57 protein-coding genes, 2 tRNA genes, 1 pseudogene and 1 riboswitch (1 of these 61 running past the window's edge) are annotated in these 54590 nt (G+C 67.7%); of the genes and pseudogenes, 25 read left to right on the top strand and 35 right to left on the bottom strand.

What is annotated here, in order from left to right; genetic code table 11:
* From LK10_RS10900 to LK10_RS10890, 3 genes are all read right to left on the bottom strand, one after another.
* Window positions 1-571 carry the 5' portion of a hypothetical protein gene (locus LK10_RS10900; protein ID WP_043123508.1) on the bottom strand. The gene continues 1079 nt to the left of window position 1, outside the view, so the window shows 571 of its 1650 coding nt (coding positions 1-571); it begins with the start codon at window positions 569-571; its stop codon lies off the left edge, out of view.
* The gene (locus LK10_RS20865) at window positions 568-1767 is read right to left on the bottom strand and encodes an acyltransferase family protein (protein WP_052207213.1); all 1200 of its coding nucleotides are present in this window, start codon (window positions 1765-1767) and stop codon (window positions 568-570) included. The genes LK10_RS10900 and LK10_RS20865 overlap by 4 nt, the downstream gene beginning before the upstream one ends.
* Before the next feature lie 271 nt (window positions 1768-2038).
* Complete coding sequence (locus LK10_RS10890) at window positions 2039-3082, bottom strand: NAD(P)-dependent alcohol dehydrogenase (protein ID WP_043123506.1); 1044 nt, start codon at window positions 3080-3082, stop codon at window positions 2039-2041.
* 178 nt (window positions 3083-3260) lie between these two features.
* Here LK10_RS10890 and LK10_RS10885 point away from each other — a divergent pair, with 178 nt between their 5' ends.
* Window positions 3261-3854 (top strand): TetR/AcrR family transcriptional regulator, encoded by a 594-nt coding sequence (locus tag LK10_RS10885; protein ID WP_043123504.1) that lies wholly within the window; start codon window positions 3261-3263, stop codon window positions 3852-3854.
* 13 nt (window positions 3855-3867) lie between these two features.
* On the opposite strand, the gene LK10_RS10880 is transcribed toward LK10_RS10885, so the two are convergent.
* The 3 genes from LK10_RS10880 to LK10_RS23125 form a co-directional block, all read right to left on the bottom strand.
* A complete protein-coding gene (locus tag LK10_RS10880; protein ID WP_408021455.1) occupies window positions 3868-4713 on the bottom strand; it encodes an NADP-dependent oxidoreductase in 846 nt (281 codons plus the stop codon).
* Between the two features lie 83 nt (window positions 4714-4796).
* Window positions 4797-5042 carry a hypothetical protein gene (locus tag LK10_RS10875; RefSeq protein WP_043123501.1) on the bottom strand — a complete coding sequence of 82 codons (246 nt, stop codon included), beginning with the start codon at window positions 5040-5042 and terminating at the stop codon, window positions 4797-4799.
* A 29-nt stretch (window positions 5043-5071) separates the two neighbouring features.
* Complete coding sequence (locus tag LK10_RS23125; protein ID WP_081998455.1) at window positions 5072-5716, bottom strand: GAF domain-containing protein; 645 nt, start codon at window positions 5714-5716, stop codon at window positions 5072-5074.
* A 38-nt stretch (window positions 5717-5754) separates the two neighbouring features.
* Here LK10_RS23125 and LK10_RS21895 point away from each other — a divergent pair, with 38 nt between their 5' ends.
* From LK10_RS21895 to LK10_RS10855, 4 genes are all read left to right on the top strand, one after another.
* Entirely contained in the window at window positions 5755-5931 is a 177-nt protein-coding gene (locus tag LK10_RS21895) for a hypothetical protein (protein ID WP_156144131.1), read from the top strand.
* Between the two features lie 20 nt (window positions 5932-5951).
* The gene (locus LK10_RS10865) at window positions 5952-6740 is read left to right on the top strand and encodes a hypothetical protein (RefSeq protein WP_156144130.1); all 789 of its coding nucleotides are present in this window, start codon (window positions 5952-5954) and stop codon (window positions 6738-6740) included.
* 194 nt (window positions 6741-6934) lie between these two features.
* Complete coding sequence (locus tag LK10_RS10860) at window positions 6935-8143, top strand: Fic family protein (RefSeq protein ID WP_043123500.1); 1209 nt, start codon at window positions 6935-6937, stop codon at window positions 8141-8143.
* Between the two features lie 57 nt (window positions 8144-8200).
* The gene (locus LK10_RS10855; RefSeq protein ID WP_043123499.1) at window positions 8201-8899 is read left to right on the top strand and encodes a DUF6308 family protein; all 699 of its coding nucleotides are present in this window, start codon (window positions 8201-8203) and stop codon (window positions 8897-8899) included.
* A 286-nt stretch (window positions 8900-9185) separates the two neighbouring features.
* On the opposite strand, the gene LK10_RS10850 is transcribed toward LK10_RS10855, so the two are convergent.
* From LK10_RS10850 to LK10_RS10840, 3 genes are all read right to left on the bottom strand, one after another.
* Window positions 9186-9428 carry a DUF3072 domain-containing protein gene (locus LK10_RS10850; protein WP_043123498.1) on the bottom strand — a complete coding sequence of 81 codons (243 nt, stop codon included), beginning with the start codon at window positions 9426-9428 and terminating at the stop codon, window positions 9186-9188.
* A 70-nt stretch (window positions 9429-9498) separates the two neighbouring features.
* A complete protein-coding gene (locus LK10_RS10845; protein ID WP_043123496.1) occupies window positions 9499-11238 on the bottom strand; it encodes an LssY C-terminal domain-containing protein in 1740 nt (579 codons plus the stop codon).
* On the bottom strand, window positions 11231-11866 hold the full coding sequence (locus LK10_RS10840) for a DedA family protein (RefSeq protein WP_043123493.1): 636 nt from the start codon (window positions 11864-11866) through the stop codon (window positions 11231-11233). The genes LK10_RS10845 and LK10_RS10840 overlap by 8 nt, the downstream gene beginning before the upstream one ends.
* A 221-nt stretch (window positions 11867-12087) precedes the next feature.
* On the opposite strand from LK10_RS10840, the gene LK10_RS10835 reads away from it, so the two are divergent.
* The 6 genes from LK10_RS10835 to LK10_RS22605 all read left to right on the top strand — a co-directional run bounded on the left by LK10_RS10835 (window position 12088) and on the right by LK10_RS22605 (window position 17179).
* On the top strand, window positions 12088-12720 hold the full coding sequence (locus tag LK10_RS10835) for a DedA family protein (RefSeq protein ID WP_043123491.1): 633 nt from the start codon (window positions 12088-12090) through the stop codon (window positions 12718-12720).
* A gap of 164 nt (window positions 12721-12884) precedes the next feature.
* Entirely contained in the window at window positions 12885-13589 is a 705-nt protein-coding gene (locus LK10_RS10830) for a trimeric intracellular cation channel family protein (protein ID WP_043123488.1), read from the top strand.
* Window positions 13590-13626: 37 nt separating this feature from the next.
* Window positions 13627-14886, top strand: a complete 1260-nt coding sequence (locus LK10_RS10825; protein WP_197061912.1) for an amidohydrolase — start codon at window positions 13627-13629, stop codon at window positions 14884-14886.
* Window positions 14887-14968: 82 nt separating this feature from the next.
* Window positions 14969-15361 carry a VOC family protein gene (locus LK10_RS10820; RefSeq protein ID WP_043123481.1) on the top strand — a complete coding sequence of 131 codons (393 nt, stop codon included), beginning with the start codon at window positions 14969-14971 and terminating at the stop codon, window positions 15359-15361.
* Window positions 15362-15512: 151 nt separating this feature from the next.
* Window positions 15513-16577, top strand: a complete 1065-nt coding sequence (locus LK10_RS20860; RefSeq protein ID WP_052207210.1) for a DUF805 domain-containing protein — start codon at window positions 15513-15515, stop codon at window positions 16575-16577.
* 227 nt (window positions 16578-16804) lie between these two features.
* On the top strand, window positions 16805-17179 hold the full coding sequence (locus LK10_RS22605) for a hypothetical protein (protein ID WP_231567727.1): 375 nt from the start codon (window positions 16805-16807) through the stop codon (window positions 17177-17179).
* 10 nt (window positions 17180-17189) lie between these two features.
* Here LK10_RS22605 and LK10_RS23040 read toward each other — a convergent pair.
* The 5 genes and pseudogenes from LK10_RS23040 to LK10_RS10795 all read right to left on the bottom strand — a co-directional run.
* A pseudogene (locus LK10_RS23040) lies at window positions 17190-17435 on the bottom strand (SDR family oxidoreductase); the annotation flags it as partial.
* A 183-nt stretch (window positions 17436-17618) separates the two neighbouring features.
* On the bottom strand, window positions 17619-18110 hold the full coding sequence (locus LK10_RS10805) for an SRPBCC family protein (RefSeq protein ID WP_052207209.1): 492 nt from the start codon (window positions 18108-18110) through the stop codon (window positions 17619-17621).
* Window positions 18111-18185: 75 nt separating this feature from the next.
* Window positions 18186-18455, bottom strand: a complete 270-nt coding sequence (locus LK10_RS10800) for a nuclear transport factor 2-like protein (protein WP_043123476.1) — start codon at window positions 18453-18455, stop codon at window positions 18186-18188.
* Entirely contained in the window at window positions 18449-18613 is a 165-nt protein-coding gene (locus LK10_RS21890; protein ID WP_156144129.1) for a nuclear transport factor 2-like protein, read from the bottom strand. The genes LK10_RS10800 and LK10_RS21890 overlap by 7 nt, the downstream gene beginning before the upstream one ends.
* A gap of 114 nt (window positions 18614-18727) precedes the next feature.
* A complete protein-coding gene (locus LK10_RS10795; protein WP_043123474.1) occupies window positions 18728-18970 on the bottom strand; it encodes a hypothetical protein in 243 nt (80 codons plus the stop codon).
* A 354-nt stretch (window positions 18971-19324) separates the two neighbouring features.
* On the opposite strand from LK10_RS10795, the gene LK10_RS20855 reads away from it, so the two are divergent.
* Window positions 19325-20086: a response regulator transcription factor gene (locus LK10_RS20855; RefSeq protein ID WP_052207208.1), complete on the top strand. Its 762-nt coding sequence runs from the start codon at window positions 19325-19327 to the stop codon at window positions 20084-20086.
* Window positions 20087-20215: 129 nt separating this feature from the next.
* On the opposite strand, the gene LK10_RS10785 is transcribed toward LK10_RS20855, so the two are convergent.
* Window positions 20216-20302 (bottom strand) — tRNA-Ser (locus tag LK10_RS10785).
* 194 nt (window positions 20303-20496) lie between these two features.
* On the opposite strand from LK10_RS10785, the gene LK10_RS10780 reads away from it, so the two are divergent.
* Together LK10_RS10780 and surE are read left to right on the top strand one after the other, a co-directional pair.
* Complete coding sequence (locus LK10_RS10780; RefSeq protein ID WP_052207207.1) at window positions 20497-21516, top strand: PfkB family carbohydrate kinase; 1020 nt, start codon at window positions 20497-20499, stop codon at window positions 21514-21516.
* A complete protein-coding gene (surE, locus tag LK10_RS10775) occupies window positions 21513-22376 on the top strand; it encodes a 5'/3'-nucleotidase SurE (protein ID WP_081998453.1) in 864 nt (287 codons plus the stop codon). The genes LK10_RS10780 and surE overlap by 4 nt, the downstream gene beginning before the upstream one ends.
* 1 nt (window position 22377) lies before the next feature.
* Here surE and LK10_RS10770 read toward each other — a convergent pair whose 3' ends face one another.
* From LK10_RS10770 to tadA, 6 genes are read right to left on the bottom strand one after another with little or no spacing between them, the layout of a single operon-like run.
* A complete protein-coding gene (locus LK10_RS10770) occupies window positions 22378-23262 on the bottom strand; it encodes a DNA-3-methyladenine glycosylase 2 (RefSeq protein WP_231567726.1) in 885 nt (294 codons plus the stop codon).
* A 35-nt stretch (window positions 23263-23297) separates the two neighbouring features.
* Window positions 23298-23927, bottom strand: a complete 630-nt coding sequence (locus LK10_RS10765) for a DNA-3-methyladenine glycosylase I (RefSeq protein WP_052207206.1) — start codon at window positions 23925-23927, stop codon at window positions 23298-23300.
* Window positions 23924-24625 carry an alpha-ketoglutarate-dependent dioxygenase AlkB family protein gene (locus LK10_RS10760; RefSeq protein WP_043123471.1) on the bottom strand — a complete coding sequence of 234 codons (702 nt, stop codon included), beginning with the start codon at window positions 24623-24625 and terminating at the stop codon, window positions 23924-23926. Before LK10_RS10760 ends, LK10_RS10765 begins: the two co-directional genes overlap by 4 nt.
* Window positions 24622-25248, bottom strand: coding sequence for a methylated-DNA--[protein]-cysteine S-methyltransferase (locus tag LK10_RS10755; protein ID WP_052207205.1), 627 nt, complete (start codon window positions 25246-25248; stop codon window positions 24622-24624). The genes LK10_RS10760 and LK10_RS10755 overlap by 4 nt, the downstream gene beginning before the upstream one ends.
* A complete protein-coding gene (locus tag LK10_RS10750; protein ID WP_043123467.1) occupies window positions 25245-25742 on the bottom strand; it encodes an RNA polymerase sigma factor in 498 nt (165 codons plus the stop codon). The genes LK10_RS10755 and LK10_RS10750 overlap by 4 nt, the downstream gene beginning before the upstream one ends.
* 47 nt (window positions 25743-25789) lie before the next feature.
* The gene (gene tadA / locus LK10_RS10745; RefSeq protein WP_043123618.1) at window positions 25790-26302 is read right to left on the bottom strand and encodes a tRNA adenosine(34) deaminase TadA; all 513 of its coding nucleotides are present in this window, start codon (window positions 26300-26302) and stop codon (window positions 25790-25792) included.
* Window positions 26303-26674: 372 nt separating this feature from the next.
* Here tadA and upp point away from each other — a divergent pair, with 372 nt between their 5' ends.
* Complete coding sequence (gene upp / locus LK10_RS10740; protein ID WP_043123466.1) at window positions 26675-27310, top strand: uracil phosphoribosyltransferase; 636 nt, start codon at window positions 26675-26677, stop codon at window positions 27308-27310.
* 47 nt (window positions 27311-27357) lie between these two features.
* Here the strand turns inward: upp and LK10_RS10735 are convergent, their stop codons facing one another.
* From LK10_RS10735 to LK10_RS10720, 4 genes are all read right to left on the bottom strand, one after another.
* Complete coding sequence (locus LK10_RS10735; protein WP_043123464.1) at window positions 27358-28170, bottom strand: hypothetical protein; 813 nt, start codon at window positions 28168-28170, stop codon at window positions 27358-27360.
* Window positions 28167-28721 carry an RNA polymerase sigma factor gene (locus tag LK10_RS10730; RefSeq protein ID WP_231567725.1) on the bottom strand — a complete coding sequence of 185 codons (555 nt, stop codon included), beginning with the start codon at window positions 28719-28721 and terminating at the stop codon, window positions 28167-28169. The genes LK10_RS10735 and LK10_RS10730 overlap by 4 nt, the downstream gene beginning before the upstream one ends.
* Window positions 28722-28902: 181 nt before the next feature.
* Window positions 28903-29592 (bottom strand): hypothetical protein, encoded by a 690-nt coding sequence (locus tag LK10_RS10725; protein ID WP_043123462.1) that lies wholly within the window; start codon window positions 29590-29592, stop codon window positions 28903-28905.
* Window positions 29593-29742: 150 nt separating this feature from the next.
* A complete protein-coding gene (locus LK10_RS10720; RefSeq protein WP_043123459.1) occupies window positions 29743-30189 on the bottom strand; it encodes a PPC domain-containing DNA-binding protein in 447 nt (148 codons plus the stop codon).
* A 176-nt stretch (window positions 30190-30365) separates the two neighbouring features.
* Between LK10_RS10720 and LK10_RS10715 the strand changes: the two genes are divergently transcribed.
* Entirely contained in the window at window positions 30366-30743 is a 378-nt protein-coding gene (locus LK10_RS10715; RefSeq protein WP_043123457.1) for a glyoxalase superfamily protein, read from the top strand.
* Between the two features lie 67 nt (window positions 30744-30810).
* Here the strand turns inward: LK10_RS10715 and LK10_RS10710 are convergent, their stop codons facing one another.
* The 3 genes from LK10_RS10710 to LK10_RS10700 form a co-directional block, all read right to left on the bottom strand.
* Window positions 30811-32850: an ArnT family glycosyltransferase gene (locus LK10_RS10710; RefSeq protein WP_231567724.1), complete on the bottom strand. Its 2040-nt coding sequence runs from the start codon at window positions 32848-32850 to the stop codon at window positions 30811-30813.
* Window positions 32847-34973 (bottom strand): ArnT family glycosyltransferase, encoded by a 2127-nt coding sequence (locus LK10_RS10705; protein WP_043123452.1) that lies wholly within the window; start codon window positions 34971-34973, stop codon window positions 32847-32849. The genes LK10_RS10710 and LK10_RS10705 overlap by 4 nt, the downstream gene beginning before the upstream one ends.
* 103 nt (window positions 34974-35076) lie before the next feature.
* Window positions 35077-36411, bottom strand: coding sequence for a bifunctional glycosyltransferase family 2/GtrA family protein (locus tag LK10_RS10700; protein WP_081998452.1), 1335 nt, complete (start codon window positions 36409-36411; stop codon window positions 35077-35079).
* 616 nt (window positions 36412-37027) lie between these two features.
* On the opposite strand from LK10_RS10700, the gene LK10_RS10695 reads away from it, so the two are divergent.
* Complete coding sequence (locus tag LK10_RS10695) at window positions 37028-37927, top strand: DMT family transporter (RefSeq protein WP_043123450.1); 900 nt, start codon at window positions 37028-37030, stop codon at window positions 37925-37927.
* A 16-nt stretch (window positions 37928-37943) separates the two neighbouring features.
* Here the strand turns inward: LK10_RS10695 and LK10_RS10690 are convergent, their stop codons facing one another.
* Both LK10_RS10690 and LK10_RS10685 read right to left on the bottom strand, forming a co-directional pair.
* The gene (locus LK10_RS10690; protein ID WP_043123449.1) at window positions 37944-39488 is read right to left on the bottom strand and encodes a sensor histidine kinase; all 1545 of its coding nucleotides are present in this window, start codon (window positions 39486-39488) and stop codon (window positions 37944-37946) included.
* Window positions 39485-40225 carry a response regulator transcription factor gene (locus tag LK10_RS10685; RefSeq protein ID WP_043123447.1) on the bottom strand — a complete coding sequence of 247 codons (741 nt, stop codon included), beginning with the start codon at window positions 40223-40225 and terminating at the stop codon, window positions 39485-39487. Before LK10_RS10685 ends, LK10_RS10690 begins: the two co-directional genes overlap by 4 nt.
* A gap of 202 nt (window positions 40226-40427) precedes the next feature.
* Here LK10_RS10685 and LK10_RS21885 point away from each other — a divergent pair, with 202 nt between their 5' ends.
* Window positions 40428-41447, top strand: coding sequence for a hypothetical protein (locus LK10_RS21885; protein ID WP_156144128.1), 1020 nt, complete (start codon window positions 40428-40430; stop codon window positions 41445-41447).
* Window positions 41448-41604: 157 nt separating this feature from the next.
* Here LK10_RS21885 and LK10_RS21350 read toward each other — a convergent pair whose 3' ends face one another.
* The gene (locus LK10_RS21350; protein ID WP_231567723.1) at window positions 41605-42297 is read right to left on the bottom strand and encodes an aggregation-promoting factor C-terminal-like domain-containing protein; all 693 of its coding nucleotides are present in this window, start codon (window positions 42295-42297) and stop codon (window positions 41605-41607) included.
* 4 nt (window positions 42298-42301) lie between these two features.
* A riboswitch (cyclic di-AMP (ydaO/yuaA leader) is annotated at window positions 42302-42501 on the bottom strand.
* A gap of 581 nt (window positions 42502-43082) precedes the next feature.
* Between LK10_RS21350 and LK10_RS10670 the strand changes: the two genes are divergently transcribed.
* Window positions 43083-43895 carry a winged helix-turn-helix domain-containing protein gene (locus LK10_RS10670; RefSeq protein WP_043123442.1) on the top strand — a complete coding sequence of 271 codons (813 nt, stop codon included), beginning with the start codon at window positions 43083-43085 and terminating at the stop codon, window positions 43893-43895.
* Window positions 43896-43937: 42 nt separating this feature from the next.
* Window positions 43938-44492: a SixA phosphatase family protein gene (locus LK10_RS10665; protein WP_043123441.1), complete on the top strand. Its 555-nt coding sequence runs from the start codon at window positions 43938-43940 to the stop codon at window positions 44490-44492.
* Here the strand turns inward: LK10_RS10665 and LK10_RS21880 are convergent.
* From LK10_RS21880 to LK10_RS10650, 3 genes are all read right to left on the bottom strand, one after another.
* Window positions 44434-45072 (bottom strand): hypothetical protein, encoded by a 639-nt coding sequence (locus tag LK10_RS21880; RefSeq protein WP_156144127.1) that lies wholly within the window; start codon window positions 45070-45072, stop codon window positions 44434-44436. The two genes, LK10_RS10665 and LK10_RS21880, sit on opposite strands and share 59 nt — an antisense overlap.
* 65 nt (window positions 45073-45137) lie before the next feature.
* Window positions 45138-46550: a dihydrolipoyl dehydrogenase family protein gene (locus LK10_RS10655; protein ID WP_231567722.1), complete on the bottom strand. Its 1413-nt coding sequence runs from the start codon at window positions 46548-46550 to the stop codon at window positions 45138-45140.
* A gap of 275 nt (window positions 46551-46825) precedes the next feature.
* Entirely contained in the window at window positions 46826-47611 is a 786-nt protein-coding gene (locus LK10_RS10650; protein WP_043123436.1) for an IclR family transcriptional regulator, read from the bottom strand.
* 164 nt (window positions 47612-47775) lie between these two features.
* Between LK10_RS10650 and LK10_RS10645 the strand changes: the two genes are divergently transcribed.
* The 4 genes from LK10_RS10645 (at window position 47776) to LK10_RS10630 (ending at window position 51877) form a co-directional block, all read left to right on the top strand.
* Window positions 47776-48495, top strand: a complete 720-nt coding sequence (locus LK10_RS10645; protein WP_043123435.1) for a CoA transferase subunit A — start codon at window positions 47776-47778, stop codon at window positions 48493-48495.
* 28 nt (window positions 48496-48523) lie between these two features.
* Complete coding sequence (locus tag LK10_RS10640; RefSeq protein WP_043123434.1) at window positions 48524-49210, top strand: CoA transferase subunit B; 687 nt, start codon at window positions 48524-48526, stop codon at window positions 49208-49210.
* A complete protein-coding gene (locus LK10_RS10635) occupies window positions 49207-50409 on the top strand; it encodes an acetyl-CoA acetyltransferase (RefSeq protein WP_043123433.1) in 1203 nt (400 codons plus the stop codon). Before LK10_RS10640 ends, LK10_RS10635 begins: the two co-directional genes overlap by 4 nt.
* A gap of 61 nt (window positions 50410-50470) precedes the next feature.
* A complete protein-coding gene (locus tag LK10_RS10630; protein ID WP_081998451.1) occupies window positions 50471-51877 on the top strand; it encodes an outer membrane protein assembly factor BamB family protein in 1407 nt (468 codons plus the stop codon).
* Between the two features lie 63 nt (window positions 51878-51940).
* On the opposite strand, the gene LK10_RS10625 is transcribed toward LK10_RS10630, so the two are convergent.
* A tRNA-Arg gene (locus tag LK10_RS10625) sits at window positions 51941-52014 on the bottom strand.
* A 268-nt stretch (window positions 52015-52282) separates the two neighbouring features.
* Between LK10_RS10625 and LK10_RS10620 the strand changes: the two genes are divergently transcribed.
* Window positions 52283-54106, top strand: coding sequence for a phosphoenolpyruvate carboxykinase (GTP) (locus LK10_RS10620; protein ID WP_043123432.1), 1824 nt, complete (start codon window positions 52283-52285; stop codon window positions 54104-54106).
* The last annotated feature ends 484 nt before the right edge of the window (window positions 54107-54590 follow it).

The following is a 54590-nucleotide window of genomic DNA, read 5'->3' as shown; positions in this document are numbered from 1 at the left end:
ACGCCAGCACGGTGCTGCTGTAGTAAGTGGCCGTTGCCACCAGTGACGCGAGCTCGAAGGTGTCGGGACGCGGGGAGTCTTCCAGAAGAGTGAGGGACACCAGTGCGCCGAAGGCGACGAGCGCCCCGGCGACGCGCCGCGATCGAGGCACTTCCCGCTGCACGAATCCGCTCAGGAGCCTCAAGGATCCGTAGAACATGAGGAGGTTCACCACCGCGTTGAACGCGAAGGTTCCCTTGATCCCGAGCCCCAACGCCGCGATCGCGAAATAGAGCCCCATCTCCGGGATGAAGAGCACCGCCGAAAGGGACCAGTTCTGCGGTTGTCCAGCAAGGACGGACCCGCGCACGAGCGCCGGCAGGACGCTGTCGGACTCGTAGTAGAGGATCCACGAGCGGTCCGTGGCATCCATGTGCCATACCGCCAGCAGCGCGAGTGCCAACGCGAGCACCATTCCTGTGGACTCGGCCAACCATCGAGGCTGGACGCGGGGACGCTCAGCGATCCGATCGTCTACGAGGCTTCCCGGGGCGGCTTCTGAACTCTCGACACCGGCTCCTGTCGCGCTCATAGGTCCCGTCCGCTGAGGCCGATGCCGGCCTCTGCCGGCTGCCCATCGCCGAGATCCGGGAGTCCTGCTGAAGACGTCGAGGCGGGGGCCGGGGCCGTCTTGCCGGAGAACAAGTCCCGGATGGCTCGTCCGCAGGGATTCTCGACGAAGCGGTACGCCAGCCCTGCAATGGCTGCGGCCGTGAGGAGGGCTGGTGGCACGAGCCACCATGGGAGGTCTTGAGGCCCCAGACCGATCAAGAGTCCGACGGCTCCGAGGACGAGGTAGTGCACCATGTAGAAAGAGAAGGAGCGGTTTCCCAAGGCGACAAGACGGGGGTGGGCGAGGAACCGGCTGGTTCCGGTGAGCTCGCGAAGGGCAGCTGTCCAGATTAGGACGATGATCGCTGGCAGTACGAGCGCGTCGATGGCCCCGTAGGGAGTGAAGTGCAGGAAGCTGGCCGTGAGTGCGAGGGCCGCTCCGGCTGTTGCGAATGACATGACGGCGAGCTGGCCGGCCTGAGACGGTGTGTGCCCCTTTTCTAGGAGAAGGGCCAGGGCGACGCCGATGGCGAACTCAGGCAGGCGGTACGGGGGGAAGTCATACGTGAAGAAGTGCCCCGCCCAGGGCCCTACCTGTACGCCGAGGGTGAGCTGGCAGACCAGCCACATAGCGGGCTGCAGGACCGCGAGGAGGACAACGGCGGCGGTCAGTTCGCGAGCGTTGAGCCGACGCAGCACAGCGAGAAGCGCGGGCAGCAGGAGATAGAAGAAGGCCTCGGCCGACAATGACCACGTCACTGGGTTGAAGGACGTCGCCGAGGACGGCCGCCATGCCTGGGTCAATGTCAGACTCTGGAGGAAGGAGAGCCGGCTGGAATTCGGTGCGACTGGCACGACTGCCGCGATCGCCAATGTTGCCGCACTCAGTGGGAACAGCTTGGCGAAACGGTTCCTGAGGAATGCCGCTGTGCCTGCGACCGTGGAATCCGACCACGTCAGGACGAATCCGGAGAGGACGAAGAAGAAGCTCACCCCCACGAAGCCGAGATTCACGACCGGGAGGTCGTAGCGGTTCAGCCCGTGCATGAGCGCCACCGCGGTCGCCGCGAAGAACCGCAGGCTCGTCAGCGATTCGAGTCGCTTTCGCTTCTTATCCTGACTGTCCCGACCCGCCCACGCATCGCCTGGAGAGACGGCGTTGCGTTGGTGGACCACGTCGACAACCCCTTCTTGAAAGCACCCATTCACATCCCACACTGCTAGAGGGGCAGGCCTCGGGAATCTTGCCAAATCTTTGGCGGATCCTGCGTTGGCGCCCCGAGAGCGGACGTTTGTGGCGAAAGCGCACGTTGCAGCGCGCCTAAACGTCCGCTCTCGTGAGAAACGTCCGCCTTCGCGAGAAACGTCTGCCTCCGTGAGAGGGAAGACCGAAGACGACGGCGCCCCGAGCCTCTTGGCCCGGGGCGCCGTCGTCGTTTTGGTGCTTTTAGGCGAAGGTCGCCGCGTCGATGACGAAGCGGTAGCGGACGTCCGAGGAGAGGACGCGCTTCCATGCCTCGTTGATGTACGAGGCGTCGATGAGTTCGGTGTCCGGGATGATGCCGTGCTCGGCGCAGAAGTCGAGCATCTCCTGGGTTTCACGGATTCCGCCGATGCTCGAGCCGGCGAAGGAACGGCGGTTGCGGAAGAGGGTGAATACCGTGAGGGGCAGCGGCTCGGCGGGAGCGCCCACGTTGACCATGGTGCCGTTGCGGCGCAGGAGCCCGAGGTAGGCGGCGAGGTCGATCGGTGCCGAGACGGTGTTGACGATCAGGTCGAAGCTGTTCTTGAGCTCCTCGAACGTCTTTGCATCCTCGGTCGCGAAGTAGTGGTCCGCGCCGAGGCGCAGGCCGTCGTCCTTCTTCGAGAGGCTCCGCGAGAGCACGGTGACCTCGGCGCCCATGGCGTGGGCGAGCTTGACGGCCATGTGGCCAAGGCCGCCCATTCCGACGACGGCGACCCGCTTCCCGGGGCCGGCCTCCCAGTGGCGCAGGGGAGAGTAGGTCGTGATTCCGGCGCAGAGGAGCGGGGCGGCGGCCGCGAAGTCGAGCGACTCGGGGACGCGCAGGACGAAGTCCTCGTCCACCACGACGTGCGTCGAGTAGCCACCCTGGGTGATGGTCCCATCGCGGTCGACGCTGCCGTAGGTGCCGACGTTGCCGTTGAGGCAGTACTGCTCCTCACCCGCGAGGCAGTTCTCGCATTCCCGGCAGGAGTTGACCATGCAGCCGACGCCGACCCGGTCGCCGACGGCGTGCTTGGTTACTTCGGAGCCGACCTCCGCGACGAGTCCCACGATCTCATGGCCGACGACGAGGGGGTGCTTGATCGGGCCCCACTCTTCCCGGACGGTGTGGATATCGGAGTGGCAGATGCCGGCGTACTTGATCTCGATCAGAACATCCTTGGGGCCCACATCGCGGCGGGTGATCCTCACCGGCTCGAGGGGAGCGTCGGAAGACGGGGCGGCATAGGCGTTGACGGTGAGCAAAGGGTTCTCCTTGGTTGGTTGGTCTTGCTTCCGGCTGGCGGCTTTGGCCTTGGCGCCGAAGGCGACGGAGACACCCGTAACGATACCCACGCTGGGGCGGGCTAAGCCCCGAGCGGACAAGGTAATCGCAGGAAGAAACATGAGGTAGACAGACAGGTCTGTATCGTACGATGTCTTGATGGATGCCGAGCAGAGGCGCAAGGACCGACCGAGTGTCCGGGAACGGGTTCTCGCCGCGGCCTTCGAGCTGTATGCCGCCCAAGGCGTCCGGGACACCGGGATCGAGGAGCTTTTGGCTCGCTCCGACGTCGCCAAGGCGAGCTTCTACCGGCACTTCGCCTCAAAGGACGAGCTCGGCCTGGTCTATCTGGAACGCCTGTACCAGGAGCGTCAGAAGGAACTTGCCGCGGCGGTGCAAGCGGCAGGGGAGGGACCGATGGCGTTATTGGGAGTATTCGACGTCTATGCCGAGCTGTTCCGCGCCCACGTCCCCGAGGCCAGGTCCTTCATCCACGTGCTGATGGAACTCGGGCCTGAGCACCGGCTCGGGAAGGCTTGCATCCATTACTCGGCGCTGCTGCGGGAGGACATAGCTCGCTTCGCCGCCGAGCGGGGCATCCCAGACCCCGTTGGGTTCGCTGCAGAGCTCCAGACGCTCATCAAGGGCTCGATCGTCTCCTCCGCAGAGGGGGAGAGCGAAGCTGCCGAGCTCGGACGCCGCCTCGGGCGACTCGTTGTGGAGGCGCACCTGAGGGAGCAACCAGAGAAATAGGCCGAAAGTCGGCTCAGAACTTCAGAACAAAACGCCCTCTAGTCCCTCCGGCTTCAAGACGCCGGTGAGCCTCGGGAGCCTGATCGGCCGGCAGAACCGCGGCCACGCGAGGGGTCAAGATTCCTTGCTCGACAGCCTCCCGCAATGCTTCCAGTTTTGAATGCGCGAGGTATTCGGCGCGGACCGAGGCCGCTTCGAAGCGAATGCCACGGGCGCCGTCGCCTTTCCAGCCTCGAACCGAAACGAAGACGCGGCCGTCCTTCACTGCGGGCACGACCTTCTCGTGAAGGAGGGCCGTATCGACGAGGCCGTCCACACCCTCAGGCACAATTTCCCGGATGTGCTGGGCTACGGCATCCCCGCGTGCGACGACGTAGTCCGTCCCGAGGGATTCGACCAGTTCCCTGTCTTTCTCGGCCGAATCCCCAATTACTCTGAGGCCCGCATTCTTGGCGAGCTGGATCACGTAGTTGCCGAGCGTGCCCGCAGCACCAGTGACGGCGAGCGTCTGGCCGGGCTTGAGGTCGAGAAGTTCGAGGATCTGGGTCGCGGTCAGCCCGTTCATGGGAATGGTGGCCGCTTCTTCAATGCTCGTGTTCCCGGGAATCCGCGCAATCGAATCGTCGGGTGCGACGAGATACTCCACGTAGGCCCCGCCATGCTGGGAATTCGGAAGAGCGATTGCCATTACCTCGTCGCCGACTTTCCACCGGCTTTCCGGTCCCACCTCGTCTACCACCCCGGCCGCATCCATCCCAGGGATGAACGGGGGCTTGGAGCCTTCCGGGTGACGAGCGGGACTCGAACGGAAAGAAGTATCCGTCGGGCTCACCGCAATTCCTCCGACCCGAATCCGCACTTCGCGCGAGCCGGGATGGGGCTCGGGGAGTTCATGAATTCCCAGAACCTCCGGGCCCCCGCATTCGTCCAGTCCGATGGCTTTCAATGGTGCTGAAGATTCCCGACTAGGCCGTCAAGCGCGCGGCGGATCTTCCGTCTTCCGGACGAGATCATGAAGCACGCCGCAACTATCAGGGCAAAGCCGATGAGGCCTGTGACGTTCGGTTTCATCGGGACGACAATCCCGAACATCATCACCACCACACCGATCGCGACCATGCTGATCCCGTTGTCCCTCCGCACTTGCCCCACAGCACACTCTTCGGCGAAGCGCGTCGTCTCATCCATAGCGATCCCATCCCCGTCATTCCCGAGCCTTAGTTGAGGACTACCCGCCTTGAGCTTGAGCAGACATTGGGCGGCGCTACGTGAAATGAGTGCGCGGCTTCGGATCGTCGAACCTCTCCAGGATCGAACTGGCGATGTCGCGCACCTTCATATTGCGCTGGTTGGAGGCCCGCTTGAGGATCTCCATCGCCTCCTGAGACGTGCAGCGCGACTGGGCCATGATCACACCGCGCAGCGAGGTTGATGGCTGTGCGGGACTCGAGGGCTGCCTCAAGGTCCGAGGCCCTTTCGGATTCGGCCGTGATGCGAAGCGCCAAAGTCACGGAGGTGGAAGCGAACTTGGCGAAATCGAGGGCGGCCTGCCTGGTCTCGCCGCCGAACGCGCCGACGGCTTCCGCGTAGCTGTTGAGCGAGGCGCTCGCCTCGCCCCGCAGCGGGATGGGTACGCCGAGCACGCTGCGGATCTCGCTCTCGCGCATGGCGTCTATGTGTCCGGCCCAGCGGTCCTCGCTCTGCACGTCCCTGATGTCGTAGACCTGCCCCGTCCGCAGGACCTCCATGCACGGGCCCTCAAGGCTCCTGTACTGGATCTTGTCCAGCTCGAGCGCCTCTTGATCGCTCTCACCGAGCGTCATCGGCCGCCCGTTCCTGCCGACCGTAACGCTGCAGTGCACGGGGAAGTCCGAGGACAGCCGCTGAGCAGTCGTGGGGCATGCACGTGGAGACTCTGGTCGGGTCCACCCGCGAGGCCACCGACTTCCTCGGGGTCATGGTGGAGAAGGAGGGGGTCGTCTCCTACTCGACCTTCGGGTGGGTGCGGCGGCTCAACAAGGCCAAGGGCGGGCGCTCCTGTTCCTGGACGAGTTCAACACCGCGGCCCCCTCGGTGATGAAGGGCATGCTCCGCCCCGTGCAGGAGCGCGTGGTCGGGGAGGACGCTCTCGAGCCGCACGTGGCGATCGTCGCGGCGGCGAACCCGACCGACACGGCGGTGGACGCCTACGACCTCGCCCCGGCCATGGCGAACCGGTTCCTGCACCTGGACTGGCAGTTCGACAGCGGCGTCTGGCTCGACAACATCGTCACCGGCTTCGACCACGTCCAGTACCCGGCGCTCGACCGGATCCTCTCCGCCGACCCGTCAACCCGCCGCGCGGTGGTCGCCGGGCAGGTCGCGACGTTCATCAAGAACAACAGCAGGCACCTCGCCCCGGAGCCGCCCAAGGACCTGACGAAGGCCGGGAAGGCGTGGCCCTCCCCGCGCAGCTGGTCGAACGCGATCGAGGTCCTGGCCCAGCTGGAGCCGGAGGACATGGAAGCCGCCCGGCTGGTGCTGGAGGGGCTCGTCGGGCACGGCGCCGGGACGGAGTACCTCGCGTGGGTCGCCGCGAACGACCTCTACGACCCGCTGGAGGTCATGAACGACCCCTCGATCGTGGACTTCGGCGCCCGCCCGGACAAGCTGTTCGCCCTCGCCCAGTCGGTGACGGCCCTCGGCCTGCTCTCGGATGCCAACTGGTCCCCGGCGGCGCACGTGCTGACCGTGTTCGCTGAGAACGGCAAGCCGGACGTGGCGATGCCGGGCGCGACGAAGCTGCTGAACCAGCTACCGAAGGGCAAGCGGGTCCCGGAGCGGTTCCGGGCGGCGTTCATGGCGCTGTTCCAGCACACCCAGCACCGGGTGGTCGCCGCCGCCTGACAGTGGACGCATGGGAGGGGCCGGGCCTTCGCTTCCGGCCCCTCCCGTGCGCGGGCGACGTCGAAGCACTTGAGACGCCCCCTCCCCGGTCGTTCCAAGTCCCGGCGCAGATCCAACTGCCGCTTCACTTTTGTTTCAACTAGCATAGGAGTTGAAACAAAACTTCGACAGGGTTCCCAACTCGGAAGGAGGTCATGGTGGCAGCGACGGAAACCGCAAGAGCGGGCTGGCCCGCGATCGGACACGAGTCCTTGGAATGGACCAGCCGCTACGAGTTCGGCCCCCGCGCCGCACTCGGGGAGCAGGCCAACCGCTACGAGGCTGCGGTCCCGGCCCTGATCCGACAGGCAGAGTACTCGCCGACGGGCAGCGTCGCCGCAGAGCTCGAGGACGCCGCCGTCGCCATCCGGGAGTTCGACTCCGAGCTCGGAGCGGGCCTCGCCCCATTCGCATCGGTGCTGCTGCGCACCGAGTCCGTCTCCTCGTCGATGATCGAGAACGTCTCTGCCAGCGCCCGCAGCGTCGCCATGGCCGAGCTCGGGGACCAGTCCAGGCAGAACGCCACCCTGATCGTCGACAACGTCTCTGCGATGAAGGCCGCCCTCGCCGCGGCCGACGACCTGACGCCTGAGACCATCCTCGCCATGCACCGCGCGCTCATGGCGCACGCCGACCCCGGCCAGGCAGGGAAATGGCGCGAGGAGCCGGTCTGGATCGGCACCAGCGCCCGGACCCCGGTCGGTGCGGACTATGTCGCCCCGCGGTTCGAGCGCGTGCCAGAGCTGATCGACGATCTCGCCGCGTTCGTCAAGCGCAACGACGTCCAGGTGCTCGCCCACGCCATGCTCGCCCACGCCCAGTTCGAGACCATCCACCCCTTCGCCGACGGCAACGGCCGCACCGGGCGCGCCCTGCTGCAGGCAATCCTGCGGGGCAAGGGCCTCACCAGGAATGTCACGGTCCCGATCTCCGCAGGCCTCCTCGTCGACGTCCGGTCCTACCACCTGGCCCTGGACTCCTACCGGGAGGGGGACCCCGAGGCCATCGTGTGGATGGGTGCAGAGGCGGCCTTCCGTGCCATCGAGAACGGCCGGCGCCTCGCATCCGACATCGGGCAGGCACGAGAGTCCTGGAACGGGAGGATCTCGGCCCGCGCCGACAACGCCGTCTGGAAGGTCGCAGACCTGCTCACGCGCCAGCCGGTGGTGACCTCGAAGGTGCTCGAGGACGAGCTCGGGCTCTCCCGTCAGACCGCGTGGCGGGCCATGGGCCAGCTCGAGGAGGCCGGGATCGTCGTAGGCGTGAACAAGCACAAGATGGGCCGCAACTGGCGCTCGGAGGAGATCCTGAACGCGCTCGACGCCTTCGCGCGGCGCGCCGGCCGGCGGGGACGCGCCGACTGAGCGCCGCCGCCGCGCGCCGTCGGCCCGCCTCGGGCGCGGTCGGCTAGCTTTGGGCCCATGACCACCCTCACCGTCGGTGCGCTGACCGTCGAGCTCGACCAGGCCAAGGCCTGGGCCACCGAATACCTGACGTCGCCGCGCTCCAGCTACCCGGCCTACGACGCCTACGAGGGCTCCGGCACCGACTCCCCGCTGCTCGGGGACGCGGACCTGCTGGCCCCGGCGCTGCTGAACGTCTCGCAGAACCCGGTGCCCACCTACTACTCGCTCAAGGACCTGACCCCGACCCTGAACGAGCTCCTCCAGAACGTCCCGACCCAGCTGGCGCTCGACGAGGCGACCGAGGATGACCTGGCGTCGGTCGCCGCCCTGTTCGGGGTCCTCGACAGCAGGCCTGCGTTCGTGGGGATGACAACCCTTTCGAAGGTGCTCTCCCGCAAGCGCCCCGGCCTCATCCCGGTCTTCGACGTGGCGGTCAGGCACTGCTACACCGAGTGCGACGGCGCGCCCGTACCCGTGGAGAAGGCCCGGTCATGGGAGGGCTACGCGCGGGCCTGGCTCGACGCCGTCCGGGATGACCTGGTGCGCCACCACCGGGAGTGGGAAGCCCTGGCGGCCCTCGCCCCGGAAGACCAGATGCCGATCAGCCCGCTCCGGGCCCTGGACATCGTCGCATGGAGGGCAGGGCAGAAGGCATTGGCGGACCTGCCGCCCAAGCGGCGGGGACGGCGCGCAGCCGAAGCCGCACCCGTCTGAGCCGAAAGCGGGGCGGGCCGCACACAGGCATTCATGGACGTCGGATCGGCCGAGTTCGACGCCGCCCCCATCCTGGCCTCCATGGCCCGCGTACCGCGAGCAGATCGCCACGGGCGAGACCGACGCGGACATCGTGTACCAGGAGGCGCGTCGAGCTGCTGCTGACGAGAGGCTGCTGAGGAAGGTCTTGAGGTCAGGGCTATCCAGCAGCAGGTTCTGAAGTTCGCTGAGGCTCTGATCGTCACTCATTCTGACCATCCCGCTGAAGGGGTTTAGGGGGTCAACTTCAGGAATCGGCGTCCCGCGACAACCTGCCACTCTTGTTCTGGAGTCGGTCGATGTGCTCTGAGGCCTGGGCCTTCGTGAGGTCCGCAGGGAGCTCCTCGCCCGCCTCGCGGGCCAGGGTGTCGAGGTAGCTCCGCTGGGCGGCGGTCATCGGCTCGTCTCCGGTCACCCAATCCTCTGGGTCCCGGCTGATACCGGCCCCGGGCTCAGGCGTCGGGCTGCCGAGTGTCTCCTTATCACTCATACCGATGTCGGTTCCCGACGCGCCTTCGGCCAAACATGGGGGACGCCCCGGCTGGGTCCCGAAGGGCGCCCTAATGCAGGGTGACGAGTTCGGCTTTGCCATCCGTGAAGAACTCATCGCCGCTGCCGTTGTGTCCCATCTGGGGATGGGTGAACGATATGAGGTGGTCGGGGTAGCCGAGGGATCCGATGATGTAGGCCCGCTCGGCGTCGATGTTGGGGTCGATGTGGTGCGTCGGGATCTTGGCAGCCCCAGCGAACTCGATCCCGTCGTCGAAGCTCGCCGTGGCTTCCCAGACCGGACGACCGTCCGGAGCGGTGTAACCGCTGCGCCAGATGCGGATGTGGTGGCGTTGGCGCAGGGTGTTCGAGGCAGTCGCCTTCTGGAACGCGACGGCCTCGGGTTCGGAGGCCATGAACGAGGGCGTCACGGGCGCCGTCGGGTACTGGCCGCCTTGGAACCCGACAGCGAAGGCACGCAGGGTATTCGCCAGCGTTGAACGGTCGGCCTCTTCCCAGCCGCGGCTCTCGAAGGCATGCACGAGCTGGTCCTGCGTGCCGACGAAGATGAAGCTGGCCGGTTCCATCGTGTCCCCGGTGAGGGTCTCGCTGTACACGGGCAGCCGAGCGAGCGAGGAAGAATCGAGCGAGCCCAGCGGCTGGGTGCGCAACTGCGCCGCGTGGGCTTCGGGGTGGATCAGCAGGGGGGCGCTCACCACGGCGAAGACGACTCCCAAGGCAGGGACGACGGCGAGCAGCCTCCCCGGGGTGATCGGCCGTCGTCGTCCTCTCATGATCGGGAAGCGGGCGGCGATTTCAAGGGTGCCGATGACGGCGGCGAGCACCGCGCTGCCAAGGAGCATGCTGCCCCAGACGTCGGTGGTCCAGTGGACGCCGAGGTAGACCCGGCTCATGGCCACGAGCAGCACGACGAGCAGATAGGCGGCCACCGTGGCCGCCTTCGCGGCGGTGGACTTGAAGGCCTTGAACAGCAGGTAGGCGATGATCCCGTAGGCGAGGGTCGCGCGCATCGTGTGGCCGCTGGGGAAGCTCGGGGAGGTGTCGATCAGAACGGCCAACGCAGAATCCGGACGCGCCCTGTGCACAATGAATTTCACCGCCGAATACAGCAGCTCATTCCCGACGACGACGGCGACGACGACGCCCGCGAGGAAGCGGCGGCGCCTCCACCACAGCACGACGACGGCGAGAACGGTGACCAGGACAAGCGTCTGGGCGTTGGCGAGCATGGTCGCCGCCGCGAAGAACGACGTCTCGCCGGGTGTCCGGACCAGAGGCATCAGGTTCGCGATCCGCTGGTCCACCTGCGTGAACGCGCCGTGGGTGACCACGGCGACGGCGAGGCTGAGGAAGTTCCCGAAAGGGATGGCCGCGACCACGACGGTCGCGGTGAGCCAAATCCCGCTCGGTGTGTCGAGGCGGAACCGATCCCGCAGCCACCGCAGCCAAGGCGATCGGGAGGCCCTGAATCTGACCACGTACTCGTTCGACTCGAGCCCGGTCCACGCGGACTCGCCCAGCGACCGCAGCATGGCCGAGGGCTTGGCGAGCGCTTGGATGAGGGCGTAGACGAGTACGGCTATGAACACGACCTCGAGGAAGATCGCGGCGAGGAACAGCATCGGGGAGACGAAAAGGGAAAGCGTCCTGACGGCGTAGAGGCTCGCCAGGATCAGCACCACCGCCACGAGAGCCAGCACAAGGTGGGCTGCCGCTCCGCCGCCCCTCGGCGCTGGGGCCCTGTTCCCGCCCGCGTGCGTGGCCGTGGTGGCGGGAGAGGTCTCAGGCACCGGAGGCTTCCCCGCGTTCCTCACGGCGTTCTCGGCGGGACTTGCGCACGCGCCAGACGATGACGGCGATGATGGCCAGGACCACAACGCCTGCGGTGATATCCCGCCCGGCAGCCTTGGCCACTGCCTCATAGGACGCCCCGGCGAGGAACCCGAGGAGTACGTAGCCGATGCCCCAGGTGAACCCGCCGAGGGCGTTGAAGGCCAGGAACTTCAGGTAGCGCATCCGGGAGGCCCCGGCGAGAGCTGGCATGACGGCGCGGAAAAACGCCACGAACCTGCCCAGGAAGACTGCCCATCCGCCGCGGCGGCGCAGGAAGTCTTGGGCGTCGTCGAGCCGCTTTCGGTGTTTGCGCAGGGGTTTGGAGTCGAGGAAGCGCGGACCGAGGTGCTTGCCGATCTCGTATCCCACTGAATCGCCGGCGATCGCGGCCAGGACCACGAGGGGGGCCATCAGCCACACCGTGGCCTTGCCCTGAGAGGCGATCACACCGCCGAGCACCGCCGCGGTCTCCCCGGGGATGACGAACCCGACGAAGATCGCGTCCTCGGCGAACACGAACGCGAACACCAGCACATAGGCCAGCAGAGGGGGCATCCCCAAGATCACATCGACAATGGCGCCCATAGGCTCCTCTCATTCCTCCCCATCACACTGCCATTACCCAGCCTCGCGAAGCCTGCCCGAAAGGAGGCAGGCCACCGGATTCATGCTCGCCCCCTCCGTCTAAGGGGATTCTAAGAAGCGGGCGGAGGCGGCTTCTTAGAGCCGTCTTAGATGGCTGCGTGCACCATGGATACGAAGGCGCCTTCGCCTACGACGCATTGCCTATTGGGAGGACCCGGACCATGCCTGACCTGACCTCATTGCTGTCCGGCTCCGGACCGTGGCTGATCGCGATCGTCGCGGTCATCATGTTCATCGAATCGGGCCTTCTGTTCCCGTTCCTCCCCGGGGACACCCTCCTGTTCTCGCTCGGTGTCCTCGGCCCGCACCTGCCCCTGCCGCTCCCGGTGCTGGTCCTGGTCGCGGCCGTGGCGGCGATTGCCGGGAACGAGGTCGGTTACCTGATCGGAAAGGCCGTCGGACGGCGGTGGTTCCGCGAGGATGCCCGCATCCTCAAGCTCAAGCACCTCGAAAGCGCCGAGACCTTCTTCGCCCGGTACGGCGGCCGAGCTCTGGCCTTGGCCCGCTTCGTCCCCGTGGCCCGGACCTACACTCCGCTTGTCGCCGGCGCGGCTCGGTACCCTCGCAAGAAGTTCCTGGGATGGAACGTGCTCGGCGCCATCGCGTGGACAGTCGCGGTGGCCCTCGTCGGGATGTGGCTCGGCAAGGTCGACTTCATTGCCAAGAACATCGACATCCTCGCCACGCTCCTTGTCTTGGTCTCCGTCGCGCCGCTCGGTATCGAAGCCCTCCGTCGGCGTGCCAAGGCCCGCCGGGAGCCCGTGCCGGTTCCCGTCGAGAGCGACGTCGACTGACCCAGCTCGTCCGCCCTACCGGTTCTTGATGCCTGCCCGCCCCGATTGGGGCGCCGGACTGGGGCGGAGGGCCGGTGTGGGGGAGTATCGTCGGGCACGGCAGGCTCGCGGCGCTCATTCCGGGACGCGAGGCAGACGGTCTGGCCTGAGGGGCGGTGTGAAGCTTGGGGTTCGAGGCCGCGGGAGTGTTCGACGTCGTCGACCTCGTCGGCGTGCTGGCTAACGGGATCCTCGGGGGCGCCGTCGCGCGGCAGCTCCGCTTCGACCCGATCGGGTTCGTTGTGCTCGCGGTGCTCTCGGCTCTCGGCGGCGGAATCATGCGCGACACCCTGCTCCAGCACGGCTTCCCGGTGGCTCTGACCAACCCCGCCTATCTTCTGACTGCGGTGCTCGGCGCGGCCGTGGCGTTCCTGGTGCGTCTCGACGGGGTCTGGGCCACGCGCGTGCTCCTCGTCGCCGACTCCCTCTCGTTGGGCTGTTGGTCGGCGACCGGCACCGCGAAGGCGCTCGGCTTTGGTCTGGGCTGGCTGCCTGCGATGTTTCTGGGCCTGCTGACTGCGGTGGGCGGAGGAATGGTGCGGGACATCGCCGTCGGGCGCCTGCCTGCGATCTTCGGCGGCAACACCCTCTACGCCACAGGAGCCCTCATCGGCAGCGCCGAGATGGCACTCCTGTATCCGCTGGGCCAGCAGAACCTCGGGTTCGCCCTCGCCATCGTTACCGGCTCCGCCGTGAGCCTTGTTGCCCGCCGCCGTGGTTGGAGGCTACCCGAGCCTGTTGAATTCAGGCTCGGGGCGCTGCCCGGATTGCGGTGGCCCCGCCGTCGTCCGGAGGCCCCCAACGGGACGGACGAAGGCCAAGTGGAGTGACCTCCAAGGAACTCGTACTTCGGACAGGGAGATGAGCATGTCAGCATCGGTGAGCACCGTCCTTTCCGGACAGCCGGACATCAAGGCCTGGCAGGAATCGCTGTACAAGGACCTGCACGCGCACCCCGAGCTGAGCCATCAGGAGTCCCGCACCGCCGGCATCGTTGCCGAGCGGCTGAAGGAAGACGGGTTCACCGTCCACGGGGGTATTGGCGGGACTGGTGTGGTCGGGATTCTGGAGAACGGGCAGGGGCCCACCGTCCTGCTGCGGGCCGACATGGACGCGCTGCCCATCGCCGAAGCAACCGGGCTGGACTATGCGAGCACGGCCGTCGGTATGGATGCCGCTGGCCGCGAGGTGCCGGTGATGCACGGCTGTGGCCACGACGTCCACGTCTCATGCCTGCTCGGCGCGGCTCGCCTCATGGCCCGAAGCCGCGGCTCCTGGTCGGGGACGCTCGTAGCGTTGTTCCAGCCAGCCGAGGAGACAGCGGACGGCGCGCGGGGAATGGTCGACGACGGGCTCGTCGCGCGCATACCGCGGCCCGACGTCGCGCTCGGCCAGCACGTCCTCGCGCGCCCCGCGGGCACGGTGAGTCCGCACCCGGGCGCGTTCCTCTCGATGGCCGACAGCGTGCGGATCACCTTGTTCGGGCGAGGGAGCCATGGTTCCATGCCGCATCTCTCCATCGACCCGGCCGTCCTGGCCGCAATGGTTGTCGTCAGGCTGCAGGGCATCGTCTCGCGCGAGGTCCAACCGGGGGAGTTCGCTGTCGTCACCGTCGGGCGGATCGCGGTTGGGGCGAAGAGCAACATCATCGATGACCATGCCGTGCTCGAGCTGAACATCCGCACGTACGACACCTCGATTCGGGATCAGGTCCTCGGGGCGATCGAGCGCATCGCGAGGGCCGAGAGTGCCGCGTCGGGATCCTCTCGGGAGCCGGAGTTCGAGGTCTACGACAGCTACCCGCTCACGCATAACTCCTCCGATGTGACCCAGCGGGTCACCGATGCCTTCCGTGACTACTTCGGCGGCAGCGTGACCGACTACGGGAGGCAGACGGCGAGCGAGGACTTCAGCGCAATTCCCTATGCCTTCGGGATCCCCTACACGTATTGGGGAGTTGGCGGGATCGATCCCGGTCTGTACCGGGCTGCGGAGGAGCACGGCACCGTAAGCGCGGACATCCCCGGCAACCACTCCCCACGCTTCGCCCCGGTCATCGAGCCGACGCTTGAGACCGGAACCGCCACGCTCGTCGTGGCCGCGCTCGCGTGGTTGGGGGAGGGGTAGCCGCGGGCTCTCACGATCGGCCGCCCGCGAGCCGCTGATCCAGCGCCCTCCGTCCTGAGCAACCGCTGTACCGTGAGGTTCCATGGAGATGCGCTTGGAAGTCGTGCAGGTACCGGTGGCGGATGTGGCGAGGTCGAAGGCCTTCTACACAGAGAAGCTCGGCTTCTCCCTCGACCACGACGTCGAGCACATACCCGGGATGCGGGTCGTGCAGTTGACGCCTCCTGGCTCTGCTGCCTCGATCGTGATCGGCACAGGGATGACAGGCATGCGCCCGGGCAGCCTTGAAGGACTCCAGCTCGTGGTGCCCGACTTGGGTGAAGTGCGCGCCGAGCTCTTGAAGCGCGGTCTGGAAATCAGCGAGGTCCAGGACATGGGAGGGGTCCAATTCGCGTTCTTTGCCGACCCCGACGGCAACCGGTGGGTCCTCCAGGGGGAGACTCCTGCAGAGACCAGAGCCGCCTACTCGGGGTGATGACTGACGAAACGGGGTCGCGTACGCGTCCGACGGGAAGACCTCGGGCTAGGGTTCGGCGTCGGAACGTGGCACTGAGGTAGGACTTCTTGCGCTTCGGATCCAATACGCTTGTCCCAATTGGGGGCAGTGGCGTTTAGGGGGAGTCGTCATGGCAATGCAAGAGCAGCAGCGAGGGCAGGAGCAGTCGCTCGATCTGCCGCTCTACGGGGCCACGTTCCGGGAGGCGTTCCGAAGGTTCTGGCTGAAGGACTTCACGTTCACCGGCCGGGCCAGCCGCAGCGAATACTGGCTCGTGTACAGGCTCGGTGCCATCGTGAGCATCCTGTCCTACGCCCTCGACTACGCGGTGACTGCTCTGAAGGATCCGGTCATAGGGTACAGCGTTCTGGTCCTGATGCTCACGGTCGCCGTCGTTTGCATGGTCCCCGGGCTCGCCCTCTGCGTGCGCCGACTCCACGACGCGAACTTCAGCGGGTGGTGGCTGCTGCTCGGGCTCGTGCCGTTCGTCGGCTCCATGGCGCTGCTCGTGATGTTCACGCGGAGGACGAACCCGCTTGGCGTGAGGTTCGACGTAGTCCGCGCGCGGCCAACTGCGCCGCCGATCCCCTTGGCTCCCGGGCTTGCGGGGCCTCCGCCCGTGGACGGAGGCGGGTCGCTGCCTCGGCCGACCGCCCACGCTGCTCCTGCGCAGGGGGCGCGGTCCGAGTCGGGCAGGTCAGGAGCGCGCTGGGCACTTGCTGGCCTCGGCGCGCTCATCCTCGTGGTCGTCCTCGCGGTAGCGGCGTCCTCGCTCTTGGGGTCGGTGGGCCAGGCGGCTCCCGCCCAGTCTGCGCAGGAGCAGGCGACACCTGAGGCGAATCCCTACTCCCTCCCTGTCGACCCGCGGGAGGACGCGCTCCGGGCCCAGCTCAAGGCGGACCCGAGCTGGGAGCAGTACAGCGACGGCCTGTTCATCAAGTGGGAGCCGGGCAAGTCGGCCTGCCAAGGCGTCGGAGCGCACGGCTGCGCGACGGCGCTGCTAGAGAACATCTCGATGGTCCCGTGCGAGGGGGGAACCATCGAGATGTCCCTCATGAGCAACGGGAAGCGGGTCTGGAGCAGCTCGGCCAAGTTGCCAGAGCTGTCCCAAGGCCTCCCGACAGAGATCGGCGTTCCCTTCGACCCCAGCCTGCAAGGGGACAGCGTGAATCTGGACTGGATTGACTGCAGCTGACCCGGTTCGCTCCGCGGCCGTGACCCCATGTCCCCTGAGATTCGCTGCGCCTGCTCTCGGAGGAATTCGTTCGCGGCCTTAGGGATGATGCCCCGTTGGCGGAGCGGCTTATCGTCCCAGCTCACGTCAACGGTGTCCTGCAGCAGCCCGTTGCCGAACACCGTTGACAGGGCGTCGTTCGGACGAGCTAGCACGCGGACGGCGAGCCGGGCCAGAGCACGGGGAACATGCCGGGCCTTCATGGGGCGTCCCGTGAGTTGCCCGGCGATTTCCACGGCCTCGTTCTTGGAGAGCGCCTCGGGGCCGCCGAACTCGATCACGCCCGGTGGCTCGGGCTCAAGCGCGACTGCCGCGATGAGGGCTGCAACGTCGTCGGTGGCCACGAAGCGGAGCCGATTGCCGCCCTTGCCGATGATCAGCGCTTTCCCGCTGGCCATGTCGAACCTGCCGAGCGGGCCGAGGTGGATCTCTTGGAAGGAGTCGGGACGGACGATGACCTGCTGCATCGACGAGCGGGCAAGGAGATCCTCGGTCGCCTGCTTGGCGTGCTCCAGAGCAAGCCTTCACGAGGGAGGCCATTCCCTCTTCGTCAACCTGCTTGAGGGTCGCGAGGCTTGTACCCTGGAGCCGCCTGACGATGGTGCTTGCGGTAGCGACCACGATGTCGGCCCCTCGGCAGGCTGAGTCCAGGCTGACCCCGTTCGTGAGGTCGCTGCGCACCACCTCAGCGCCAACCTCTCGCAGCGCTCGGTCGTCGCTCTGCCACCGGACCAGAGCGCGCACGTCCTGCCCCTTGGCCCGCAGCAGGCGGACGACTCGCCCGCCGAGCTCCCCGGTTCCGCCCACCACCAAGATCATCCTGATCACGACCCTTCATCGCATCCGCACCTGTGTTGAACACCGACCCGTCAGGCACCGTGAGGTTCCCGCCGAATGCCAGGACGTGAGAGCCCGGTGCTTCCGGGAGCCGGAGCCCGTCGGACAACCAAGACTGAAGGTTCCCCCGCTAGTCGTCCGGGCCTGATGCCGGATGAAACGGAATCAGACTGGTGTCAGCCCCTGTTCTCCGTGAAGGCGTTGGGCGCTCCCGTCCTGCCCGGCGAGGATCTGGGCGAGGGTGGCAAGGTTCGTTCGCATCTGCCTCGCGCCGACCTCGCTGACGGCAGGGTCTCCGAGGCCGCCGAACACACCACCAAGGCCCGTGGCGGCTTCAAGCCGATAGTGCAGCCTCGTCCCCCCGGCCTCTGGAGAGAAGGTGTAGGTGGTCGTGAAGCTGATCTCTCCTTCCACCGATTTGGCAACGTGCTTCTTGGGGCGGTCGTGTTCGATGACTTCGACCACCCAATGGAAGGTCTGGCCGAGGATCTTGCTTGTTCCCCTGATGTGGGAACCGACCCGGGAGGCACCGTCGCCGTCGAGTTGGGCGGTGAGGATGGTGGGGTCGAACACCGGGAAGTGGGTCGGGTCGTCGAGATAGTCGAAGACTGCCTCTGGCGGTGCTGCGATGAAGACGTCCTCGTCGGTGACTGGCATTGGATCCTCGATTCAGTTTGAGAGTTCGATCACTGGGCGGTTCGGTCGGCGTGAGGTCTGGGTGCCCGGCCGCGTTCAGCGCCAGAAGGCCTCTTGGGCCTCGGCGTCGTACGGGTAGGAATGGACGGCGTGGATGAGCCCATCCCTTACGGTGAAGACGTTGCAGAGGAAGTTATTGATCGACTGACTGCCGCGCTCGGCCCTGCTGTTCTGCAGGACGAAGACGTGTTCGTCGCCTTCGGCTACGTCCATGGCGGTCGCTCGGTAGGTCGAGCCTGTGAGGGCAGCGAGCTTGGACAGGAAGTCATGCAGGATGGCCTGAGCCGGCCACTCTTTCGTTACCACCACTTGATCCTTTGCCTGCCGATGTACTCGCCGCTGAGCGCGTGCCGCCCCGGCATGGTCCACACGGCATGGGGGACGAACAGCTCCGCGGCCTCCGCGGCCCTGCCCGCTTCGAAGAGTTCGTAGGCGCGGCGGACGAGGTCCTTGTTCGTTTCCATAGTTGTGTCTCCTTGATGTTCTTTTTGCGAGAGCTAGGGCCGCGCTTGGATTCTGGGGCTCCTCGCCCAGTAGCCCCGCTACTGGCGGCCGGGCGAGGAGGGTATTTGGACAGCTCAGCTGATTCCGTACAGGTCGCCGGGGGCCGCGCCGCGGAGCACGGCCACTTGGCTCGGGATGGAGGTGGTCGGCGTGCCTTCTGTCCCGGTGCCCAGCCCGACGACTACTGCCGCCAGCACAACACACAAGCCGACAAGGATGGAGAAGAGGCGAGCCGCGGTGACGGCTTTGCGCTCAAAGCCGAGAGATGCAGTGAATCCGATGTCGGGTGAATCTGCGCCGGCGCGATAGGCGTTCATGGCTGATCCTGATTTCTTGTCCTGAATTCGGCGGTCGCGAATTGAGCGAGGTGCGTTTGGGTGAGCTCTTCTTTGGCCGGTGGATGCAAGAGCCCGGTGGGATTCTTCGTGAGGGTTTCGCTTTTCGCCTTCATAGTCCCGCAGACTCAAAAACGGGTGAATACGCACTTGTGCGTATGGCGCTGGGTTCCTACTCTCATTGGGTGGGACCGAGCAGCGAGTTCCCCCGCAGGCATGTTATGGAGGCCCACTCCACCTTTGTGCAGGCCCGCCGCAGAGGTGCACGCCCTCCCGGAGACCCCGTTCCCGGCATCGACCCCATCGACGCTCTCAGGCTATTGAGAGGCGGATGAGATGGATCCTTCGGCTGACCTCGCGGCGCAGTTGAACCACCTGCCCGACAGAGGGACCTATCTCAAGGCGGCGAGCGACATGCTGGCGGCCATCTTCCCGTCGAACGTCGTCTCCCGCGTCTCTTTAGACGTAAGCGAGCACGCGTCCGAGATCCGCTCCTATCCGAATGATCATCCCTTCGGCAAGCAGGCGGACCGGCTGATCGATGTCTACGCTGACCATCCGATGAGGATCAGCTTCCTAGACGACTCCCTGCCGGACGTTTGGAGGCCGCGCCGTATCAGCGATGTGGCCTCGGACCTCAAGTTCTTCCGGACCCGGGCGTTTCAAGAGGGCCTTCGTGTCCACGAGACGAACAGGGAACTCGCGTTTCTGTGCAGCTGGTCTTCGCACAGTAGCTATGCGGGCTGGGGGATCAACCGGTGGAACGTGGACTTCACCGACCAGGAGGTTGAACTCGCCGCGCACATCCAACCCATGCTGCGGCTGCTCGACACGGCCTACCGCGACCCCGTGCCCCTCTCTGAGGGGACAGCGCAGGCTGAGCGGTACGCCGTCACCCCCCGCGAACTGGAGATTCTCCAGCTCGTCGGGAAGGGCCTAACGGGAGTAGCAGTAGGGCACCTCTTGGGCATCAGCCCGAGGACGGTGGCCAAGCACTTGGAGCACGCGTACGCGAAGCTCGGGTGCACTAACCGCATCGACGCGCTCAGGGTGCTCAGGGGCAGTGATGGAACTAGGTGGACCTCGCGGCGTAGCTGATGGGCCTTCCCGACCGCGGGGGGCAATCAACTGGAGTCGATGAGAGTTGTGGGCAAGAACGTAGACAGTCTTCTCGACAGACGCGACGAAGGCCCCGACATCCGCAGATGTCGGGGCCTTCGTGCTGGGCGGTGGTGGAGGGATTTGAACCCCCGTTGGCTTTTACACCAAACATCATTTCGAGTGATGCACCTTCGGCCGCTCGGACACACCACCAGCAGGCATCCACTTTACCGGGATGGCGTCTCCAGTCCAAACCGAGCCAAGAGCGGGGCCTCGACCGCCGTCGTGGTCCGGGGGTCTTCGTCCATGGGTAGGCAACCGGCTCACGGGTAATACGGCCTTCGAGACAGTCCGCTGCGGTTGCGAGCGACCGCACTATCAGCCACCGCGCTACCGGAGGAGGAGCCGTGGAAGATCAGAAGCCAAGCGCCGAGGCACCACCCGTAGACGTCGTCGTATTCGCCCCGACCCCAACGCTGACCGTCACGATCGAGGAAGTCGAGGGCGCTCCGGACATCCACCTGCATGCCGGCGGGCAAGGGGTCTGGCAAGCGCGCATGGCGAAGCTGCTGGGCAGCGACGTCGCATACTGCGCCCTGCTCTCCGGGGAGCCCGGGCGCGTGATCGGCCACCTGCTCGAGGATGAGGGGATTCGCGTCAAATCGGTCTCTGGTCACGCTGCCAGCAGCGCGTACGTCCACGATCGGCGCGGAGGACGTCGGGACGAGATCGCTGCCGCCCCAGGAGACCGCCTGTCCCGCCACGAGCTCGACGAACTACACGGCCTCGTGCTCCGCGAGGGGCTCCTTGCCAAGACCGCCATCCTGAGCGGAGCGCCACGCGACGATGCCGTGCCGGTCGACATGTACCGAAGGCTCGCCTCGGACCTCCGCTCGGGAGGATGCCGCGTCATCGCGGACCTCTCCGGCGACAGGCTGGAGGCGGCGATCGCGGGCGGCCTTGAGCTTGTCAAGGTGGCACATGGCGAGATGATGGCGAGCGGGCGGGCCGAGAGCGACGATCCTGACGAGCTCATCCGGGCAATGCGCTCCATGGCTGCGGATGGGGCTAAAGCGGTGGTCCTCACAAGAGGTGCAGAACCAGCCTTCTTCTTGGACGGGGACAGAGTCTCGGAAGTCCGAGTCCCCGAACTCCAGGTCGTGGATGAGCGCGGCGCCGGTGATTCGATGACAGGAGCCATAGCTGCAGCCCTTGCAGCCGGAGAAGACCTCCAGACGGCGGTGGTGCTCGGCGCCTCCGCAGGCGCCAACAATGTCACAAGACACGGCCTGGGCAGCGGCGACGCGGACAGCATCCGCCGGCTTGCGGACCTCGTCGAGGTCGTCCCCTTTGACGAGGGGAGACAGACTGGGCCGATCGAGCAGGCTTCCCCGGACGATCTGGCACGGAAGGCGAGGGTCCAATGACTCAGGCAACTTCAGCTCGGACCGTGCTCGTCACGAACGACGACGGCATCCAGTCCCCGGGTCTTCACACCTTGGCGGGGCGTGCCCGCGACCACGGCTTCAAAGTGATAATCGCCGCGCCCGCCCGCGAATCGAGCGGCAGCAGCGCCTCGATCACCGCAGTTGAGGACGAGGGCAAAATCCGCATCGAGCGGCGGGAGCTGCCCGGCCTTGACGGGGTCGAGGCGTTCGCAGTCCACGGAACACCCGGCTTCATTTCGATGATTGCCTCCCACGGAGCGTTCGGCGCCGTCCCTGAAATCGTCCTTTCTGGCGTGAACCGGGGAGCAAACGTTGGAACCGTCATCCTGCACTCGGGAACGGTGGGCGCCGCCCTCACCGCTGGCTCCAACGGGGCACGTGCGCTCGCTGTCTCGCTCGACACAGGAATCAGTCCCGCTCGCCTCGAGTGGGAGGTTGCGGCCGATGCGGCGATGGGCCTCATGGAGTTCCTGCTTGAGCATCCCGTGGGAACGGTACTTAACCTCAACGTGCCGAATCGGCGGGAAACCCCCTCGTACCGGGAGGCGTCCCTCGCGTCCTTCGGCATCGTCCAGACAGTCCTGGCCGAGCGGGGCCAGCAGCATGTTCGCCTTTCCATCTCGGACACACAAGAAGTTGCCGAGGAAGGCACTGACTTCGCGCTCCTTGCTCAGGGATTCGCGCCGGTCACCGCACTCCAAGCCATCAATACGGCGGCTCTTAGAGGAGAGCTGCCGGAGCGTCCATCACCAGGGGCGGATGCACAAGCGGCGGATGCGCAAGGGGCGGATGCGGGATCTGAGGGGGAGGACGCTCGGGAACCAGCTGGTCAGGGCTGAATCAGAGACGTGTGTAGGCGGTGTGCGTCCAGAGGTGCATGAGGGCGTACGCGCGGTATGGGCGCCACGCCTCGGCCCGTACGGTCGCTTGCTTTGCCGTAACGCCGCCGAGGGCTCGCCGCAGGACAAGATCTCCCGGAGTGAAGGCGTCGCGGTCTCCGAAGCGGACCGCAAGGTAGTCGACGGTCCACTGGCCGATGCCAGGCACTGCGAGGAGCGCTTCCCGGGTGGGCATGCCAAGTCCGTCATTCGAGACGAGCCAAGCCTGGGCAAGGGAGAGCACGGTCGCTGCGCGGGCGGAAGTGAGCCCGACGGCGGCGCGAAGCTCCTCAGCGCAGGCCTCGGCGAGCACCTTCGCTTCTGGGAAGCGCCGAAGCCCGCTCTGCACGGGCTCGCCGTAGGCAGCGACTAGGCGCCCGGCGAAGGTCCTGCCCGCGGGCAGGGAGACCTGTTGGCCAAGGACTGTCGTCACCGCGCTCTGAAAGGGGTCAGGGGTACCGATCACCCGCAGGTTCGGGCGCGACGCCACGAGCGGTGTGAGCATGGGATCCGCGTCGAGGACTCGGCGGATCGGTTCGAGATCCGTATCGAGATCGAACCACGCCCGGATGGTGGCAGACAGGGCCGCCAACTCGTCATGGTCCGTGAGGGAGGGGGCCATGGCTTCGAGATGGTTCTCGATCGTGAGATCGATTCCACCCTCGTCGAAATGGAGGAGGACGCGCTGTGGGCCGAAGCGGCTGGAGACCAGCCGCGAATGGGTGCGGGCCCCGAGGTCCGTCTGCTCGGCTCCAGGCACGGTGTGGGCCGCGAGGCTCCCGAGGATCGCATCGGGCTCAAGCCCACCTAATGCCTCGAGCCGCACGCGCCACGGCAGTGCTGCCACGGATTCCCCGACCCGCGTCATCTCCCCGCCCGGCATCACGCCCAGACGCCCGACGTACCGCGACGGTGGCTGTCCACGAGATGGGTGTCAATGATGCCGACCGCCTCCATGAGGGCGAACATGGTCGTCGGGCCGACGAACGAGAAGCCCTTCTTCCGTAGCGCCTTCGAGAGGGCAATCGACTCGGGTGAGCTCGACGGGATCTCAGCCAAGGAACGGGGCGCCGGGGTCGACTCTGGTTGGAAGGACCACACGAATTCGACGAGTCCGCCTTCCTCTCTCAGCGCGAGGGTCGCCTGGGCGTTGCGAATCGTCGCCCTGATCTTGGCTCGGTTGCGAATGATGCCCTCGTTGAGCATGAGCCGCTCGACGTCATCCTCGGTGAACGCCGCCACGACCTCGGGATCGAACTGGGCGAACGCCTCGCGGAACGCCGGGCGCTTCCGGAGGATCGTCGCCCACGAGAGACCTGCTTGGAATCCCTCGAGGCTGATCCGTTCGAAGAGTCCCTGCTCGTCCCGAACGGGCATACCCCATTCGGTGTCGTAGTAGTCCCGAAGAAGAGAATCTGTGCTGGCCCAGACAGGGCGGCCGAGCCCGTCCTCCCCGATGACAACTGTGCTCAGAGGGCTCGGTTCGGAGGCCTCAACTATTGCTTCGCTCATTGGGTCTCAGGTTCCCTTCGTTCGGTGTCGCGCAGGCCAGTGACGCGCAGGGTGATATTGATACGCCCGTTCTGGACTCCGCAGCCCGTGGGAGCCGTTCCGGGGAAGACCTTGGTGATGCCGTGAAACGCGAGCCGCGACGGGCCGCCGAAGACGAAGAGGTCCCCCGATTCAAGGGAGAGGTCTTCGTAGGGACGCCCTCGGTTCTCCGTGTTCCCGAAGCGGAACGCGCAACTGTCCCCGATTGAGAGGGACACGACCGGCTCCAGCGACACCTCGTCGCGATCCTGGTGCATGCCCATCCGTGCTTCGGCGTCGTAGAAGTTCACGAGCGCCGTATCGGGCGTGTACAGGTCGGCCGCGGAAGCCGGCATTCCATACGCCTCCGCGACCGCCCGGTGTCCGAGCCGGACCATCCAATCGGGGAATGGCAGAACCCGCCGCCCGTTCACGTCCGTTGCCTCGCGCGTGTACTTGTACGGCTGCCAATGCCACCCTAGGCACACCGTCTTGACCGACATCTCGTGGCCCCGGATCTTCGCACCTCGAAGCGGCACAGGGCCGGCCGTCCATTCGCGGAAACGCTCCGCGATCCACGCCTGCTGCTCGATCGAGAGCCAGCCCGGCAAGTGTACGGCTCCCGGAGCGACCTCACGGCGCGGCCGATCGAGGAGGTCATCGCCGAACAGGGCATTCACGCCGCGGCCGCCTCGAGCCGAAGCAGGGTCGTCTTGGCGTCCAGACCGCCGATGTAACCCCCGAGGCTCCCATCAGAACGGAGCACTCGGTGGCACGGCACGACGACCGGCAGCGGATTCGTCGCACACGCTGTCCCGACTGCCCTCACCGCCTTGGGGTTGCCGACCGCGCGGGCTACTTCCGCATAGCTCTCGGTTCGACCGAAGCCGATCCCTGACAAGTGCTGGAGCACGGTGCGCCGGAAGCCAGCCGAGAGGGCAAGGTCGATGGGGAGATCGAAGACGTGGCGCCGCCCGGAGAAGTACTCCTCGACCTGGCGTGCGGCCTCACCGAGCCGCGCGGGGGCTTCGAGGATCCGCGGGCTCAAGCGTTCCGAGAGGGTGTTGAGCACGGCGTCGAGGCCCTCACGCTCGTACGCGACCCGGACCAGGCCACGTTCCGTCGATGCGAGCAGGAGCTTCCCTACCGGGGTCTCCACGATCCGGTAAGCGACGTCGAGGATGCCCTCGCGCGAAGCACGCTCGGCGAGCCCAGCATGGAGACGGCCGAGGACTTCGGGTTCGACGGTGATGAGTTCGGGGGCAAGGGCGATATCGACGGGGCCCAACTCGGTGTTGTTCATGCGCTTTCTCCTTCTGGCTGCGAGGCCACGAGGCGTGAACGGAGCGACTTGAGGCCGTCCGAAGCAGCGCGCCGGGCTGCGGCAGGAGTGCCGCCGACAATGGCGGCGATGTCATTGAAGGCCAAGTCCGCGAGGTAGCGGTAGGCGATGACCCTCCGTTGCTTGTCGGGCAGCCTGGCCACGCTGCTCCAGAGTCCGCAGCCATCGTCTCCGGAGCCAGGGACGCCGTGAGGGGAAGGCGTCTCAGGAACGGCTTCGATGGGCACGGGCCGCCTTCCATTCGACCTCATGGCGTCGATGCTCTTGCGATGGGCGATGGTCACAAGCCACGCCTCCTTATTTGCGTCGGGAGGGAGCTCGGGGTACGCGCGCAGCGCGGCGAGGAAGGTTTCCTGCCATACGTCTTCAGCCTCCGCGGGTCCCACGACAGCTCGGCACACCCGCAGCACCGTGGCGCCGTGCAGTTCCACGAGCTTTTCGAAGGGCTGTTTCATGTCCATCACTTGGTAGACGCTGTGGGGGCAGGAAATGTGAGGTTGGGTTACCGATGGGCCGCGAAGAACTCCCGCAGCAGCTCCGCGCACTCTTCGCCAAGCACTCCTCCATAGACTTCCGCCCGGTGGTTGAGCCGCCGTTCCCGGAGGATGTCGAAGACGCTGCCGGCAGCGCCTGCCTTCTCGTCCCACGCACCGAAGACGACGCGCGGAATGCGTGCGAGCACGACCGCGCCCGCACACATCGCGCAGGGCTCGAGCGTCACGACGAGCGTGCAGTCCTCGAGACGCCAGCCATCACCACGATCGTGGGCTCTGAGCGCGCCAGCGGCAGCGCGGATTGCGAGAACTTCGGCGTGCGCGGTGGGGTCGGCGAGCGCCTCGCGCTCGTTGCGCCCAACCCCGATCACCTCGCCGCCGGGATCGACGACCACGGCGCCGATAGGCACGTCACCGGTCGCGAGGGCGGCCTTGGCCTCTTGGATCGCCACCCGCATCCACGCTTCATAGGAAGGCGTCCCGTAGGGGGACGCGTCGAGCGCAGACTCCGGGGCGGCCATGCTGTCAATCATAGGTTCGTGCTGCGCCCCCTTATTTGCACAGGGCTGCTTATTTGCACAGAGCTGCGGCGCCGGGATGGCCCGGCGCCGCAGCCCTACACTCGCTTCGGAATGCTGGATTCACAGGACCGTCGCCCAAACGGCGACGACGGCCATGATCACCCCCCAGGACGCAACCAGATGACTCCACCGTGGATTCGGCCATCGAGCAGCCAACCACATCCCGAACAGGGCCCCCGTCCCTGCGGTGGAGTATGCGAGCAAGGAGACCATTAGCGCCTTCATGACGCGTCACCTCCTCACCGAGGAAGGGCACCAGTGTACTCCCGGGAAGAGGCCCGGCGGAGGGGGCCGGATGATAGTTTGGCAGCCATGCGCACCCTCGTCGTCGACCACCCGCTCGTCGCCCACAAGCTGACGGTCCTGCGGGACAAGAACACGCCCAGTCCGGTGTTCCGGCAGCTCACCGAGGAGCTCGTGACGCTCCTCGCATACGAGGCGACGCGCGAGGTGCGCACCGAGACGGTCACGATCGAGACTCCCATCACGAGCACGGCCGGCACCGCCTTCACGAAGCCGACGCCGCTCGTCGTTCCGATCCTGCGCGCAGGGCTAGGCATGCTCGAGGGCATGGTCAAGCTCGTTCCGACTGCAGAGGTCGGATTCCTGGGCATGGCCCGCGATGAGGAGACGCTCGACATAGTCACCTATGCCGAGCGGCTTCCCGAGGATCTCACGGGCCGGCAGGTCTTCGTCCTCGACCCCATGCTCGCCACGGGCGGGACCCTGAGCGAGGCAATCAAGTTCCTGTTCCGCCGCGGCGCGCGGGACGTCACCTGCATCTGCCTCCTCGCAGCCCCCGAAGGCCTCGCACGCTTGGAGAAGGGGGTTGGGGACGCGAACGTGAGGGTCGTCCTTGCATCGATCGACGAGCGCCTCAACGAGAAGGCATACATCGTCCCCGGTCTGGGGGACGCGGGCGACCGCCTCTACGGACTCGCCAAGTAATCCCAGGCGGCCACGCCAGCAAGCACTCTGAACGCCCGAAACCTGCCCTAGTGCAGGCCCCCCGGGAGCCCGGTCGGCGCTGTCGGGAGGACTCCGGGGACCGCGGGAAGCTTCGGAAGGGGAACGCCGAGATTCGGGCTCGGCAGCTGGGTCGGCAGCGCCGGGAGGCTCGCCTTCGGTGAGGGGGACGCCGTGCTGGAACCCGCCGTCGTCCGCGGTGCGCTCGTGGCGGCCGACGACGGCGCCGGCGCCTCCGCGCGCGGGCCCGCCGTCTCACTTTGTCCCGCCTCAGGCGACGCTGGGGCGGACGGGCCCGCTGACGGAGCCGCGGGGGCGGGCACTGTGGCTGGGACAGGCGCGGCGGGAGGCGAGGAGGGAGTGCTCGCCGCATGGCCCCCGAGAACGCTGATGACCGAGTTGATGCCGTCGTTGAGCGTCGAGCGGAAACCCTCGTCGGCTGCTGCCGCGGCGGCGGTCCCGGCGCCGATTGCCGCCGTCAGGACGAGCGCGGCAGCGAGCGGACGACGGCGGCGGGTACGCCGGGCAGGGCGAGGGGGACGGGACGCGCCGTCCCCCTCGATGACCCGGAGCGCGGGCAAGGTTGGAGTGCCAGTGATCGCGGGACCAGGGGCGGGCGCTTCGGATGCGGGCGCCTCGGAGGTCGCGGCGGCCTCCTCGGTCAGCAGGAGCGCCTCGAGCAGCGGCCCGGGCTCTACGGCGTCTCCGTGGGCCAGCGTGCGCAGTTCGGCGAGCAGCGGCCTGAGGGAATCGGCGCTGTCGGGGTCGACGTCAGTCAGGACCTGATCGATGACCCTCTGGTCGTTGTGATCGTCGGTCTCGCGATCGTTGATGGGGTTCATGACGGGCTCAGTTCTGTGATGACTGCGTGACTTCTCAGGGCTTCGAGGGCCCGCCGCTGGAGCTGTTTGACGGCGCCGGCGGTGCGGCTCATGATTTCGGCGGTCTGCTCGATCGACAGATCCGCGACGACCCGGAGGAGGAGGACCTCGCGGTGGTCGTCTGTCAGGGAGTTCAGGAGGCTCAACGCGCCTGCCCCGCCGAGGGCGAGGTCTTCGGTCGTGGCCGGTGTGGTGCGGGAATCCAGTTCGGGATCGTGGGGAACGAGGGCCGGAGTCCGCTCGCGGCGCCGGTGGTGGTCGACGGCGCGGGAGTGGGCGATCGTGAAGACGAGGGCCTTCGCCCCCTCGAGACCTCCTTTGAGGCTCCCGATCCGGGAGTACAGCGAAAGGAAGACGTCTTGAGTCACCGCCTCGCTGTCCTCGACCCCGCGTGCCCTCAGATAGCCGCGCACCGACGGCGAGAGGGTACGGAAGGCTGCGGTGAAGAGTTCAGCGTGGTCGCCGGGATCCATCGTGGGGATCTCGCGGCTTGGATCCTCGTGGGGCTCCAACCGGTCTCCCTTGGGTAGTGCTTGGGCCGGGCGCGCCGGGCCGCCAATGCGGGGCGGGTTGGGCTTCAGCGGCAGCCTCTCAGCTGCGCGCGCCGGTCTCGGGCAAGGCCGCGGGGGCCGGCCGATCGGCCAGTCCCCGCGGAACGACTTGCCAGCCTATCTCAGTTGCGAGCGGCTTGCGTTACGGCTGGACCGGCGACGACGGCAGGACCGAGGGAACGGCCGGGACCGCAGGGACGGCCGGGACGGCCACGTGCGAGGGCAGCGACGGGAGGGCAGGAGCCGAAGGCAGCGACGGGACGGCCGGTGCTACGGGGACGGCAGCGTTGGCGCCTGCATCCGCGTTGGCGCCCGCGTTCGCCGAAGCCTGAGCGGACTGGCCCGCGATCACCGTGTTGCAGAACGCGGAGACATTCGACTGACCGTTCGCGTCCGCAACGAGGTTGTGGAACTCGATGGAGCTGGCGTTCAGACTGCCCTGCGCGTACGCGGTGCAGAGGCCGAGGGCCGCCTGAGCGTTCACACCCGCGTTCGGAGCGATCGACGACGGGAGGTTCGACGCCGAGGCTGCCGCGGACTTGGCGGCGGAAGCGGCGTGAGACGCAGCCTGCGAGGCGGCACCTGTGGGGAGGGCCGGCGTCGTCGGCGTCGCCGGGAGGGCCGGCGCAGCAGGGACGGCGGGCGTTGCCGGGAGTGCCGCGGCAGGGAGTGCCGGGGCCGGAGCCCCGATGAGCTGGTGGGCGGTCTGCTGGGCCGAGGCCGGAAGCGCGTTCGCGTAGGCGGCAGTTCCCGCGCCGCCAAGGGCGAGGGCACCGAGGGCGGCAGCGCTCACGGCGACCTTGCTCGAGGCGACAAGAGTGAAGAACGACATGGAATCTCCTGGAAGGTTCGGGGCCAACTGGGAGGACCGTCTGGGCGGCCCTACTCCCGTCCAACCGAAGGGGACCCTCGAAAGGTCACGCGCTCTTCAAAAGAATTTTCACCAAGGGGCAATCAGGGCAGGGGCAATCGACGACTCCCGTCAGTGGTTGGTGCGGTCCGGATCGATGAGCGCGAGACCCAGGTCGGGATGGCTCGTCTTCCGGAGCGCGGCTGGGGTCTCGCGGATGATGACCTCGAGAGTGGGCCATACCTCTGCGCTGAGCAGGTGGCCGCCGCGCGTGGTGCCGTCCGGTAGGCCGAGGACGACGTGTGCGTGGACCTGCGGGCCATTGTCAGCAAGGGCGATGTCGCCCACGAGGGAGAGCAGCTCGCACTGCTGGTCCACCGGAATATGCCGGTAGTCCTTGGCATCCCGATCGAACCAGCCGACCGTGGCCCGCTTGAACGCGCCTACCCCCGTGATCTGGGCGGCGCTGAGCTGGTTGCTCTTGGCGAAGTCGCTCAGCAGCTGGAACGCGTCCTCTCCCGGTTCTCCAATTACGACGAACACTGCTTCCCCGTCGGACGGCAGCTTGGTGGTCTTCATTGGCATCTCCTCTCATAGGCGGCATTAAGCTCATGCCCGGTCTACGAGGCGTCAACCGATGGCACAGTTCACCTGACGCCTCACGGTTCTCAGCCGCCTGAAGAAGCGGACACGCGCGGTCCGCAGCTTGCCCGCGCCGGGTACCGCTCGCCGTCGTCCGTCCCTACCTTGGAGGCATGGACTGGAAGCTTGAGCTGGTGTTCGTGCCCGTCGCCGACGTCGACCGGGCCAAGGATTTCTACGTCAACAAGGTGGGCTTCAACGCCGACTACGACGAGCGGGTCAACGAGAACCTGAGGTTCGTGCAGCTCACGCCGCCTGGATCCGCGTGCTCGATCGCGATCGGGGAGGGCCTCAGCGATGCGGCGCCCGGAACCGCACCGAACCTGCAGCTCGTGGTGAGCGATATCCAGAAGGCCCACGACCAGCTCAAGGGCAACGGCGTGGACTGCAGCGAGATCCAAGTGCTCGACTGGGGCCACTTCGTGTACTTCCAGGACCCCGACGGCAATAAGTGGGCCGTGCAGTACATCCCGTCCCGGCCGAACGGCTAGGCGCGAGTGCGCAGCAGGCGCGGGTTGCAGCGAGCCAGACCCGCGCCTGCTGCTCGCTCAGCTTGGGTTAGCCCAGCGCGTAGACCTTCGTTCCGCCGATGGTCTGGGCTGGGTGGCTCGTTTCGACCCACTGGGCGATCTGCTGCGCGTCATCCGAGCCGGAGCTGCCCTGCATGAGGCTCGAGGCGATGAAGTAGTGGACCTTCCCCTGCTTCACGAGCTCCTGGAACTGGGCGAGCGTGGGTGCGGGGTCGGTGCCGTTGAAACCGCCGAGGGCCATGACGGGCAGTTGCGTCGCGAGCTGGTAGCCCGCGGCATTGTTGGAGCCGACGACGGCGGCTGCCCACGTGTACTTCGAGGCGTCGGTTTGGAGGGCGGTCACCAGAGCGGACGACGGCGTTGGCGCGTCGAGGAGGCCGCCGGCACCGCCGCCGCCTCCGCGGAAGCCGCTCGGGGGACCGCCGAAGCCGCCTCCCGTCGGCGTCGTGCCTTGGCCTCCGAAGCCGCCCGGCCGGCCGCCTGTTCCACCGGAGCCAATCCCGAGGAAGCTGTTGAGCCCGCTCTGGCCGCTGCGGAAGCCGCCGAAGCCCGGCCGGCCGCCGGAGGAAGCTGGGCCGGCGGTGACGATCGCGCCGGTATGGGGAGTCGCGACGGTCTGAAGGGTGAAAGCCAACGGGCCGGCGAGGGCGGCGACTAAGGTGACAGCCGCCGTCGTGCGCCCGAGCGGGCGGGGGAGCGCTCGGCTGCTGAGGCGGCCCGCAGCGAAACCTACCGCCAGAATGCTGCCTGCCGCGCCGAGCGTCGCGAGGCCGATCACCCACGGCACCCACGAGACGAAGCCTGCGGGGCGCAGCATGAGCACGATTCCCAGGGCGCCCGCGGAGAGGACTGCGGCCGCGAGGACCGAGGCCTCGAACGGGAGGCGCCGGCGGTGCCACAGGACCCCTCCGCCGAGCCCCACGAGCGCCGCGATGCCCGGGGCGAGGGCCACGGTGTAGTACTCGTGGATGATGCCCTGCATGAGGCTGAACGTGAGGCCCGTGACGAGAACCCAGCCACCCCACGCCACGACCGAGGCCCTGACAGGGTCCGTGCGCGGCGCTCGCCGGCCGACCCAGAGGAGCGCGGCACCCAAGATGAGCGCGGCGGGGAGCAGCCATGCGATCTGGCCGCCGAACGTCGAGGAGAAGAGCCTGAGCAGCCCAGGCTGGCCCCATCCGTTGGCGCCGCCCACGGAGCCGACCTCGTCGCCGCTCAACCGGCCGAAGCCGTTGTAGCCGAACGTGAGCTCGAGGATCGAGTTGGTCTGCGAGCCGCCTATGTAGGGCCTTGCGCTGGCGGGCGTGAGCATCACGGCGACGATCCACCACCCGGCCGCGGCCACCATCGCGGCGAGGGCGCCGAGCAGGTGCACGAACCGTTTGACGATGGGGTGGGGCGCCGCCCACAGATACGCCGCCGCGAAGCCCGGGACGACGAGCAGCACCTGCAGCTGCTTCGTGAGGAATCCGAGGCCGAGCAGGGCGCCGGCCAGGATGAGCCATCGCGCCCGCCCGTCCTGGACCGCGCGGACTACACCGTATCCAGCCGCCGTCATGAGCAGCACGAGCAGCGCGTCCGGGTTGTTGAACCGGAACATGAGTGCCGCTACCGGGGTCAGCGCGAGAACGACGACGGCGAGCAGCCCCGCGGCGTGCGCCGCGCGTTCGCTTCCGGTAGCCAGATGGGCGGGCCGCCGCACAGCGAGGTAGAGGAGCCATCCCGTGGCGACGGCCATGAGGGCCTCGGGCACGAGGATCGACCACGGGCTCAGGCCGAAGATCCGGACCGAGAGGTCGACGATCCACAGGGATGCGGGGGGCTTGTCGACCGTGATGGCGTTCGCGGCGTCCGAGGACCCGAAGAAGAACGCCTCCCAGTTCTGGCTCCCAGCCTGGGCCGCGGCGCTGTAGAACGCGTTGGCCCACCCGTTCACTCCGAGGTTCCAGAGGTAGAGCACGCCCATGGCCACCAGGACCGCAGCCAGTTCGAGCCGCTTGCGGATGGCGCCTTCGGCGCGGGTCGCTGCGTCGGCTGTGGAGCGCGGCTGGAGGGGCAAAGGCGTCACTTCACCAATTTATAGACCGTCGTGTTGCCGACTGTGGTTGTCTGGAAGTTGGACTCGACCCATTGGGTGATGGCCGAGGTGTCGCTTCCGCCGCGACCGCCGAAGCCCCCGCCCCCGATGCCGCCGTCGGCGATGTAGTAGCTGATCTCGCCGTTCGCGACCATGGTCTTGAACTCGTCGAGGGTGGGGTACGGGTCGCTGCCCGTGAAGCCGCCCATCGCGATGACGTTCGTGTTCGAGGCCAGTTCGAGGCTCGCGGCCGAATTGGAGCCGTTCGTCGCGGCCGACCACTTGGTGGTGGTCTGCTGGAGGAGCGCCACGAGGTCGCTTGAGGCGGTCGCATTGCCGCCGGGGCCACCCGTGCCGCCGCCGAGGCCGGCGCCGCCCCCGAAGCCGGCGCCGCCCCCGAATCCCGCCCGGTTCCGGAAGCCGCCGAAGCCGCTCTGGGCGGAGGGGCCGGAGGTCGGGATGGAGCCGGTATGGCCGACGGAGGCAGTCGCGACCGTGAACGCCGCGGTGCCCAGACCGGTCGCGAGGAGCGCAGCGAGGGCGAGAGAGACTGCCCCCGCGCGGAGGCGGTCGAAGCGGACGAGGATCGCGATCGCGGTAAGCACGCCGAGGACGACGATGACGAACTTGAGCCACGGAAGCCACGACGCATCGCGGCCGAGCAGCACAGCGCTCCAGATGCTCGTGACGAGGATCGTCGCGGCGAGCGTGATCCGCGACGGCCAGTAGGCACGGCCACGCCACAGCTCCGCGCCGCCGATGCCGACGACGCCCGCGATCCCGGGCGCAAGGGCAATGGCGTAGTAGGGGTGCACTGTGCCAGTCATGAAGCTGAAGACCGCCGCGGTGAGGATCGTCCAACCGCCCCAGACGATGAGCGAGGCGCGTACGCGGTCGGTGCGGACCGCGCGGCGGGTGAACCAGAACCCCGCGACGAGCAGGATGAGCGCTGCCGGAAGGAGCCACGAGATCTCGGTGCCGAAGCTCGAGCCGAACATGCGCAGGAGGCCAGCCGAGCCGCCGAAGCTCGCACCGCCCGGGCCAACGCCGTTGCCGCCGCCGGGGAATCCACCAGCGAAGCCGGCGAACCCCGACGCCCCCGCGCCGCTGCCGGCGGCAGCACCGGCGTCGGACGCCCCGCGGAACGTGCCCCCGCCGCCGAAGCTGCCACCTCGATTGCCGAAGATGCGCGAGAAGCCGTTGTAGCCGAAGGTGAGCTCGAGGAAGCTGTTCGTCTGCGACCCGGCCATGTACGGGCGAACGCTCGTGGGCGTGAGCGTGAAGGCAAGGATGTAAGCGCCGGCCACGGCAACGATGCCGGCGAGGGCGCCGAGGAGGTGCACGAGCCTGCGCCGGAGCGTCGTCGGGGCGGCCCAGAGGTATGCGAGGCCGAGGGCTGGGACGATGATGACGCCCTGGAGCATCTTCGTGAGGAACGCGAGGCCGATCACCGCCCCCGCCGCGGCGAGCCACTTCCAGCCCGCCTTCTCGATGGCTCGCACCGTCATGTAGGCGGCGAGGACGAGGCAGAACGTGAGCATCGCGTCCGGGTTGTTGAACCGGAACATGAGGGCCGCGACCGGCGTGGCCGCGAGGGCACCGCCGCCGAGCAGACCCGCCGTGGGGCCGCTCACGCGCTTGACCGCCGCGTACATGAGCGCCACCGAGGCGACGCCCGCGAGCGCCTCCGGGAGGAGCATCGTGAACGAGTTGAAGCCGAACAGGCGGCCCAGGAGGCCCGGGATCCAGAACGCAGCCGGGGGCTTGTCGACGGTGATCGCGTTGCCTGCGTCGAGGGAGCCGAAGAACCATGCGGTCCAGTTCTTGCTGCCGGCTTGGATCGCGGCCGCGTAGAAGGAGTTGGCGTACCCGGAATTCGTGAGGTTCCAGAGGTACAGGAACGCGCTCGCGACCACGAGGCCGAAGCTCGACGGGCGCACCCAGCGGGCCTGATCCCGCCCGAAGGCGAGGCGCTGAAGGCGGCTCGCGGGAGAGCCGGGGCGGGACGGACGACGGCGGGTCGCGCCGTCGTCGGACGCCGCGCCCGGGGGTGTGGGAACCGGGGTGCCGGGCGGCGCTGGGACCGTGCTGCCGGGGGCTGTGGAGGCGGTCATGTTCTGGCCTTTCGGTCGGTCTGGCCGCTGCGCCGCGAGCTCGGCGGATCTTCACCGCAGATCTGGGGACGCAACGCGAAGGGGTGCGAGAGCGCCGGTCGGATCAGGCCCGGCGGCGGAACACCCAGAGGCGGAAGAGGAGGAACTTCAGCGCGGTTGCGGCGAGGTTCGCGACGGTGAGGATGCCGAGCTCGAGCCATTGGCTCGGGTGGGGAAGCGAGTTCATCCAGGCCAGGGCGCCCGCTGTGAGGGCCCAGCCGATGCCGAAGACGATCAGGCCCTCGAAGTGGTGGCGGGCAAGCCTCTCAGCCCCGAGCACTCCGAAAGTGAAGCGGCGGTTGGCGGCCGTGTTCGCGATCGCCGTGATGAGCAGGGCCACGAAGTTGGCAGCCTGTGCGCCCATGAGCGCCCGGCCCAGAAGGTACAGCGCCGCGTACGCGAGCGTCGACGCGACGCCGATCGCTCCGAAGCGCACCAACTGGCCGAAGAGGCTCTGCCCCCGCCCGGCCTCCTCCGCGCGCTCGCCCGCCGGCAGCGGCCCTCGGGCCATCGCGGCCTGAAGCTGCGTGAGGGGGATGCGGCCCCGGGCCATGTCCACCGTCATCCGGTACATCCCGCGGAGGTCCTCAAGGGCGGTACGGAGGATGTCGACTTTCGAGTGCGGATCGTCGGTCCAGTCCACAGGGACTTCCGCGCACCGGAGTCCGCAGCGCTCGGCGAGGAGGAGGAGTTCCGTGTCGAAGAACCACGCCTTGTCGAGCGTGTGGGGCAGGAGCTGTCGGGCGACGTCCGACCGGATCGCCTTGAACCCGCACTGGGCGTCGCTGAAACGGGCGCCCATGAGCGAGTGCAGGAGGAAGTTGTAGGAACGCGAGACGAACTCGCGCTTCGGCCCCCGCACTACGCGGGACGAGCGCGAAAGCCTCGTGCCGATCGAGAGGTCCGAGTGGCCCGAGATGAGCGGGGCCACGAGCGGGGCGAGCGCGTTGAGGTCGGTGGAGAGATCCACGTCCATGTACGCGAGGACTGGGGAGTCCGAGGCGAGCCAGACGCGTCGCAGCGCGTTCCCGCGGCCCTTCTCCTCGAGGTGCACTGAGCAGACGTTCTCGAGTTCACGGGAGAGCCGCTCGGCGACGCGCAGCGTCGAGTCGGTGGAGGCGTTGTCCGCGATCGTGATGCGGTACGTGTGGGGGAACTGGGTGGAGAGGTAGGCGTCGAGGTTGCGGACGCAGGCCTCGAGGTCGGCCTCCTCGTTGTAGACGGGGACCGTCACGTCGAGCAGGGGGATTCCAGCGTGGTTCAGCGCAGCGACGTCGAGGGCGACGCCGGGGCGGAGCGTGGGCGTCTCGAGTACGACGGCGGAGCCCGGCTGGGCGGTCTGCTCGCCGAGGTCTTCCGGAGCCTCGAGGGCTTGGGAGGCGGGATCCGTGAGCGTCATGGTTCGACTTTCCCCCGTGGGCTTATGACCCCAGTAGAGCGAAGCTGTGCCGCCCCTGTGACCGCCCCCGCCCCCATTCGTTTCGGTTACGCCAACTCACGTCCTGAGGGGTTTCGGGTACGCCAACTCGCGCCCTGAGGGGTTTCGGGTACGCCAACTCGCGTCCTGAGGGCTTTCGGGTACGCCAACTCGTTCGGGTTCAGGCGTTCGCGCCACCGCCGAACTCGATTGATGCTTTGAGGTGCTGATTTCTTTGACGGATGAGGCCGGGCATGTACCGGTTGAGCACGACGGACTCCGCGAGCAGGCCTAGTGGGCCTAATGGAGCCTCATAGTCCCAACATAGTTGCCTCGTTCCACCGACTGAGTAGCGTTTCTCCGTGCCGGAGATCGCATCGGCGGTGGACTTTCTGTACCTGAGATGGCGGGGGAGGGGAGTTGGTGTACCCGAGATGGCGGGGGAGGGGAGTTGGCGTACCTGAGATGGCTGGGGAGGGTGGTATCTGTACCCGAAACGAGTAGGTGGGGCGGCTGTCGGTCGGCGGTTCTACAGTTGTTGGGTGAAGCTTTGCATCTCCTTCCTGTCGCCCACCCTCGGTGAGGTCCGAGGGCGCTCGTGACCCGCCGCACCTGGCTGCTCTTCGTGGCCATGAGCCTCATCTGGGGCGTCCCATACCTGCTCATCAGCGAGGCCGTCGCTGAGGTGAGCCCCGCCGTCGTCGTATTCGCCCGCACGGCGATTGGCGCCGTCGTCCTCCTGCCATTCGCGGGGCGGCAGCTGCGCGTCGTGTGGGAGCACCGCTGGCCGGTGCTTGCGTTTGCGCTCCTCGAAATGGTGGGTCCGTGGTTCTTGCTGAGCGACGCCGAGCGGCACCTTTCGAGCTCGCTCGCAGGACTGCTCATCGCGTTCGCTCCGGTTCTGGCGCTCGTGATCGCCCGAGCAATTGGCCTCGAGCGGCGTATTGGCGGCCTGCGAATCGTCGGTCTCGTCGTTGCTGTAGGCGGCGTCGCTGCGCTCGGGGGCGGGGGAATGGAGGCATCGGGCCCCTGGCCAGTGGTCGAGATGCTGCTCGTGGCGGTCGGCTACGCGATCGCACCACGAGTCGCTGCCGCCAAGCTCGGCGGTGTGCCCCCACTGCCCATGACGGCGGTCTGCCTCACGATCGCCGCCGTGCTCTCCGCGCCGTTCGCCGCCCTCACATGGCCGACGGCGCTGCCGTCCGTGACGGCGCTGGGCTCGCTCGTGCTCCTCGGCCTGCTGTGCACGGCCCTGGCGTTCCTGCTGTTCTTCCGCCTCATTGCCGCGGCCGGGCCCGCCCGGGCGACGGCGATCGCCTACGTGAACCCCGTCGTCGCCCTTGCGCTCGGGGTGAGCCTGCGCGGCGACCCGTTCACGCCGCTCATCGCGGTCGGCGCAGTGCTCGTGCTCGCCGGGACGTTCCTCGCGACCCGCCGCACGGCGCACGATGCCGCGCCCGCGCTGGAGGCGGGTGCGCCGTCGTCAACGGGGCCGTGAGGCGAACACCCGTCGATCAAGCCGGCAGGTAGACCGCGAACTCCGTTCGCCCGGGCCGGGACGTGAGCTCGACCGAACCTCCGTGGGCGTCCACGATCGCCTGGACGATCGAGAGCCCAAGCCCGGTGGAACCCTCGGTTCCTGTCCGCGCCTTGTCTGCGCGCGTGAAGCGTGAGAACACCTTCTTCTGCAGATCCGGCGGCACGCCGGGCCCGGTGTCGGTCACGGTGATGACGGCCTCGCCTGTGGCAGAGCGGGATACGCCGGTTGTGATGGTGGTCCCGGGGTCGGTGTGCTTTCGCGCGTTGGAGAGCAGGTTGACCATCACCTGGTGCAGCCGCGCGCCGTCGGCCTTGACCTCGATCGGATCGTCCGGCAGGTCGAGCCGCCATTGGTGATCGGGGGCGATGACCTTCTGGTCGCTCACCGTCTCGACGACGAGCTGGGTCAGGTCTACAGGCGCGAGCTTGAGCGGTTGGCCTTCGTCGAGCCGTGCGAGGGTGAGGAGGTCCTCGACGAGTCGGCTCATCCGCAGGGACTGCGTCTCAACGCGCCCGAGCGATTCCGAACCCTGCGGCGAGAGCTGCTCGGTCATCTTGAGCATGTCGGTGTAGCCGCGGATCGCAGTGAGCGGCGTGCGCAGCTCGTGCGAAGCGTCCGCCACGAACTGCCGCACCTTCATCTCCGACTCCTGGCGCGACTGAAGCGCACCAGAAACGTTGTCGAGCATCCGGTTCAGCGCATTCCCCACGTTGCCCACCTCGGTGCCGGGGTGAGCGGCCGACGGCGGAACGCGCATTGCGAGGGCGACCTCACCGGCGTCGAGCGGAAGTTGGGCGACCTTGGCCGCGACGGAGGAGACTTGGTCGAGCGGTTTGAGGGTTTTGCGGATGACGTAGGTCCCGACGAGCCCGATGAAGAGGAGGCCGCCGAGCGAGACGATCACGGTGGTGAGCACGAGCGAGGCGAGAGTGCTGTCCTTGGCGGCGAGCGGGAGGCCCGTCACGATGATGTCGCCCGTCGCCGTCTGGACCGCGACCAGACGGTAGTGACCGACGCTGAGGTTCTTGTCCACGGGCACCGGCTGGGCACCGCTACCGGACGGGACAGCGGTCTGCGCGACCGAGACGAGGACGGCGGCGTCCGAATTGCGGAGGGCGACCCGCTGACCGTCCTGGCTGATGAATCCGGCCACGTCGAGGATGTTGTCGCGGAGCCTCGCGTTCAGGGTGCCCGCGCCCTGGCCGCGCGCTTCGAGTGGATCTGGCCGCGGCGTCGTCTCGCCAGGGTTCTGCGCCGCCCCTGAGGTCGAGGACCCGGGAACGGAGGGTTGCGGCACGCTGCCGAACTGGGCCGCGCGGTGGCTCGCCTGGTACAGCTGGGTGTCGAGCTGCTGAGTGAGGAAGCCGTCCATCGAGGCGTACAGCACCGAGCCGACCACGGAGCAGATCGCGACGAGGAGGAGCATCGTCGCGAGGACGAGCTTGGTGCGCAGGTGCCAGGCGTTCGGATCCGTCCAGCGCCGGCGTGGCCGTGGGACGGCGCCCGCGAGAGTGCTCATCCCTCCGCGGGCTTGATGACGTAGCCCGCTCCGCGGACGGTGTGGATCATGGGCGCCCTGTTCGCGTCGATCTTCTTCCGGAGATACGAGATGTAGAGCTCCACGATGTTCGCTTGGCCGCCGAAGTCGTACTGCCATACTCGATCCAATATCTGAGCCTTGCTGATCACCCGCTTCGGGTTCTCCATGAGGTAGCGGAGAAGCTCGAACTGCGTCGCGGTGAGCTGGATGTCGTCGCCGCCGCGGGTTACCTCCCGCGTGTCCGTGTTGAGTACGAGATCGCCGACCACGAGCTCGGCGTCGTCCTGGGCCGCGACGCCCGAACGCTGCACGAGCCGGTGCAGGCGCAGCATGACCTCCTCCATGCTGAACGGCTTGGTGACGTAGTCGTCGCCGCCCGCGGCAAGCCCTGTGATGCGGTCTTCGAGTGCGTCCTTCGCCGTGAGGAAGAGCGCGGGGACCTCAGGGAGGAACTGCCGCACCCGCTGGAGGACCTCGACGCCGTCGAAGCCCGGGATCATTACGTCCAAGACGAGGACGTCTGGCCGGAAGTCGCGTGCGGCCTTGACCGCCGCGGGGCCGTCCGCTGCGACCTGAACGCTCCATCCCGTCATGCGCAGCCCCATGCTCATGAGCTCGGAGAGGCTGGGCTCGTCGTCGACCACGAGGGCACGGATGGGGGATCCGTCCGGGTGGGTCAGAGCCGGAAGATTGTTGGTCGTATAAGGACTTGCCATGGTTCCAGCCTCCTGTGGATGGATAGTCCGAGCCTGAGATAATTCTGTGGGGAGCCTGTGGAGCCCAGCCTAGCCCCGAGCCTCGGTCGCGGCCTGTTCTGGGGCGCGTGAAGCACAGCCTGTCCAGCCGATCGGCACAGGGGCGCCACAGGATGAACGGCGAGTCTGGTAGCAGCCATCAGACCAGCACCGGAGGATCACGATGTCATTCGGACAACAGAACCCTCAGAACCCCCAGAGGCAGGACCCAGAGCGGGCCGCCAACGAGGAGCAGGACCAGAACCGCGCGTCTCAACCGACCGAGACCCTCTACCCCAACCAGCCTGGCGTGCAGCAGCCGACTCAGGGCTGGGGTGCCCCTGGCCCCCATGCGACAGGGCCGACGGCGCCGGGTTACGGCTGGGGATCGCCGGGGCCGACTGGGCAGGGACATTCTGCCCCGGGCCAGGGTTGGGGCGCGCCTGACCCTTCTGCGCAGGGCCATGGCTGGGGTGCTCCCGGCCCGAGCGGGCCGGGCCAGGGCTGGGGTGCTCGACCGGCGGGTCCGGCCGGTCCCACGGGTCGCTACCGGGGTGCCCTCGCCCGGCTTACCCCTGTGCAGAGGGGCCTCGCGGCGGCGGGCGTCGCCGTCGTCGTCGCTGCCGGCGCCGGGGCCGCCTACTACGCCGCGAACAGCTCGAGCAACGGCGTCTCGGCGGCCTCGTCGAACCAAGGCTTCGGCGGAGCGCCCGGGCAGGGCGGCAGCGGGCAGGGCCTGGGCCAGGGCGGGAGCGGCGGGGGCTTCGGCCGCGGCTTCGGCGGCCCGGGCAACATGGGTCTGGGAGCCGCAGGCCAAGCGCTCCATGGCGAGTACGTCGTGCAGAACAACGGCCAGTATGTTACCGAGCTTGAGCAGACGGGCACCATCACCGCCGTCTCAGGCAGCCAGGTCACGGTCAAGAGCGACGACGGCTACGTCCAGGCCTACGCCATCTCCTCCGACACGACGATTGCGAGCTTCGCCGGCCGGCGCCAGAGCCAGTCCGGTAGCGGGTCGCTGAGCGCGTCGGATCTCGCTGCCGGCCAGACGGTTCGCGTCACCGCCCTCAAGAACGGGAACGCCGCGCTCACGATCCTCGTTTCCTCTACAGCGGGCACGAGTTCGGACGGCTTGGGCTCGGGTACCTCGGGCTCCGGTTCGACGGGTTCGGGCCAGAGCAATTCGTCCGGCCAGAGCAACTAGTCGAACCGGGCAATTAGACCTTCTTGCCAGAGAAGAACGACGGCGCCGCTCCCCATTGTGGGGAGCGGCGCCGTCGTCTGTGGTCGCTTCGGCTTGGGTCGCTTTGGCGCCCGACTAGCGGACTGGGTGGGGAGGCAGGCCGCGCTGCGGCCGCCGATCAGTACCAGCCGCTCGCGTAGTGGAACGTGAGGGCGTTCGCGGGGGAGCCGTAGCGGTCCTTGATGTAGCCGAGGCCCCAGTCGATCTGGGTGCGGTAGTTGGTCTGCCAGTCGCTGCCGGCGGAGGCCATCTTGTTGCCGGGGAGTGCCTGCGCGATGCCGTACGCGCCACTGCTCGAGTTCGTCGCGGTTGTGGTCCAGTCGGACTCGAGGTTCCACAGCGTGATGAGGGCCTGCATCTGGTCCTGGCCCCAGCCGTACTTGGCCAGCTGGGTCGAGGCGTATGCCTGGGCGCCCGTCGGGTCGTTGACGGGCTGCGTCTTGAGGAGCTCTGCCTGGGCTGCTGCAGCGGCGGCCTGAGCCTGCTGGTCGACCTGCGCCTTCGAGATCGAGGCCACCGATGAGCGGGCGAAGTCGAGCTTTGCGTCGGCGGTCGCGCTGATGGGGGCGGCAGCGGAGCCGTTGGCCTCGGTCGTGGTGCCCGCCGGCGTGATGTGGCCGGTGCTTGCAGCGGCGCCTCCGCCGACGGCAACGAGGCCGAGTGATGCGGCGACGACGGCGTTGCGGTACCGGCCGCCCGTTGCGGTGCCGAGTCCGGCGGTGATGCGGGCGAGACGGCTCGGCGGGGTCGCCGCACGATGCCGGCCGCGCTGGCGCGCAGGCGCGCCCATAGGCATGGTGATGCTGCTCACGCAAGAAACCTCTCGTTAGCGCCTGCGAAGTTAGCTGCCGGGTTCGGATGCGAGTCATCCGGCCGTACCTTGCGGTCTGGCTTCACCCCAGGCCCCGGCTCCCGTTTTGAGCACACGGCTCTCCACAGGCCTCCTCGGCCGATTGGTTCCTCCGTCTCTGCCTGTTTCAACCCTTGGGCTGCCGGCAGAGTTCGGCGGGCTGCACCCAAAGGAGCACGGGGTGTCCCGTGCACTCGCCCTACCCTACGGTACGGATCTCGTTCTGTCACATTTGGGTAACAGCGGATGCGCAAAGGGCTGCTGGCATCGGGGATAGCCTCCCGAGTGGGGGCGAGCTGTTTGAGGGGCGTTCGAATGGGAAGTGGTCAGACCCTGTCCGAATGGTGAGACGGCGTCAGTTTGGGGTGTAGGGGCTCTAGTCAGGGCTGTAGAACCGAACATTCTTCGGAGCAATCGGGAGTCGGCGAAGAATATGTGAAGATATCGGTTCACATATAGGATGCACCGAATGGTGAGTTCCATCACAATTCGGGTATCTGTCTCATATTCCGAGACAGAGACCCCATTGTTACTTGCCTGTAGCCTTTGTTACGGGGCACACTCACTGATGTGAACAAGAACTCAACGGCACCTGCAGCCTTCCGCTCCGGCCCACCCGCCGGCCGGACCATGTGCTGTTGTCGAATGCATAGCTGACTGCCCACCCCCGCACTTGGCTCTTCGCTCAACCTGTTCAGCATTCGAAGCCGCCCGCGTCGGCTAGTTACAAACGAGGTCAGCACTTCATGTCGGTTGCATCCGGATACGTCCACATCTCTGTCCGCAACGCCCAGCGCGCCCAGGCCGCTACGGGCCGTCAGTCCTTCGGCGCCCGCCCCACCGTCCAGCAGGAGCCGTATGGTGCAGCGCGGCCGCTGCGTCCCGTCGCGGACGACTACTCGCCGATGACGGCGCCGACTCCAGTCGTCGCGCCGGGCATCGAGCCCGTCCGCTCGGTCTCATCGGACACGGTGGCCCACGGCTTCGTCCTCTACGTGGGGATCTCCGAGGAGCAGGCGGCTGCCGCCGGCTCCTCGATCGCAAGGATCGCCCAGGAGATCCGCGCCTACGCCCAGAACCTCGTCCCCGGCGTCGAGAGCTACGCCGCCGTCGCCGTCGCCCCGTCAGGCGCTCAGGGGAGCCCGCTCGACGTCGTCCGCTCTACCTTCGGCGACCCGACCATCGGCAGCCGCCCCCGGCCCGAGCCGCGGGTGGCTCAGCAGAACGAGAGCCGTCCCAGCGGCGTCCTCATCGACCTCGCCCGCCGAGAAGTGCACCTCGACGGTGACTCCCTCAACCTCACCTTCAAGGAGTTCGAGCTCCTTAACTACCTCGTCGAGAACGGCACGCGCACCGTGAGCCGCGAAGAACTGCTCGAGAACCTCTGGAAGAACGCCGAGGAAGTCCCCAACGAGCGCACGATCGACGTCCACATCCGCCGCCTGCGCTCGAAGCTCGGTCGCCTGGCCAACACCGTGCGCACGGTCCGTGGGCAGGGGTACCGCTTCTACGAGCACCCCGAGGTCATCGTGTGGGCGGCCCCGGAGTACTCGATCTAGGGCCGTGCCCGGCGAGAGCGTCCGGACCTCTACGCTTGCTCCATGAGCAAGCACCACGTCCGGCGACTCGTTGTGCTGCGCCATGCGAAGGCCGCGTGGCCCGTGGGCGTCCCCGACGTCGACAGGCCCCTGGCCGAGCGCGGGCATGCGGACGCCCCCGAGGCGGGGAAATGGCTTCTCTCCCACAAGGTCGTGCCGGATTTCATCCTGTGTTCGGTCGCCCTGCGCACGCGGCAGACGTGCACGTGGGTGTGCGGCGCCCTCGGCGACCTTGCGCCCACGCCCAAGCTTGAAACGGGCCTCTACGCGGCGAGCGCTGCGCGGATGCTCGCCGTCGTCAACCATGTCCCGGACACGGTGACGACCCTGCTCGTCATCGCGCACATGCCGGGAGTGCAGGATCTCGTGCTGCGCCTCGCCGCACGCGACTCAGACCAGGATGCCTACTTGGACGCGGCGAACCACTTCCCGACCGCCGGGCTTGCGGTCCTCGAGACCGAGAAGCCGTGGGCAGAGCTTGACGGGCAGGACGCGCGGCTCACCGATTTCGCGGTGCCGAGGGCCGAGAGCCGGAAGCACGGGCACCACTCGCACTAGGCCGAGGCGCCGCCTGCTTTGGCGGGTTTGTGCGTGCGGCCGAAGGCCGTCCCTCTGAGGAACGCGAGCCTTGAGCCCGTCCCGTCGCGGCGCGCGGGCCAGTACCGCGCGAGCTTGTTGGCCCCGGCCGCGATCCGGCGCGCGACGACGGCCGGCGGCTCGCTCTTGCCGGCGCGGGCCGGCGCTGTGGCCATGCAGCGCCCGCGAGGAGGAGTACGAGGGTTGCTATGAAGGCGGCTACCGCAATGTAGAAGTAGGGGTCCGCGTCCCGGCTCGAGATGGTCGTTACTGCGTCGGGCGCGTCGTCCCACGCGACGCCGAGCACTCGCAGGAACGCGAGGGTGCAGCCGACCGTCGTCGCCGTCGTCGCTGCCGCCAACGCCGCGAGGACGTAGCGATTCATCCCCCGAACCGCGTAGAGCGCGGAGAGGACGAATGCGGCGATGGCCGCGAGGGTGAGGATCCCCATCCATTCTTCGAGGAACCAGGCCGTGATCCCTGTGATCACGGTCGCCGCGGCCGCGCACCACAGGGTGACGCGGGCGCTGCGGCGCAGGGGGAGGAATCGCGAAGGAGCCACGGGGCCAGTCTGTCATTGAGAACCACCACGGACCGCGAGCGCACGCGGTGTCCTCCGCGCCGAAGCTAGAGTCCGTAGGCCTCGAGGAAGCGCAGCCAGATCTCGCTGACGGTCGGGAAAGGCGGGATCGCGTGCCAGAGCCGCTCGAGGGGGACCTCGCCGACGACAGCGATCGTCGCGGACTGCAGGAGCTCGGCGACGTCCTGGCCGGCGAAGCACGCTCCGACGAGAGTCCTCCGGTCCTCGTCCACGAGGAACCTGGCCCAGCCTTCGTAGTCCTCCGCCAGCTGCCACGCTCCGGCCACGGAGATGGGGAGGTCGACGACGCGGACGCGGATGCCGTGCTCCCACGCCTCCTCCTCGCTGAGGCCGACCATTGCCAGTTCGGGGTCCGTGAAGACGACGCGGGGCACAGCGAGTTCGTCCGCCGTCCGGGCGTACCGGCTCCATCGCGCGGGCCGCTTCTCGAGCTCGCCCTTGGTCCTCGCGACAATCGCGTCGCCGGTGATCCGTGCCTGGTATTTCCCCTGATGCGTGAGCATCGCCCGGCCGGAACAGTCGCCGACCGCGTAGAGCCAGGAGTTGCCGAGCACGAGCCCGGTGTCGTCAACGCGGAGTGCGGTCGGCTCGATGCCGAACGCTGGCAGCCCGAGCCCGTCGAGCGCTGGCCGGCGACCGGTCGCCACGAGGAGCCTTGCTGCCTCGAGCGTACGGCCGTCTGGGAGCGCGACCCTCACGCCGCCGTCGTCCGTTGATTCGATGAGCTCCGGCGAGACGCCCTCGATGATCTCGACGCCGTCGGCGCGCAGCGCTCCCGCAACAAGCTCGCGGGCGTCCTCCGGGAACGCGCTGAGCAGGCTCCCGCGGGCGAGGACCGTGACGCGCGAACCGAGCCGCGCGAACGCCTGCGCAAGCTCCGAGCCCGCGACGCCCGCACCGAGGATGACGAGGCTTTCGGGCACCTCGCGGGCGCTCGTGGCGTCTGCGGTGGTCCAGTGCGGGGTGTGCTGGAGCCCGGGCACCTTGGGCGTGGAGGGCCGGGAGCCGGTGGCGAGAACGACGGCGTGGCGTGCCACGAGGTCGAAATGGTTGCCGTTGGCGTCGTCGACCGTGAGCCGTTTGGCGCCCGTGAGTCGTGCGCGGCCCCGGACGAGGGTGATGCCCGCGCCGTCGACCCACTCGACCTGCGACTCGTCGTCCCAATTGCTCACGGCGTCGTCGCGGTGCTTGAGCACGGCGGGAACGTCAAGGGTGCCCGTAACCGCTTCCCTTGACCCCGGGACGCGTTGGGCGGCGTGCAGCGCCGTTCCGGGGCGGAGAAGTGCTTTCGAGGGCTCGCACGCCCAGTACGAGCAGGCCCCACCCACGAGGTCGCTCTCTATGAGGGCCGCGCTCAGCCCGCCCTTGACCACGCGGTCCGCTGCGTTTTCGCCGGCCGCGCCGGCGCCGATCACGATGACGTCGTACTCGCTCTCCACCCCACAGATGCTACGGGACGGGCCGCGGGGACGGGTGGGCCCTGTCCAGGCTCGGGACGCCTACGCCAAGCACAGGGCAGCAGCTCGCCGCCCTCGCGCGTGCGGCATTGACAGGCTCTCCTCCACGGGAGAGGTTTGCCTCACTCAGGCCAGAATGGCCGGATCATCCTCAAGCCGCCCCTCCTCGGTGGCGGCAACGGCGGAATCGACTGGCCGCGAGTCTGAACGCCCTGCCACACCTGCCCTATGGGTGGTCGACGCCAGCATCTGTGGCGTCAGCGCTCCCGTGAGCCTTGCAGGCGGAGGCTGATCCTGTGCGCCTCTTCCATGAGGAGCTTGCCGAGGAGGCCGCGCCGTTCGGGGCGGAATCTCGGCTCGATCCCGGTGAACGAAACCGCCCCAACCGGGTTCCCGTTGCCGTCGAAGACCGCCGCTCCCATGCCGTAGCTCCCCTCGAGCACGAGTCCCGGGTTGACCGAGTAGCCGCGTAGCCGAGTCTGCTCGAGCTCCTGGCGGACGACGCGCTCGGTGTGGCCTTCGGCGAAGCGCCCGGCGTGCTCGCTCCAGCGGGCCAGATAGGACTCCTGCTCGGGGGCTGGCAGGAAGGCCATCATGGCAAGGCCCGCGGAGGCGACGCCGAGGGGGAACCGGACTCCTTCGCGCAGCACGAAGGAGCGGATGGGGAAGCTGCCCTCCTCCCGGAGGAGGCAGACGGTCTCGCTCCCTTGGCGGATGCTGTAGAAGGCGCTCTCGCCCGAGGCCTCCGCCAACCGCCGAATGCTCGGACGTGCGAGCTCCTCGAAAGAAAAGCGGGAGGCGGCAATGGACCCGAGGAGGTACAGCTCGGTGCCGAGGACCCAGTCGCCGGACTGGGGGTCGGTGTCCAGCAGGCCTTCGGCCGCGAGGGAGGCCAGGAGTCGGTGGGCTGTGGGCCGGGTGAGGCCAGCCTCGCGTGCGAGCCACGTGGTCGTGGCCCCTGCAGGGTTGCTGCCGACGAGGCGCAGGAGGCGACCGACCCTGCCGACTACTTGTGCGCCTGGAACCGCTGCCCGCTCGCTCACTCGAGTCCCCTTTGAGTCCTGTCCACAATATGGAGAAGCCTTCCGCCCCTGTCCATAGTATGCGTTCTCACCTCAGGGCTCTTGCTTATCCAGCTGGGAAGTTTCTACCTTCATTCAAGCAGCATCGGCGTCCACAAAGTGGTGTGTTTCGAGGGAGAACGCGAATGGGAAAGCTGAGAGAGGACATCTCCGAGGTGTTGGCGGAGGCGCTGGACGACGGCGCGATCCTCGCCGTCGGGGGCTTCGGGCTGAGCGGGATTCCTGTGGACCTGATAGAGGCCGTGCGGGAGACCGGAGCCAGGGACCTGACGGTGGTCTCTAACAACATGGGCATCGACGGAAAGGGCTTGGGGATCCTGCTCGAGTCCGGCCAGGTCCGCAAGGTGATCGCCTCGTACGTCGGGGAGAACAGGCTGTTCGCGCAGCAGTACCTCGCGGGCGAGCTCGAGGTCGAGTTCGTCCCGCAGGGCACCCTGGCGGAGCGGCTGCGCGCTGGCGGGGCCGGCATCCCGGCCTTCTACACACGTACGGGCGTCGGCACGGTGGTGGCGGAAGGCAAGCCGCACGAGGAGTTCGACGGGGAGCTGTACGTCCAGGAGCGGGGCATCGTCGCGGACGTGGCGCTAGTGCACGCCCACACGGCGGACGCCGAGGGGAACCTCGTCTACCGGTACACGGCCCGCAACTTCAATCCTGTCGTGGTGACGGCGGGGAAGGTGACGGTTGCCGAGGCCGAGGTGATCGTCGGCGTGGGCGAGATCGACCCGAATCACATCGTCACCCCGGGCGTGTTCGTCCAGCACCTCGTGCAGGCGCGCCGGCGGGTGAAGGACATCGAGCAGCGCACGGTCCGGCCGCGGCCGTTGGCCGCCGCCCAGAACTAGGCCGCCCAGAATTAGGAGGAGGACCACGATGTCGTGGACGAGGGATGAGATGGCCGCGATCGCAGCCGAGGAGCTGGCCGACGGGGACTACGTGAACCTGGGGATCGGTATCCCGACCCTGGTGGCGAACAACCTGCCCGAGGGTGTGCGGGTGACCTTGCAGAGCGAGAACGGCCTGCTCGGGATGGGCCCGTTCCCGTACGAGGGAGACGAGGACGCCGACCTGATCAACGCGGGCAAGCAGACGGTCACGGTCCTGCCGGGCGGGAGCATCTTCGATTCGAGCGATTCGTTCGCGATGATCCGCGGGGGCCACGTGAAGGTCGCGGTCCTGGGCGCGATGCAGGTCTCGGCCGAGGGCGATCTCGCGAACTGGCAGATCCCCGGGAAGATGGTCAAGGGCATGGGCGGCGCGATGGACCTCGTCGCGGGCACGCCGCGGATCGTCGTCCTTACGGAGCACGTCGCGAAGGACGGCTCGCCCAAGATCGTCCCCGAGTGCACGCTGCCGCTCACCGGCAAGGGGGTCGTGGACCGGATCGTGACGGACCTCGCGGTCTTCGACGTAACGGACGACGACGGCGCCCCGCACCTTGTGCTGCGCAGGCTCGCGCCCGGGGTGGGCCTCGACGAGGTGAGGGAGAAGACAGGGGCGCCGTTCGCCGTCGTCCTCGAAACCCAAGCAGCTGTTGATACGGAAGGGGTGCTCGCATGAGCCTCAGGGAGCAGTTCGGCAAGGACGTCCTCATCACGGGGTGGGGGCACAGCCGGTTCGGGAAGCTGACGGAGGAGACGCTCGAGTCCTTGATCCTGCAGGTCGCGGGGGAGGCGCTCGCACACGCGGGCCTCGAGCCGGGGGAGATCGACGAGGTCTACGTCGGGCAGTTCAACGCCGGGATGATGCCGCTCGCGTTCCCGTCCTCGCTCGCGCTCCAGCTCTCCCCGGACCTGCTGGGCGTTCCGGCGACGCGCGTGGAGAACGCGTGTGCCTCGGGGTCGGCGGCGGTGCAGCAGGGCGTGAAGGCACTGCTGGCCGGGACGGCCCGGAACGTGCTCGTGGTCGGGGCGGAGATGATGACGCCGGCGGGGGCGGAGAAGGTCGGCGCGGCTCTTCTGGGCGCTGACTACGACATGGCCGGGCAGGCGTCCTCGGCGGGGTTCACGGCGCTGTTCGCCGAGGTCGCCAAGCATTACGAGAAGCGCTACGGCCCGGTCGCTGGCATTTCTCTCTCCGACACCCTTGGGAGCATCGCGGCCAAGAACCACCGCAACGGGGTCGACAACCCGTATGCGCAGCTGCGCAAGGACCTCGGCGTCGAGTTCTGCCGCACCGGCTCGGACAAGAACCCCATGGTCGCGGACCCGCTGCGGCGCACGGACTGCTCGCCCGTCTCCGACGGGGCGGCCGCCGTCGTCCTTTCCCTCGCCCCGCGCTCGGGGGCCGCGACCTCGCCGGTGCGGCTCGCCGGGTTCGGGCACGCGAACGACTTCCTGCCCGCCGAGCGCCGCGACCCGACCGCGTTCGTCGGGACCCGGCTCTCGTGGGAGCGTGCCTTCGCGATGGCCGGGGTCGGGCTTGCGGACCTGGACTTCGCCGAGGTGCACGACTGCTTCACGATCGCCGAGCTCGTCATGTACGAGGCCATGGGCCTGACCCCGGCAGGGCAGGGCGCACGGGCGATCCAGGAGGGCTGGGTCTACAAGGACGGGCGCCTGCCAGTGAACGTCTCGGGCGGCCTCAAGGCCAAGGGCCATCCGGTCGGCGCGACCGGCGTTTCCCAGCACGTCATCGCCGCGATGCAGCTCACAGGGACCGCCGGAGCGATGCAGCTGGCCAACCCTCGGCGCGCGGCCGTGCAGAACATGGGCGGCGTCGGGATCGCCAACTACGTCAGCATCCTCGAAGCGGTCTAGGGGACTTGCCGCAGACGCCCGGGCCATTCTCGCCCGGGCCGTTCTGCGTCACTGTAGAGGGATGGAACGCAGCAAGGCGCGCAAGGCGGGCCAGGCGCTCACGGGCGCCCTGGCCGCCGTCGTGCTCGTACTGCTCGCGGCCTGCACTGCCGTGCCGCAACCGAGCCAGTCCGGTGCTCCGATCAGCCCCTTGACCCAGGCCCCCAGCGCGCCCCACCCGCTGCCGCTGCGGCCGGGTGACTGGCCCACCTACCACTTCGATGGAGCCCGGACCGGGGCCGCGCCGGACTTCTCTCGCTTGGGCGCGCTCCGGAATGCATGGTCGGCGCGGCTCGATGGAGCTGTCTACGGCGAGCCGCTCGTGGTCCACGGCCGGGTCATCGTCGCGACGGAATCGGACACCGTGTATGCGCTCGATCCCACGGACGGGCATGTCGTGTGGCAGCGAAACCTCGGGGCACCAGTACCCGGTACGGCCTTGCCCTGCGGCGACATCGACCCGCTCGGCATCACCGGGACACCTGTCTACGATCCCGCAACAGGCCTGGTCTTCGCTGTCGCGGAGCTGAGCGGAGGTCGCCACGAGCTCGTGGGCTTGAACGCGGCCGACGGCGCGCTAGCCGTCCGTCGCGAGATCGAGCCACCCAGCGGTGATCCCCTCGCGTACCAGCAGCGGGGCGCCCTCGCCCTCATGCAGGGCCGGGTCTACGTTGCCTTCGGAGGCCTCGACGGGGACTGCTCGGACTATGTCGGCACGGTGCTTTCGGTGGCGACGACGGGTACGGGGCCAATCGCTTCCTACTCGGTGCCCACTCCGCGGCTCGGCGGCATCTGGACCCCTGGCGGACTGGCCGTAGATGGATCCCGACTGCTCGTGGGCGTCGGCAACGGCGAATCGACCACAAGCTACGACGGCTCGGACTCTGTGCTCTCGCTCGACGCATCCCTGCACCGCACGGACTTCTTCGCCCCGAGCACGTGGGCGCAGGACAATGCAGACGACGCCGATCTCGGGTCGATGACGCCCGTCCGCCTCGGGCCGTACGTGTTCGCGGACGGCAAGAGCGGCATTGGCTACCTGCTCGATGCTGCCCACTTCGGGGGAAGCGGAGGCGCGCGCGCCCAGGCCACCGTTTGCTCTGCGTTCGGGGCCCCGGCTGTGGCCGGGATGACGGTTTACGTCCCGTGCGAGGACGGATTGCAGGAGGTGACGGTGAGCGAATCGGGCGGCATGGGCCTGGGCTGGCGGCTTTCCCTGCAGGCGGCCGGCTCGCCTGTGATCGGTGGCGGAGAGGTCTGGGTCATCGACTACGGGACAGGCGAGCTGTACGGCCTTGATCCCGGCAACGGTCATCTCCAGCAGAAGGTGCAGGTCGGTCCCGTGCCGCATTTCGTGACTCCGACGCTCTCAGGGGGCCGGATTTTCGTGGGGACGCTGGACGGCGTGACGGCCTTGGCAGGCTCGTAGGGCTTGGGCGAGGCGCAGCTTAAATGCGAACACCTCCGGCCAATGACCGGAGGTGTTCTTCTGTGCGCCCAGAGGGATTCGAACCCCCGGCCTTCTGTTCCGTAGACAGACGCTCTATCCAGCTGAGCTATGGGCGCATCTCGTTGGCCTTGGCGTTTTCCGCGCCGCGGCCTGAATAACTTTACGCGAAGACCATCGGACATCCAAATCGAAGCGGGAGGACACATAGGAGTAGACCGGTCTATGTGACCTTGATCACTTAAATTACCTTGTCTTGGCTGGAAAACCCCAAGATCTCGGGCTTTCGAGTGTTTAACTCTCGTTTCAAAGGCCTCACTCCCCCCGGTGGTACAGACCACCTTCCCTACCATTGAGGGACACACCACCCAGACGAAGGAGGAAGACATGGGCGCAACTCGTCTTCGGCTTCTCGAAGGAGCCCCTACCACCTACGAGCCCCTGCTGTCCTGGGTTGAGGAAGTCGCTGAACTGACTCAGCCCGACCGGATCCACTGGGTGGACGGTTCCGAAGCGGAATACCGCAAGCTGACCGACGAGCTGGTCGCCGCAGGAACGCTTACCCGGCTCAACCCCGATCTCTTCCCGAACTCCTTCGCTGCTTTCTCCGACCCCGCGGACGTCGCGCGCGTCGAGGAGCAGACGTTCATCTGCTCGCGCAACGAGCGCGACGCGGGCTTCACCAATAACTGGATGGAGCCGGCGGAGATGAAGACCAAGCTCAAAGGCCTTTTCTCCGGCTCAATGCGCGGCCGCACGATGTACGTCATCCCGTTCGTCATGGGCCACCTCGACGCTGAGGACCCGAAGTTCGGCGTCGAGATCAGCGACTCCGCCTACGTCGTCGCCTCGATGCGAATCATGGCCCGCATCGGCACGGACGTTCTCAAGAAGATCGAGCAGACGAACGCCTTCTTCGTTCCGGCGCTCCACTCGGTCGGCGCCCCGCTCGAGCCGGGCCAGGCCGACGTCCCGTGGCCGTGCAACCCTGAGAAGTGGATCGTGCACTTCCCGGAGGAGCGCTCGATTTGGTCGTACGGCTCGGGCTACGGGGGAAACGCCCTGCTCGGCAAGAAGTGCTACGCCCTCCGCATCGCCTCGGTCATGGCCCGGGACGAGGGCTGGCTGGCCGAGCACATGCTGATCCTCAAGCTCACGAGCCCCGAGAAGAAGGTCTACAACGTCGCCGCCGCGTTCCCGTCGGCCTGCGGCAAGACCAACCTCGCCCTCCTCGACCCGACGATCGAGGGCTGGAAGGTCGAGACCCTCGGTGACGACATCACCTGGATGCGTTTCGGCAAGGAAGGTGAGCTTCGCGCCGTCAACCCCGAGGCGGGCCTCTTCGGCGTCGCCCCCGGCACCGGCTGGGGCACGAACCCCAACGCGATGCGCGCCATCGCGAAGGGCAACAGCATCTTCACGAACGTCGCCCTGACGGACGACGGCGGCGTGTGGTGGGAGGGCATGACCGAGGAAGTCCCCGCGCACCTCACGGACTGGCGGGGCAACGATTGGACGCCCGAGGCCGACCGTCCCGCCGCCCACCCCAACTCCCGCTTCTGCACGCCGATCGACCAGATCGACATGCTCGCCCCCGAGTACTTCGCGCCGAATGGCGTCGAGGTCCACGCGATCCTTTTCGGCGGCCGGCGCAAGACGACGATCCCGCTCGTGACCCAGTCCCGTGACTGGGCGAACGGCATCTTCATGGGGGCCACGCTCTCCTCGGAGACGACGGCGGCCGCAGCTGGCGCCGTCGGCGTCGTGCGCCGCGATCCCATGGCGATGCTCCCCTTCATCGGCTACGACGCAGGCGACTACCTCAACCACTGGGTCCGGCTCTCGGGCAAGGGCAACCCGGCCCGGCTCCCGAAGATCTTCCTCGTGAACTGGTTCCGCCGTACTCGCGAGGGCGGCTTCGCGTGGCCCGGCTTCGGGGACAACTCGCGCGTCCTCAAGTGGGCGATCGAGCGGATCGAGGGTGCTGCCGACGCGGTCGAGACGCCGATCGGCTTCGTCCCGACGGCGGAGAGCCTCGACCTCGACGGGCTCGACATGACCCCGGAGCAGGTCGAGGAGGCCGTGCGCTTCGACGCCGATGAATGGCGCGACGAAGTCCCCGGCCTCGAGGAGTGGTTCGCCCGCTTCGGCGGCTCGCTTCCGCTGAGCCTCACCAACGAGCTCGAGGGCCTCAAGAAGCGCCTCGGCTGAAGACTTTTAGTGCGCAATGAGGCGCGCTAAAAGATCCGGCGAGCTGAACGGCGCCGGACACCCTAGGAGGGCCGCCCCGCTGCACACGGGGCGGCCCTCCCGCGTTTGTTGGTCACCTAGTGACGGTGGTGGCTCGTTTGTTGGTCACCTAGTGACGGTGGTGGCTCGTTTGTTGGTCACGCAGTGGCGGTGGTGGCTCGTTTGTTGGTCACGCAGTGGCGGTGGTGGCTCGTTTGTTGGTCACGTAGTGGCGGTGGTGGCTCGTTTGTTGGTCACGTAGTGACGGTGGGCACCGTCGGGAGGTGACGCTTGGACGGGTGGGCACCGTCGGGAGGTGACGCTTGGACGGGTGGGCACCGTCGGGAGGTGACGCTTGGACGGGTGGGCACCGTCGGGAGGTGACGCTTGGACGGGTGGGCACCGTCGGGAGGTGACGCTTGGACGGGTGGGCACCGTCGGGAGGTGACGCTTGGACGGGTGGGCA

It is taken from the genome of Sinomonas humi (assembly GCF_000802235.1).
GTDB classification, from domain to species: domain Bacteria; phylum Actinomycetota; class Actinomycetes; order Actinomycetales; family Micrococcaceae; genus Sinomonas; species Sinomonas humi.
The sequence above is the reverse complement of the archived record's forward strand: the minus strand, read 5'-3'. Positions and strand labels throughout refer to the sequence as shown.

Bases quoted from the DNA above. Each gene is read 5' to 3' on its own strand.
- LK10_RS10840 (WP_043123493.1), bottom strand. From the start codon at position 11,866: ATGGGCGCCATTGTCGATGTGATCTTGGGGATGCCCCCTCTGCTGGCC.
- LK10_RS10690 (WP_043123449.1), bottom strand. From the start codon at position 39,488: ATGAGCACTCTCGCGGGCGCCGTCCCACGGCCACGCCGGCGCTGGACG.
- LK10_RS10755 (WP_052207205.1), bottom strand. From the start codon at position 25,248: ATGAACAACACCGAGTTGGGCCCCGTCGATATCGCCCTTGCCCCCGAA.
- LK10_RS10645 (WP_043123435.1), top strand. From the start codon at position 47,776: ATGGGAAAGCTGAGAGAGGACATCTCCGAGGTGTTGGCGGAGGCGCTG.
- LK10_RS10885 (WP_043123504.1), top strand. From the start codon at position 3,261: ATGGATGCCGAGCAGAGGCGCAAGGACCGACCGAGTGTCCGGGAACGG.
- LK10_RS10850 (WP_043123498.1), bottom strand. From the start codon at position 9,428: ATGAGTGATAAGGAGACACTCGGCAGCCCGACGCCTGAGCCCGGGGCC.
- LK10_RS10765 (WP_052207206.1), bottom strand. From the start codon at position 23,927: ATGAGCGAAGCAATAGTTGAGGCCTCCGAACCGAGCCCTCTGAGCACA.
- LK10_RS20860 (WP_052207210.1), top strand. From the start codon at position 15,513: ATGGCAATGCAAGAGCAGCAGCGAGGGCAGGAGCAGTCGCTCGATCTG.
- LK10_RS10825 (WP_197061912.1), top strand. From the start codon at position 13,627: ATGTCAGCATCGGTGAGCACCGTCCTTTCCGGACAGCCGGACATCAAG.
- LK10_RS20855 (WP_052207208.1), top strand. From the start codon at position 19,325: ATGGATCCTTCGGCTGACCTCGCGGCGCAGTTGAACCACCTGCCCGAC.
- LK10_RS22605 (WP_231567727.1), top strand. From the start codon at position 16,805: ATGCCGGGCCTTCATGGGGCGTCCCGTGAGTTGCCCGGCGATTTCCAC.
- LK10_RS10640 (WP_043123434.1), top strand. From the start codon at position 48,524: ATGTCGTGGACGAGGGATGAGATGGCCGCGATCGCAGCCGAGGAGCTG.
- LK10_RS10750 (WP_043123467.1), bottom strand. From the start codon at position 25,742: ATGAAACAGCCCTTCGAAAAGCTCGTGGAACTGCACGGCGCCACGGTG.
- LK10_RS10620 (WP_043123432.1), top strand. From the start codon at position 52,283: ATGGGCGCAACTCGTCTTCGGCTTCTCGAAGGAGCCCCTACCACCTAC.
- LK10_RS10635 (WP_043123433.1), top strand. From the start codon at position 49,207: ATGAGCCTCAGGGAGCAGTTCGGCAAGGACGTCCTCATCACGGGGTGG.
- LK10_RS10820 (WP_043123481.1), top strand. From the start codon at position 14,969: ATGGAGATGCGCTTGGAAGTCGTGCAGGTACCGGTGGCGGATGTGGCG.
- LK10_RS10725 (WP_043123462.1), bottom strand. From the start codon at position 29,592: ATGTCGTTCTTCACTCTTGTCGCCTCGAGCAAGGTCGCCGTGAGCGCT.
- LK10_RS10735 (WP_043123464.1), bottom strand. From the start codon at position 28,170: ATGAACCCCATCAACGATCGCGAGACCGACGATCACAACGACCAGAGG.
- surE (WP_081998453.1), top strand. From the start codon at position 21,513: ATGACTCAGGCAACTTCAGCTCGGACCGTGCTCGTCACGAACGACGAC.
- LK10_RS10805 (WP_052207209.1), bottom strand. From the start codon at position 18,110: ATGCCAGTCACCGACGAGGACGTCTTCATCGCAGCACCGCCAGAGGCA.
- tadA (WP_043123618.1), bottom strand. From the start codon at position 26,302: ATGGCCGCCCCGGAGTCTGCGCTCGACGCGTCCCCCTACGGGACGCCT.
- LK10_RS21890 (WP_156144129.1), bottom strand. From the start codon at position 18,613: ATGGAAACGAACAAGGACCTCGTCCGCCGCGCCTACGAACTCTTCGAA.
- LK10_RS10875 (WP_043123501.1), bottom strand. From the start codon at position 5,042: ATGGATGAGACGACGCGCTTCGCCGAAGAGTGTGCTGTGGGGCAAGTG.
- LK10_RS10715 (WP_043123457.1), top strand. From the start codon at position 30,366: ATGGACTGGAAGCTTGAGCTGGTGTTCGTGCCCGTCGCCGACGTCGAC.
- LK10_RS10700 (WP_081998452.1), bottom strand. From the start codon at position 36,411: ATGACGCTCACGGATCCCGCCTCCCAAGCCCTCGAGGCTCCGGAAGAC.
- LK10_RS10835 (WP_043123491.1), top strand. From the start codon at position 12,088: ATGCCTGACCTGACCTCATTGCTGTCCGGCTCCGGACCGTGGCTGATC.
- LK10_RS21885 (WP_156144128.1), top strand. From the start codon at position 40,428: ATGTCATTCGGACAACAGAACCCTCAGAACCCCCAGAGGCAGGACCCA.
- LK10_RS10630 (WP_081998451.1), top strand. From the start codon at position 50,471: ATGGAACGCAGCAAGGCGCGCAAGGCGGGCCAGGCGCTCACGGGCGCC.
- LK10_RS10705 (WP_043123452.1), bottom strand. From the start codon at position 34,973: ATGACCGCCTCCACAGCCCCCGGCAGCACGGTCCCAGCGCCGCCCGGC.
- LK10_RS10665 (WP_043123441.1), top strand. From the start codon at position 43,938: ATGAGCAAGCACCACGTCCGGCGACTCGTTGTGCTGCGCCATGCGAAG.
- upp (WP_043123466.1), top strand. From the start codon at position 26,675: ATGCGCACCCTCGTCGTCGACCACCCGCTCGTCGCCCACAAGCTGACG.
- LK10_RS10720 (WP_043123459.1), bottom strand. From the start codon at position 30,189: ATGAAGACCACCAAGCTGCCGTCCGACGGGGAAGCAGTGTTCGTCGTA.
- LK10_RS21895 (WP_156144131.1), top strand. From the start codon at position 5,755: ATGCACGTGGAGACTCTGGTCGGGTCCACCCGCGAGGCCACCGACTTC.
- LK10_RS10685 (WP_043123447.1), bottom strand. From the start codon at position 40,225: ATGGCAAGTCCTTATACGACCAACAATCTTCCGGCTCTGACCCACCCG.
- LK10_RS10795 (WP_043123474.1), bottom strand. From the start codon at position 18,970: ATGAACGCCTATCGCGCCGGCGCAGATTCACCCGACATCGGATTCACT.
- LK10_RS10855 (WP_043123499.1), top strand. From the start codon at position 8,201: ATGACCACCCTCACCGTCGGTGCGCTGACCGTCGAGCTCGACCAGGCC.
- LK10_RS10670 (WP_043123442.1), top strand. From the start codon at position 43,083: ATGTCGGTTGCATCCGGATACGTCCACATCTCTGTCCGCAACGCCCAG.
- LK10_RS10860 (WP_043123500.1), top strand. From the start codon at position 6,935: ATGGTGGCAGCGACGGAAACCGCAAGAGCGGGCTGGCCCGCGATCGGA.